We start from the raw sequence: 57671 nt of genomic DNA, 5'->3' as shown, positions 1-57671 counted from the left end.
AACATAAGGGAATTTGAATAGTTCTTTTGCTAAAGGAGAAGAAGCTGTTTGATCAATATTTTTGTATTCAACAGCATTTTTAGTTAGCATTCTGCTAACCACAAATTTTAAAGCTGAAGGATTTGGAGTTGTTTCTCCGTAAACAGTAATCGGTTGTTTTTTAGTTTTGTTTTCATCAATATTGATAATTACACCACCTTTGTTTACGTATTCTTCAATTTGCTCAGCAACAGCATCTTTTACGTCATTCCAGTCTACAATACTGAATCTTTCAATTGCAATAAAATTACCTGAAATGTAAACTGTTTTTACAAATGGTAAATAAAATAATTGTTGAGCTAGAGGTGAAGACTTCGCTTCGTCGATGTTTTTAAACTCAAAACTTTCGTTTCGGGTAATAAAATCCTCAAATTCAAACTTTAATATTGTTGGGTTTTGTGTTTCTTTTACGGTTATTTTTGTCATGATATTTGTAAATTTTTACAAATTTACTAAAGTTATTTTCTATGATTAACTATATTTGAATTATTAATGAATAAATTAACTTAACTTTAGTTTTTGAACTGGGTTTGTTTATCTCTTTTCTATTCTGATTAATTTTTTTTCAATGTACAGTAAAATTAAATACTTCATAATCTGTTGTTTTGTAGGGTTGTATGCATATTCACAGGAGGGACTTCCGGTGTATTCTGATTATCTTTCGGATAATTATTACTTATTGCATCCATCAATGGCAGGGGCTTCCAATTGTGCAAAATTGAGATTAACAGCTCGTAAACAATGGTTTGATCAGGAAGATGCGCCTTCACTTCAAACATTAAGTTTTAATGGGAGAATAAGTGAAAAAGCCGGAGGAGGAATTATTCTTTTTAACGATAAAAACGGATATCATTCTCAAAAAGGAGTTAAGTTTACTTATGCTTATCATTTAATGTTTTCAAGGGATGAAATTGATTTGAATCAGTTGTCTTTTGGTATTAGCGGAGGGTTAATCCAGAGTCAGTTAGATGAAAGTACTTTTACAGATTTTGATCCAATTGTCTTTGGGCAAATTCAAAAAGATTCTTATTTTAATGTCGATGTGGGGATGTCTTATAATTTTTTAGATTTTTATGTACACGCCACCGTTCAGGGACTTTTAGAAACCAGAAGAGATATTTATACACAGTTAGAAAGTGATAACTTAAGAAAGTTTATATTAAGTTCAGGTTATATTTTTGGAGATAAAGATAGAATATTGTGGGAGCCATCTGTTATGTTTCAGTATTATGATGCGACGAAACAAAAGGCAATCGATATTAATATGAAAGCCTATAAAAACATGGATTTTGGTAGTTTATGGGGAGGATTGTCTTATCGAAGCAGTTTTGATGGTGCTGAATATAATAATGGAAATGGTGTTTCCAGACAACGATTTCAATCTTTTTCACCAATTGTAGGAGTGAATTATAATAACTTCATGTTTGCTTATACTTATTCTCATTTAGGAGGTGATGTAAAATTTGGAACAGGAGGTTTTCATCAAATTACCTTAGGACTTAATTTATTTTGTAAACGCGAAAAATACGAATGTAACTGTCCTGCAATTAATTAATTTATATGTTGATAAAATCAGTAAATGGGAAATCACCGTTGATTCCTGAGGATTGTTATGTGGCTGAAAACGCCACTATTGTAGGAGACGTAAGTTTTGGTGCTTCCTGTAGTGTTTGGTTTAATGCGGTGGTGAGAGGCGATGTGAATTACATAAAAATTGGCAATAAAGTCAATATTCAGGATGGAGCTATTATCCATTGTACGTATCAAAAATATCCAACAATAATAGGTGATAATGTTTCTATAGGTCATAATGCAATTGTGCATGGTTGTGTGGTGCAGGATAATGTTTTAATAGGAATGGGAGCCATAATTATGGATAATTGTACCATTGAAAGTAATTCGATTATAGCTGCAGGAGCTGTAATTACTCAAAATACAGTAGTTGAATCTGGTTCTATCTGGGCTGGTGTTCCTGCTAAAAAGGTAAAGGAATTAAATCAATCAAGTTTTTCAGGAGAAATTGAACGTATTGCAAATAACTACCTGATGTATTCCAGTTGGTTTAAGGAAGAAGAATAGTTTACAACTATATTTTCAAGGAATATTTTACTTGAAATAATTATTTTGATAAGCCATTCAATTTACTTGTTGTCTTTCTCAAAAAGCCTAGTTTAGATTTTTGATTTAAAATGTGTATTTTTGCGTTTTACTCTCAATCTTTTCTAATTAATGTCTGTTTATAGCGAATATGCTGATAGTATTTTATTAAATCTCCTTATGGAGGACGATCAGTTGGCTTTTACAGAGATTTTTGAAAGATATTCCACACTTTTAGTCCATCATGCTTATAAGATACTTGGAGATCAGGATGAAGCAAATGATATTGTTCAGGATGTTTTTTTAACCATTTGGAACAGACGTAATGAATTAATTATTACAGGTTCACTTTCTTCTTATTTGTACAAAGCGACCAAAAATAAAGTGTTAAACTATATCGCTCATGAAAAAGTAGTTTCACGTTATTCAAATTCAATATCAGATTTTATCGAAAACGTTTATGTATTGGCTGATTCTAATTTAAGAGAAAAAGAGTTAGAAGCAATCATTGCTAAAGAAATTGCGTTACTTCCCGAAAAAATGCGTGAAGTTTTTCTTCTTAGAAAAGTGGAAGAACTTTCGTATGATGAAATTGCTGTCAAATTAAATATTACTGATAAAACAGCAAAACAACAGGTCTATAATTCTGTAAAAATACTTCGTCAAAAACTAAAATCTTTTTTAAACGTTTTTGTTTAAAGTCTTTTTAGTTGTTTATGTTAATTTTTGTCTGAATTTCATACTGTTTATTAACTATTAGTTGATGAAAAATAGGTGTTTTTCGGCTTTTGTTAACGATTTTTTAATTTTTTTTTATCATTGTCTATGACAAAAGCTGTTTATAACTGTCTTACTACTATAAAAGGCAAAAAACCTTGTTGTAATTATGAATGAATCTGAAATTTTAACGCTACTTCAAAAGTACCAGAACGGAACTTTATCTAATGAAGAAAAAGATAAATTAGACGCTTGGTATTTATATAAAGTTTCTAATAGTAAGTTGCAGTTAAGTGAGCAACAGCTTAATGATAGTTATGAATATTTAAAATCGCAACTGTCATTAGAAAAAGAAACTAAGGTAATTAGTTTGTGGCAGCGTGTTGCTGTTGCCGCATCAATAGCTGTTGTTTTAGGAACAGGAATATTTTATTTTACAAAAACGGAGAAGCAAGTTAATCCAGTTGTTCAAAAGGTACAGGATATTGCACCTGGAGGAAACAGAGGTATTCTTACTTTGTCCAATGGAAAGCAAATCATTTTGTCAGATGTGTCTAAAGAAGGAGCTATTGCTAAAGAGGGCGATGACGAAGAAGTTACTGTAAAGTTGAGTGCTAATGGTGTGGTTACTTACATTATAAATTCTGAAGCAAATAAAACAAAAGGAGATGTTGCATCTTTCAATACACTTTCAACACCTCTAGGAGGGCAGTATAATATTATTTTAGGAGATGGTACAAAAGTCTTTTTGAATGCAGTTTCTTCCATAAAATATCCAACCCAATTTAATGGAGATAAAAGAATCGTAGAACTAGAAGGGGAGGCATATTTTGAAGTTTCTAAAAATAAAAGCAAACCTTTTATCGTAAAGTGTGGTAATCAAATGGTAGAAGTACTGGGTACCCATTTTAATATCCATAATTATAATGATGAGAAATTTGTAAAGACTACATTATTAGAAGGAAGTGTCGCAGTGTCTCATGGCAATGAAAGAGTAGTTCTAAAACCAGGACAGCAATCAAATGTTTCTGGGACTTTAGGTAAAATCCAAGTCAAGGAGGTAGATACCGATTTAGCTGTGGCTTGGAAAAATGGTCGTTTTAAATTTGATAATGCCGATTTGAAAACAGTCATGAAACAATTAGAACGCTGGTATGGGATAAAAGTAGAGTATCGTGGGAATGTTTCTGATGTGAGATTTAATGGAGGTACTTTTATGAATAAAAATTTGTCTGAGGTACTAAAAGTGCTTGAACTTAGTAATATAAAATTTAAAGTCGAAGGGAAAACAATTATCGTTTATCCATAAGTATAAAAATAACCGGTTAATTATAACTATAAACTAAAAACCAGAAGCAGTTGCGATGCTTCTGGTTGTTAAAAAGTTAATAGTTAGTATAGATTGTTCACTAATGTTAAACTAAAAACAGATGTAAATGTATGAAATTTAATTTACAAGAAAAAAGGCCTGGTCAAAGACTTGGTAAAAAAAATCTTAGATTTAATTGTTTAAATAATTTATGGAAATTTTGTTTGTTGCTGGTATTATTCTGCAGTTATAGCGGATACGCACAGAAAATCTCTATAAATTTTAAAGAAGCTCCCTTTGAAAAAGTTCTAAAAGAAGTTGCAAAACAGGCCAATTACGAAGTTTTTTACACGCAAAAGATGTTTCAGGATGCAAAACCTGTTACTGTGAATGTTAAAAATTATGGTTTAAATGAAGTTCTAAATCTTATTTTTAGTAATCAAAATTTAAAGTTTGCTCTTACAAATCAAACGATCGTAGTAACTTCTTTTGTGAAATCACAAAATAAGGGAAATACTTTGATTGATATTCAAGGAAAAGTTTTGAATAGTAAAAATGAACCTTTTCCAGGCGTGAATGTTAAAGTTACAGGGACTAATAAAACTGCAATAACTGATATTGATGGAAGTTTTACTATTGAAAATGTACCATCAGATTGTAAAATTTTATGCTCTGGGTTGACAATTGAAGATAAGTTGTATCCAATAAACGGCAGTGGTCAAATGGTCATAGTTGTTGAGGAGAAAATTAACGACATGAAAGAAGTTGTTATTACCGGTTATCAAACTTTGTCCAGAGCACATTCAACCGGAGCGATTGCCAGTGTAGATCAAAAAGTATTAAATGAAAATATTAATGCTAGTTTGTCCAGTGCATTAGAAGGTCGTGTTTCAGGTTTAATGTTTCAAAAAAATCCTTCAGGCGCAGCAGCCGATAAACCCATTTTAAGAGGTATTGGTACTTTTTCTTCTTTGCAAGTAGGGTATAGTCCGCTTATAGTAATCGATGGTTTGCCAACTGAATTAACACTGGATGAAATCAATCCTTATGATATTCAAAGTGTAAATGTTTTGAAAGATGCCGCTGCCGCTTCTATCTATGGTTCCAGAGCAGCAAACGGTATTATCGTTTTAAATACCAAAAAAGGAAGTGGAAAATTAAAAGTAACGGCCAATACTGATTTCTTTATTTCTACAAAACCTAATTTGAGAGATATGAATTATGCCTCAACAACTGATATGATTGATTTTGAGCAGGCAGTTTATAACAGAGAAAGAGCTAGATATGCAAATAGTGCTACCATGTTCAATAGCTATGGTGATATTGGCGGTAGTATGAAATATTATAGTCCTTTGTATCAATTAAACAGAAATTTAGAGGAAGGGAAAATTAGTAGTACTGATTATGATGCCACTATTGCTCAATGGAGAAAGAATGATTACTATAAAGATTATCGTGATAATGTTTGGCAAAATGAATTCAGACAACGTTATAACGTTACTTTTTCAGGAAGTACTAATAAACAGAATTCGTATGTTTCCTTAAATTATGATAAATCTTTAAATAGAATTAAATACAACGAAAATCAGGCTTTTAATCTATACGCAAAAAACAGTTTTCAATTAAATAATTGGTTAAATGCTGTAGTTGGTTTGAATACAACCTATAGAACTGAAGATGTTACAGATTCAAGTTTTGGGAATTATGATATTCAAAAACGTTATGAACGTATAACGGATGATAATGGAGATAAGGTTATTTCTCCTTTTGTTGGAATTACAGATGGCTTTACCTCTAGCAGCGTTATTAATCCGGCTGTAGCAGAAAAAATAGCGGCTTTGAGCGGATTTAAACCAATAACTTTTAATGTTTTAGATGCACTTCAGGAGGGAATTACAAATAAGAAATCAGTAAGTATAAGAGCGTTTGCTAATTTACAGGCTAAGATCTGGGATGGTTTAAGCGCTAGTACACAATTTCAATATGAGGTTAGAAAAAATGATAATGACCAATATTATGATATTGACTCGTACAAAATGCGTTACGCTATTAATGCATTAACAGGATATAATACTACTACAAAAGCTTATACTTATGTTACCGGTTTTTCTACAGGTGGGCGTTATTATCAATTAAGTAGTCAGGCAAATAATTATACTTTCAGAAATCAATTAGATTATAATAAAGAATTTGGTGATGGTAAACATGTTGTAAATGCTGTTGCCGGGTTTGAAATGCGTGAGACTTTCGTACCAAGAACAATTGAGCAATTACGTTATGGTTATGACCCTGTTACCCTAACTTCTGCTGTCATCAATAGTTTAGATCTTAGCCAGACTGGAGTAGCAAGTTATATCTATGGAAGTAATAAAACTTTAGGAGCGCTTTCAAGAACACAAACGGAAGTTTTACATCGTTTTTTTTCAATGTTTAGTACGGTTGCTTATACATTTTTATCAAAGTATAATGTAACAGGGAGTTATCGTGTTGATCGTGCTGATTTGTTTGGTGTAGATGACAAATATAAAAATCGTCCATTATGGTCAACTGGTTTTGGATGGAACATCAGCAATGAGAATTTTATGCAAAATGTAAGTTGGGTGAATTCTTTAAAATTGAGAGCAACTTATGGAGTAAACGGAAATGTTGATCAATCTACAAGTCCATATGTGACCGCTACAAGAAGAAATGATAACTTATATCAATCTTTACAGTACATAAACATTACAGCACAGCCTAATCCAATGCTGAGATGGGAAAAAACCCAAACAACAAATTATGGTTTAGATTTTAGTATTTTTAATAATCTAGTAAGAGGTAGTGTAGATGTTTACCGCAAATATAGTAGTGATTTATTAGCAACAACAGATTTGGATCCAACTGTAGGGGCTACCTCAAGAAGAATTAATGCAGGTGCTTTGCTAAACAAAGGACTTGAATTTTCTATTGGGTCTGACTGGTATAAAAAGAACGACTTTCGTATAAGTTCTAATCTTATTTTAGGTTTTAATAAAACAACAGTAAAAAAAATAACCCGTGCACAATCAAATGCTTCTGTATATGTTAGTGCACCTGGTGATTATTTTTTTGAAAATGATATTTACAATAGTTTATATGCTTATAAATATGGAGGAACTACTAATGGTTATCCATATGTATTAGATGAAAACGGAAATCCTTCTATTACTTTTGACGCTAATGGAAACCCAATTTCGACCTCAATTAAAACCATTACAAATGCTGATGCCTTAGTAAATAAAGGAAGTTTGATGCCTACTTATACAGGATCTTTGTCTCAGCGTTTTTCGTACAAACAATTTGATTTAAACTTTCTGTTTGTTTTCTCAGGAGGAAATGTTATGCGTAAAGAGACAATAGATATGAGTTCAGATGCGGTAAATCTTTCAGGAATTTCAAACCGCTATACGGATGCTAACCCAAATGGGAATACTCGTTTATACGTTGATTTAGCTGAAAACGTAAGAAGTTATGCCGGAACAATTAGTAGTCAATGGAGAAATTCAGATGTAAATGTTGTTGATGGTGATTATATCAAATTGAGAAATATTTCTTTAGGGTATAGTTTTCCTAAACCTTTTGTGAATAAGTTGAAAATTGATGCTGCAAAATTCACTTTTCAGGTAAATAATCTTTGGTATTGGAGTGCTGCCGGAAATCATATTGATCCGGAAGTTTATTCTGCTAATTCCGGAATTCGCAATTTACCATTGCCTAAAACCTATTTATTTGGTGTTAATCTAACTCTTTAAACAAATGAAACATACATATATATTAATGTTTTCGCTTTTGATGTTAAGTTTTATCTCTTGCGAAAGTTATACTGATATTACTCCTAAAGGAGCTTTAATTATCGAAAATGCTGATGAATTTCTTGAGATGGTTTCATTGCCAAACAGAGGTTATCCTATTAATAATTTTCAGTATTTATCTGATGATCAGTGGATGAAGGAATCTAACGTAATCGGAGTAACTCCAAATATCAACACTATAAATTTTACTTTTGATGAAACCACTGATAGGGTTTCTTTGATGACAAGTTCCAGTTTTTATAATCAGGCGTATACTTATATCAACAGATGGAATACCATTATTTCTTTAGTTGACGATAGTAAGGGTGATGAGGCAACAAAGCAATTGGCAAAAGCGGAAGCTAAAATAAACCGTGCTTATGATCATTTTTTGTTGGTAAATCATTACGCTAAAGGATATGATCCACAAACTGCTGCAACTGATGGTGGTATTTGTATCATGGATAAATTTGATTTAGAAGCGCAACCTTCTAAGTCAACAGTAGCTCAGGTTTATGATTTTATTCAAAAAGATATTGAGGATGCATTGCCATATTTAAAGGAAACTCCTTTAGATGTGTATCATCCTTCACTTGCTTTTGCCTATGCTTTTAAGGCCAAAGTGCATTTGTTTAAACGTGAGATTGCTCAAGCGAAAGAAGCTGCTGAAAAGTCATTAAGCTATAAGAATCAAATTTTTGATTTGGTGGCATATAGTGCTCAGGGTGGTCCTAATGTAGTAAGTGTGCCGGCGGCAAATAATGTTGAAGTGCTTAGTTATCAGTATATGACAGGTTATAATGAAATGAATTTTGCATACCAATATGTCATTAGCCCTGAATTAAGAAATTTATTTGGTACTAATGATGCTCGTTTTAATTTGTTTTTCAATACAACAAATACATCATTTCTTGATCAGGGATCTAATACTGCTTATTGGTCTATGGCATACACCAAATTCTTTTATCCTACGGTTGGAATGAAAACCACTGAGGTATACTTGATGTTAGCTGAATGTTTAGCCAGAGAAGATAAATTGACCGAAGCAGTTACTATTTTAAATACATTAAGAGCTAAACGTATTTTGTCTGGAACAATAAATTTAGCTGTACCAACTACCAGAAAAGAAACAATGGAGCTGGTTATCAACGAAAGAAGAAAAGAATTAATGTTTGGTTTTAATCGCTTTTTTGACTTAAAACGATTAAATACTGAGGCAGAATATGCCAAAACAATTACCAGATTGTTTCCATTAGTAAATAAAACAGTGCCGCAACAAACGTATACCTTACAGCCTAACTCGAGATTGTATATTATCCCGTTTCCATTGTCAGCTTTGACAAAAAATCCAAAACTTACATTAAATACTGACGAACAAGTTCCGTTTTAATAGCAATGAAAAAAATATTTTTAGTAGTAACTATGCTGGTATTCACTTACCAGCATGGTTTTAGCCAAAATCAGGCAGAAAAGAAAGCTGATAGTACCAGCACAAGTCCAAAGGGCCTACAGCCCTATAATAAGATTATCAAAGATAGCACTAAAAGCATTTCGGGCTTGTTTACAGTAAATCAGATTGATAATAAATTTTACTTTCAAATTCCTGACAGTTTGTTTAACAGAGAGATTTTGGTGGTAACCAGATATCTTTCAACACCTGAAGGTTTTGGGAATTTTGGAGGAGAAAAAGCCAACGAACAAACCGTATATTTTGAAAAAGGAGCGAATAATACCGTTTATTTAAGATCCTTACAATACAGACAGGATGTAAGAAATACCAATTCAGCTTTGGCAAAAGCATTAGCTGGTAGCAATGAAAATCCAATTGTTGCTGCTTTTTCAATTAAAACAATTAATCCTAAGACTGGGAATGTTGTTATTGAGGTAACAGATGTTTTTAAGAAAGAAAATCCTGTTTTTACTATTGAAAACAAGGAGAAGACTGAAAAAAAACTATCTTCTTTAGCCGATGACAAAACTTTCATTGAAAAAATAGATGCTTTCCCAATTAATATTGAAGTAAAGACTACTAAAACATATACAAGTTCTACAGCTAGTAGCGGAAGTATAACCTTACGCTTAAATGTTTCGATGGTGTTACTTCCTAAGGTTCCTATGCGTAAGCGTTTCGCAGACGAAAGAGTAGGTTATTTTGCTAATAAATATGTTTTGTTTGATGATGAACAACAGCGTGCACAAACAAAATATATCATTCAACGTTACCGTCTCGAACCTAAGGATAAAGACATTAATAAATATCTAAGAGGTGAATTGGTTGAGCCTAAAAAGCAAATCGTTTATTACATTGATCCGGCAACTCCAAAAAAATGGAGACCTTATTTGATTGCGGGGATTAACGATTGGCAAAAAGCTTTTGAAGCAGCAGGATTTAAAAATGCTATTGTAGGTAAAGAGTGGCCAGAAGATGATAAAACTATGAGTTTAGAGGATGCAAGATATTCGGTTATACGTTATTATGCTTCTGAAACACCAAATGCATACGGGCCAAGAATTAGTGATCCAAGAAGTGGTGAAATCATAGAAAGTCATGTAGGATGGTACCATAATGTGATGAAATTAGTGCAAAGATGGTATATGATTCAAGCAGGTCCATTAGATGCAAGAGCAAGAAAAATGCATTTGGACGATGAGTTAATGGGAGAGTTAATCCGTTTTGTGTCTTCACACGAAATTGGTCACACGATTGGGTTACGACACAATATGGGGGCAAGTAGTGCTACTCCGGTAGAAAAACTTCGCGATAAAAAATGGGTTGAAGCTAATGGTCATACGGTTTCTATTATGGATTATGCCCGTTTCAATTATGTAGCGCAGCCGGAAGATAATATCAGCCCTAAAGGAATTTATCCACGAATAGGGATGTATGACAAATGGGCTATCAAGTGGGGATATAAATATCTTCCAAATACTAAAGATGAATTTGAAGAAGAAAAAATATTAGCCAAATTAACTACTGATAGTTTAACTGCTAATCCTAAATTATGGTTTGGAGGAGAAGGAAAAGATGAAGATCCACGAAGTCAATCTGAAGATCTTGGAGATGATGCCGTTCTAGCCAGTGATTACGGAATTAAAAATCTTAAAAGAGTAGTTCCAAATTTGATTACTTGGACGTATCAGCCAAATGATCCTTATAATAATTTGGAAGAAATGCATAAAGCAGTAGTTGGACAATATTCAAGGTATTTGTATCATGTGCTGAAATATATTGGAAATAACTACATTACTAAGAGAACTACCGATGAAAAAGCGGTTGTAAATCAGCCAGTACCAAAAGCAAAAGTAAAAGCCGCTATTGGATATGTTGGAAGACAATTGTTTGAAGCGCCATTGTGGATGTATCCACAGGAAATAGATCAGTTGATATCTCTGAAAACAGTAGAACAGATTTCAGAGCAACAAAATCAGGTTTTAAATATGTTATTGAGCTCTGGAATGCTTTATAATATTAGTTTAAAAGCCATGCAGTTTGAAGGGGCTTATACTGTTCCTGAGTTTTTAAATGATTTAGAGCAAACAGTTTGGGTGAATTTTAAAGGAAATGAAAAAATAGATTTTTACAGAAGGAGTCTTCAGCGTAGTTATATTGAAAAAATGGGAATGTTGTTGCTTCCTAAAGAAGTTGAACCTGGTAAAGCTTTAAACACAGCACAAAGAAGTGATGTTAGATTATATGGAAGGCAACATCTATTGAATTTGAAAACTGTTGTTGTTAAGTTAATGCATAACACAACCGGATTGAACAAAGACCATTTTGAAAGTATTCTATCAGATATTGAAAAAATTATTACCAAATTAGATAAACCTACAACATGAGAAAAATTTTAGTTATCGCTCTACTTTGCTTTGGCTTTGTTGCCCAAGCACAAATAACTTCTAAGGAAGAAGTAGCTCCTGAATTAGTTGAAAAAAGGGAAACTCAAAAAAAGGAAATTACAAAGAATTACCTAGCATTGAAAAACAGTTTTGTACTTTCAGATCATTCTGCAGTAACGACAAATGCTTTGGCTCTTAAAAATGCATTGGTGAACTTTAAATTTAAAAAGTTGACGCTGGTGCAAATGAATGCAGCCACAACTACAAGAAAAGAAATTATTGAATTAGCTACAGCTATTGCAGCAGAAAAAGATATTAATAAACAACGTAAGACTTTTGAAACACTTTCTGTGAAATATTGGGAACAGGCAGCTAAATATAAAGCTATTGATGAGACCTTATATTTGCAAGTTTGTCCAATGACTGGTGCTGTATGGACAAGTGATAGTAAAGACATAAAAAATCCATACTATCCAAAAAACATGCTTACTTGCGGAGAAGTAAAAGCAAGTTTGTAATTTAGATTTTAAGTTTAATTTAGATACGGTTTCCTTTCTAGGGAGCCGTATTTTTTTTGGTATAAATTATAAATTAATTTTTTCAAAGAAAGCATTTTTGTAGCTTTCACTTATTGGGATACGTTTGTCAGCTATCAATACCTTGTTCTTCTGAATCGATTTAACGTATTTAATATTGATAATATAAGAACGGTGAATTCGGGCAAAACCTTTAGAGGAAAGGGTGTTTTCCAGTTTGATTAAGCTGGTTAAGGTTAGGGTGTATTTATTATCTGAAGTGTATATTTTTACATAATCTTTCAAACCTTCGATAAATAAAATATCGGCAAAATTAATTTTTACGTTTTCATATTCTGAACGTACAAACATAAAATCAGGTTCGTTATCAGGAACAGTTGCTGTTGCGATGGACGTATTTGGTATAGTTTTATTAGAAAGAAACAGTTGTTGTGCTCTCATAACCGATTTTAAAAATCGGTTAAAAGGGATTGGTTTTACCAGATAATCTACTGCTCCTAAGTCAAAGCCTTCAACAGCATAATTAGAATATGCAGTGGTGAAAATTACTAGTGGTTTTTTGTCAATGGCCTTTAAAAAATCAATGCCTGAAAAATGAGGCATTTCGATATCCAGAAATATTAAATCTACATTCGAAGTGTTAATCATTGCGATGGCATCAATAGCATTATTGAAAGTATTGATAAGTTCAAGACTTTCTACTTTGCTTACAAATTCTTTAATTAGATCAACCGCTAATGGCTCGTCATCAATAATTACACACTTCATGATTTTTAATTTTCCAATGTTTCTAATTTTAAATTCAAATGTACTTTGTATTTATTATCCATTTGTTTAATCGTTAATTGATGTGCATTTGGATATAAAATATTCAGTCTGTTTTTAATATTAGTTAAACCTATTCCAGAGTTGTTTGGGTCTTTAATTTGGTTTTCAATTTTATTTTCAATCCAAAAATCCAAAATATTAGCTTCTATGCTAATTTTAATTTTTACAAAAGCGGCTCCTTTGTAATCGGTTCCATATTTAAAAGCATTTTCTATAAACGAAATCAGTAACAAAGGTTCTATCAGTTTGTTTCGGGTATCGCCGTGAATGTTTAAATAAATATTTTCAATGTTGTTTAATCGAAGCTTCTGTAGATCGATATAGTTTTTAATATAGTTGATTTCTTTTTCTAAAGATACAGCTTTGTTGTCAGTTTCGTACAACATGTAGCGCATCATTTCAGATAAAGTAACAATAGCATCCGGAACCAAATCCGATTTTTTATATGCTAAAGAATAAATGCTATTCAGGGCATTGAATAGAAAATGCGGATTAGTTTGCTTTCTTAAATAGTTTAATTCTGTTGAGGTTTTATTCGTTTCAGAAATTAATTTGTTTTGTTCATTAGTATAAAATTCTGAAAGTGTTTTGATTAGTGTACTTATCGAAACAATAAATAAATAAAATAAAGAAGGAAAAAATTTAAAGAAAAATGGAGGTTTTTTTTGAAACATTTTATCCCGAATAATTTCCTTTCCATTAATGTCAAATATTCTTTGATCCATTAATGGTCTATGAAATTCAGGGCTGAAATAGAATATTTTAATAGTGGTTAAGATCGTAACAATGCCTATGATAATTGCTAAATAAGCGGTGTACTTTTTTTGCAAAAGTAATTTAGGTACAAAATAAAAGTAGTTTGCATAAAAAAGTAAAATACCAGCAGACCATTGTACATAAAATTCTGAATTGATTTGGCTGAAATTTTGATAAAAAGGGAGTAAGGAGGTAATTATTAAAAAGCACCAAATGATACTGTGAATCAGTATTTTGTTAGAATTATTATTTGAAATTCCTTCTAAGTTCATCTAGGTTTTAATTGACAATAAAATTAAATCTTTTTTTGTAATTGTAGGCGATGTTTGAGATTTCAATTTTTCTAAAACCAAGTTGCCTACTTTGAGTGCTTCAGCTTCGGTTTCAAATGACTTTTCATTTTGAATGACCGGAATGATGGATTGTTTGATAATAATTTTATCGTTGTTTTTAATTACATATCCCCAGCCAGTAGTAGTTTTCATGGATTCCAGAGTTAATCCTTGTTTGTTATTGCAGGCTGCTAACAGCAAAGTAAAGCTTATTAGAACAATAAAAAATCTTTGTTTGAATATAAAATTCTTCCGGAATGACATCCGGAAGAATTGAAACTGTTTACTAGTTGTCATCATCATTTTGTTCCTCTAAAGGTTTAAATTCCCAAACATCATCATAATATGTTGAACCTGATCGGCCTAATAATACAAAACCTCTTTCGTTGATTCCAAAACCTATAGCGTCAGTTCTTCCTGAACCTTCTAGCGAAGTTTTTTCATTCCATACATCTGTTGTAGGATTGTATTCCCAAATGGTTTTTGAACTTGCTCCCGCTACAATATAACCTAAGCCATTCATTGAAAAAGCTGAAGCATTACTACGCACAATGTTGTAATCGTCATTGTAAGAATCATCATCATCATCGTCCTGGTCGATATCACGTTTTCTGGTCCATGTTTCTGTACTTGGATCAAACATCCAAAAATCAGTTTGATATACATCATTGTTTACTCCTGTTCCTAAATAAGCTTTGTCATCAATTACAAAAACAGCCGCATTGCGTCGTTTGTTTCCGCTAAAACCGTTTAATTGTGTCCAGGTGTCAGAATTAGCATCATATTGATAGAAATCTTTTAGATAATTTCCATCGTAACCAGTTCCAAAATAGCCTTTTCCACCTACTTGAAAACCTACCGCCGAATAGCGTGCTGTTCCAGCAAAGTCAGTTTTTTGTGTCCAGGTATTGTTGTCAGGATTGTATTGATAGAAATCTTTTAACTTATTAGTTCCATCGTATCCTAAACCAATATATCCATTCCCATCGATTGAAAATCCGGAAGCAGAACTTCGGGCTACTCCTGTGAAATTGGCTTTTTGTTCCCAATAATCGCCATCGGAATTATAGGCCCAAAGATCTTTTAAATATTCATCTCCGGTATATCCCGTGGCAACATAAGCATAAGAACCTATCACGAAACTTGCTGCGCTTGATCTGGCCGGTCCATCAAATGAAGATTTTTTAATCCAGTTACCTAATAATTCTTCGTCGTCATCATTATTCGTACAACTTACAAATACCAGACCTAATAATAGCATGGTAATTAATGTTCTTCCTTTTAAAATAGTCATAATTTAGTTTGTTTATTACGGTTTGTATTTTATGCCAATATTGAAAAGGTATCCGTTACTGGCATCGAAATTAAATTTTGTTGTCCCCTTGTCATCGGTCAAGGTGTATTGTTTGTTAAATTGGTATCCTCCCTGAAAATTCAAAAACCAATTTCTATCTACATTTCTTTCATATTCTAAGGTGGTGGTCATTTGAGAAAAACTTATTTTAGAAGCTCTCAAATTGTTACTTATCGTCTTGCTTTGATCGAGCTTGTAGAATTCGCCATCAAATGAATTTGTCAGGCTAAAGTGGTTACGTTCGTTGTTAGAATATTGTATGCTTGAATTTGGAAAACCTACTTCAAAAGATGTTTTAGCGTTCAGTTTACTATAAAATGCGATTGTTGGAAGTATTGTAGCTTTTCCAAAGACACTCATTCTTTCTACACCTAATTCAATATTATTTTTTTGATTGAAAGCATATTCAAATGTTGCTCCTCCAAATACATTGATAGCTGAAAAATCCAGATTATTTTCAAAAGCAGCTACAGTTTTCAATTCTAAATTCAAGGCTGTTTTTTTGTTAAATTGATGTTTGAATTCCAGATCGTTTTCTATTCGATTGAAATTTATTTTATTTTCAGCCGAATAGTAATTGTCTAAATTATAATTCAAGACAGTGTTTTTATAGCCAGTACTGTTAGTGATTTTGTTTTTCTCATCAACATTTTTATAAAATGAGAATCTGGCTTCTGTTTCATTTTTTTTTAATGTTTCTGTTGGAACAGTTTTTAGATTCAATTCTAATGAGTAGCCATTTTGACCAGCTGCTTTCAGAATTGAAATCATAAAAATCAGTATTGTATAATATTTTAATTTCATTTATTTTTTTATTGCTTCAAAAGTATATTCATTAGCTTTTTTAAAAAAAGAAGATATATAGATGCCTCTTTTTCATAGACAAAATGGTTTATTTTAAAGCTGAATGCTTTTTGAAAAACCTATTCGATTTTGTAGATTAAAAACAGCTTTTTATAGATGTAAAATCCTCGATAGTATATGTTGTTAGGCTTGGTTGATAGTGCTCTGCTATATTTGTCCAAAAAATTTTTATGTACAGATTGTTTACAGTGCTGTTTTTGGGAATACTATTTATTTCATGTGATTCTGATGTGGATGCAGGTGAATTTGTGGTTGGTTCTGATAACTTATCGGTGACTAATAAGGTGATATTAATTGATACCGCTACAGTTGAGGTTTCGACAATTAATTTTGATTCATTGAAAACCTCTGGTCAAAGCCGAATACTTTTAGGAAATTATGATGATCCTATTTTCGGGAAAGTAAAATCGGATAGTTATTTTCAACTGACTTCTACTTCTTATAATTTACAAACTACAAGTTCAGATACTGAAGGAGCTAACTATGTTTTTGATTCGATCAGAATGGTTTTAGTTCCGGATAAATACTATTACAATGATACTACTAAAGTACAGTCGATAAGTATACATCGTTTGTTGCAAAAGGTAAAACCTAATACTGAGGATGATAGTTTTTATAATAATTCAAGTTTGAATTATGATGCAGTAAGTCTAGGTACAGCTTCCTTTAAACCATTACCTAACCGACAGGATACTGTTTTTGTAAAAATGGATGCTGTTTTTGGAGATGCACTTTTTCAAAGGTTAAAGAAGCGAGAAATTACCACCGAAGATGAGTTTGTAGAATATTTTAAAGGATTAGCAATTCGCACGATTTCTGAAAATTCTTCTTGTGTGATGGGCTTTAAAGTAACAAGTAAATTACAATTGTTTTATTCGAAAAAAGTAACGGAGTCAGAAACATCATTATTAAAAGAATTTACTATTGATGATATCACGAAGCAATTTAATCGTATTTCTTTGGATAGAACAGGAACAATTTTAAAAGATTTGCCCGGAACAACAGAACGATTATCGAGTAATCTAACCGAAAACAAATCTTTTATTCAATCGGGAACGGGATTAGCGTGTCGAATTGATTTCCCTAGTATTAAAGAGTTAAGATACATTACCGAAAAGGGAACGATTGTAGATGCAAAGCTAATTATACGCCCGGTGAATAACACTTATTCTAAAACTTATCCACTCGCTGATTCCTTAAGTGTCTATGTTGCTGATAAGCTGAATCGAATAAAAGGAACCTTGAATTCGGCTTCCGGTTATCCTATTTATGCTATCCTGAATAAAACCGAAGATGAATTTGATGAAAATATAGGTTACAGCATTCCGTTGGGAACTTTTCTTTACAACGAAATGATTAAACAATCAGATGCAAAATCGGCTTTGATTTTAACGATTCCAAATATTTCTAATGGAGTGAATCGTTTGGTTTTGGGTAACCAAAATAACACTGGAAATAAAATTCAATTGAAAATATATTATATCTCTTATTAGATGAAAAATGCAATCAAAATAATAAGCCTTTTGATTTTAGTCTCATTTAGCACATACGGACAAAGTTTGTCAAGTTCTCCGTATTCCATTTTTGGATTAGGAAGCCTTTATGATTCTGATTTTGGTTCTATTCCCAGTATTGGATCATCAGGAGTAGCTTTAGCTTCTGGTAGATTTATCAATAATTTGAATCCGGCATCGTTAGGGTTTATGTATCAAAATCACTTTCTGTTTGATGTAGGAGGTAATGCTATTCAATCTTCGTATCAAAACCTTTCTAAAAAAGAAAATCGCAATAATATCCAGTTTTCTCATATTGCTTTTGCTTTTCCTTTAAGTCCTAAATCGGCAGTGAGTTTAGCGTTAAAGCCTTATTCCAGTGCTGGTTTTAAAATTTCAGACTATAAATTACCTATTCAGGACAGTAATGAGGAGTATACTTTGAGTGCTATAGGAACTGGTGGTTTGAATAATTTTGACATATCGTATGCACATCGAATTGGAAACAAATTATCTTTAGGTTTATCAACTTCTATTCTTTTTGGGACTACTAAAGATTCCAGAGAATATGTGATTGCTAATTCTGTAACCACAATAGATAAAGAGTCGACATACAATGGAGCCCGATTAAATTTAGGTGGACAATTTAAAATAGATTCGACTTTTACTATTGGAGCTAATTTTAAATCGCCTTCCAGAGTTAATGCTTCTAAAGTGCAGTCGGTAGTGACTTATAATGCCGAATTAGAAGCATCTAATACCGTAGAATCAAATGAAAAATCGGATACTGACGATTATTATTTGCCTTTTGAATTTACAACTGGATTTAGTAAATACTTTCGAAATAATTTAAATTTAACGATGGATTATGAAAAGGCTTTTTGGGTGGATACTAAACAGGCAGATATTTATGGTAATTATTTGAATCAGGAAAAATTTAAAATGGGGCTTTCCTATCGAAAAGAAAAAAACATCCGAACTTATTTTGATAAAATTCAGTTTTCAGCCGGATTAAATTACGATACAGGTTTTTTGGAAGTTGATCATAAAAGGATTGAAAGTAAATCCGTTTCTTTTGGACTGACTTTGCCTATAGAAAATACTTTTTCAGCACTTAATATATCCTATTCGTATGGTCAAAAAGGGAGAATAAGTAATGGTTTAATAAAGGAGAATTACCATAAAATATCGGTAAATCTTTCTTTGGATGGAATTTGGTTTGTGAAAAGAAAAATCAATTAGATTAAAAATCTTTTTCTTGTACAACATAGGTGCCGCCTAAAATTGTTTTTAAAACATTAGGATTGGTATTGGTGTAAAAAATGGGCTCGTTGTCGTTTCCTGGATTAAAACCGATTTCTTTTAATACGTTTTGTGTTTGTCTTGCCACGGCCAAACCAGAATCAATTATCTGAATATGATCGGGGATGATTTTTCTTATTTGAGGGATGAGATAAGGATAATGACTGCAGCCCAGTACAAGAAAATCAATATTAGCTTCTATCATTGGTTCTAGATAGGAGCGAAGGAGTTGATCCATCTCTGGCGAATCGATTTTGCCATTTTCAATGAGTTCAACTAAGCCAAAGCCTATTTGTTCAATGATTTTTGTTTCAAAGAACATCTCGGTGGTTTTGTTGAATAATTCGCTGTTTAAGGTGCCTTTGGTAGCCAGAATACCTATTACTTGTGTTTTAGAGTTAATAGCGGCAGGTTTAATAGCGGGTTCAATCCCTATGAAAGGAACGTTGTATTTTGCTCTTAATTCTCTTATGGCATTTGTTGTTGCTGTATTGCAGGCTACAACTATAAGTTTGCAATTCATGTCAAGCAGAAAATCAGTATTTTTCATGCTTAATCGAATGATTTCTTCTTTGGATTTTTCTCCATAAGGGGCATTTTTGCTATCTGCTAAATAGATGGTTTTTTCGTTAGGTAAAAGATTATGTATCTCTTTCCAAATTGAAGTGCCTCCAATACCAGAGTCAAAAACGCCTATAGGTTGCTTGTTATCCATTAAAACAAATTTAATAGCTGGAAATTAATTTTCCTAAAAATTAAGTATAAAAAAACCGCTCATGTTTCTATAAAGAGTGAGCGGTTTTTTTAATGTTATAAGTTTCTAAATTTTAGAATCCTAAGTCTTTTTTAACGTCTGCAGTAATGTTTGGACCATCAGCTAATAAAAGAGAAGAACCATCTAAAATGTATTGGAATCCTTTAGCTTTACCTACTTTTTGGATTGAAGCTCTCACTTTTTCCATTAAAGGTTTTACAATGTCAGATTCTTTTTGTTGTAATTCTTTTTGAGCATTGTCTCTAAAATCAACAATTCTTTTTTGCATGTCTTGTACTTCTTTAGAACGTTCAGTGTTCACAGCCTCAGTTACAGTAGCAGATTCAGATTCGTATTTTTTCAATTTAGCTTGGTATTCTTCTACCATTTTTTTGTAGTCTGCATCGTATGTAGTGCTTAATTTTTCCAATTGGCTTTGAGCATCAAGCATAGCAGGCATTTTTGACATAATCTCACTCACATCTACATGGGCAGTCTTTGCTTGTGCATTGATGGTTTGGTTTGCTCCTAAAACGAAAAGAGCAGCAATTAATAAAGTTTTAATTTGTTTCATTGGTTTTAAAATATTAAGTAATTAATTTATTGTTTTAATTTTTCTTCTCTAGCAGCTTTGATAGAGTCTCTTTCTCGGATAATTTTTAATCTTCTTTCTTCTAATGCTTTTTTACGATCTTCAATAATTTTTTTTCTTTCTTCGATAGTTTTAGCTTTTGCTTCTTCTGCTTTTTGTTTGGCTACTTCGGCTTCTTTTTTTGTATCTGTAGTCGTAGTTTTAGAAACTTCGGTTTTTACAGTACTGTTGTTATCTGCTTTTTTAGCTGTTTCAGAAACAGTTTCACTTTTTTTAGCGGCCCTTTCGTTAAGTATTTGTTGTCTTCTTTCTTCTAATGCTTTTTTACGATCTTCAATCGTTTTGTTTCTATCTTCAATAGCTTTCGCTTTCGCATCGGCTGCTTTTTGTTTGGCTACTTCTGCTTCGGTTTGAGTGTCAGGTGTTGCAACTTTTTGAACCTCATTTTTAGCAGTTTCAGAAATCGTGCCAGTTTTTTTAGCAGCTCTTTCGTCTAGTATTTTTTGTCTTCGTTCTTCGTATTCTTTTTTCTTTTGTTCTACAGCCGCTTTTCTGTCAGCTATGATTTTGTCTCTAGCTACTTTTCTTTCGTCTAATATTTTTTGCCTTTCCGCTTGTCCCGGATTATCATTAAGGGCATCTTCTTTATTTTCTTTAGCCTGTTCTTCGGCTAATTCTTTTTTGCTTAGTTGTTCTCTTTTTTCTGTGCGGGTAATGATTCTTAAAACCTGATCACTAACATCGTATCTTTTATCAGCAAAAAGCAAACTCAAATCAGAGGACTTGTCAAATATGAAATCATATTTTTTTGCTTCAGCAATATCCTGAACAGCTGTGAAAACCTGATCTTGAATTGGTTTTACTAATAAAGCTTTTTGACTCATTAATAATCCGTTTGGGCCAAATCTTTTTTGTTGCAATTCTAATAAATCATTTTCCAAAAAACTAATTTCTGTTTCACGTTCTTCGATTAATGACTTTGTTAAAAGTGGTTTTTCGGCAGTAAGTGCCTCTTTTATTTTCTTAATTTCTAGTTTTTTAGTTTCAATTTCCTGTTTCCATTTCTCTGCTTTTTCTTCTAGTAGAGCGTTAGATTCTTTATAGCTATTTACATTTTCTAAAATGTATTCCATATCAATAAAGCCTACCCGGTTGCCTCGGGTTGCTTGGGCACTAAGGCTGTTCACAGCAATGGTGGCTAAAAATAGAAATAAAAAATATTTTCTCATAACGCAAAGTTTTAGAAAATCAGAAACCAATTTTTTTAGAATTGTTGCCCAATTATGAAATGTGTTTCCCATCCATTTGGTGTTGAAGAACCTGGTAAGGCGTCAAATCCATGACCAAAATCGATTCCCAATAATCCAAATGCCGGCATGAATACTCTTAAACCAACTCCCGCCGAACGCTTGATGTCAAATGGATTGTAAGCTTTAAAGTTTTCAAATGAATTACCCGCTTCTAAAAAAGCCAATGCATAAATGGATGCTGCAGCTTTTAAAGTTATAGGATAACGCAATTCCATAGAAAATTTATTGTATACTGTTGCTCCGGCTTGTGTTCCGTTTACTACAGGTGTTAAGGAGTTGTTAGGGTAACCTCTTAATTGTACAGTTTCTCTACCGTCCATTGAGTAGTTCGCCATTCCGTCTCCTCCAACAAAAAATCTTTCAAAAGGAACCAAGCCTCTGGCTTGATTATATGCTCCAAGGAATCCAAATTCAGTTAATGTTCTTAAAACAAATTTACCATAAACTTTTGTATACCAATCAGCTTTGAATTTAATTTTATAATATTCTAACCAATTGAATTTCTTTTGGTCGACTTTTCCTTGGTCTACAGCTGCTTCTTCTGCTGTGTCAACTTTATTGTTGTTAGTGTCTAGGTAGGAATTCTTTGGAATAATAATATTACCATTGGCATCTTTTACATCAGCCTCCGCTCTTTTTTTGTATTCGTCTTGATTTTCTAAGTCACCATAATTAATACCGTTAAATAACGAGTAAGGTGGTGTGATTTTAGCCGAAATACTAAATTCAGATCCGTAGGTAGGGAAAATTGGGTTTACCCCTTTGTTACTTCTGGAAAGTCCTATGGTATAGGCAATATTTTTTGAAGCACCATCTCCAAAAGTAAATAGTCCAACATTATAATTATTCAAATCATAGCTTTGGTAACTGATAGATTGAGATAACACAAAAAAGTCATCCGGAACAGTTAACCTTTTAGCAAGTCCAAGTGATACAGTGAAAATGTTAAAACTTCTACTTTTATCTACGGTATAAGTAGTGTAGTTATTGGCAAATTGTTTACTGTATGAAATAGAAGAGCTAAATTGTACTGGTTTCTTTTGTCCAAACCATGGTTCAGAGAAAGACACACTGTAGGTTTGGAAATAAGTACTTCCCTGTAAACGTAATGATACTTTTTGTCCGTCTCCCATAGGTAATGGTTTATAGGCGGCTTTGTTTCCTATATTTCTAACCGAGAAGTTATTGAAAGAGAGTCCTAATGTTCCAATGAAACCACCTCCACCGTAACCTCCCTGAAGTTCGATTTGGCTGGAACCTTTTTCTACAAGGTTGTATTCAATATCTACAGTTCCGGCGGCCCCGTCAACATTCTTGAATTTAGGGTCTATCGCTTCAGGATCAAAATAGCCTAATTGACCAATTTCACGAACAGTTCTTACCAGTTCATCTTTACTGTATTTTTGTCCTGGTTTTGTTCTTAATTCTCTGTAGATAACACGGTCATTAGTTTTATCATTTCCTACAACCGTAATGTGATTAAAATAAGCTATTGGACCTTCAGTAATTCTGATTTCAAAATCAATGGTGTCATTGGCTGTTTTTACTTCTACAGCGTTGATATTTGAAAATAAATAACCATTATTTTGGTATAAATTGGTAATATCTTCTCCGTCAGGTTTCGACTTATCGGCAATTCTTTTTTCAAGAATCACACCGTTGTATGTTTCTCCTTTTTTGATTCCCAGATAGCGTTGTAAATCTTGATCGGAATATACAGTGTTGCCTAGGAATTTAATATTACCAAAGTAGTATTTGTTTCCTTCTTCAACATTGATTTTAATTCCCAGAGAATTTTTTTCTTTGTTATAGGCAACAGTATCCGAAACGATACGGGCGTCACGATAACCTTTTTCTTTGTAGGCTTCGATTACTTTGTCTAAATCTTCTTTGTATTTGTCTTTAATAAATTTAGAAGCTTTTAATAGACGAATAGGATTTCTTTGTTTGGTGTTTTTCATGGCTTTACGCAAGCTTTTGTCAGAAAGTTTGCTGTTGCCTTCAAAGTCAATATTACTAATTTTTATTTTATCCCCTTTGTCTACAGTTACAACCATGTTTACCTGGTTTGTAGCTGAGGTGTCTTTTACAACGTTGATATTTGCTTTTGTAGTAAAGTATCCGTCTTTTTTGTATTTATTTTCAATATAATTTTTAGTAGTAGTAATAAGGTTTTCATTAACTACTTTACCTTTCGTAAGACCGTTATCTTTAATAAAAGTTTCTACTTTACCTTTTTTTACTCCTACAAATTTTACATCGTTTAATTTAGGAAGTTCTTTGATATCTAAATCAAGATAAATACTATCATTGTCTATGTGGTTAATGTAAAAAGCAATTTCATCAAAAAGGCCTAGTTTACCTAGTTTTTTGATAGCAGCACTTATTTCTTCTCCTGGTACTGTAATTTCTTGTCCTTTTTGTAAGCCAGCAAATGTGACTACAGTCTGGTCGTTAAAACTTAGTTTTTTTGTAAGTTCAACCTTGGCTAAAATATATTTTTTACCCTGATCAAATGGTACTCTGTCTTGTGCCTTAATTTGTGAAAAACTACCCAAAAAAAGTAGGGTAAGTAATGCTTTTATACTCTTATTCAACACTAAAAAATTATTTAATTTGTTCACTTGTTTTTCCAAATCTACGTTCTCTTTTTTGATAACTAATAAGCGCCTCATAAAGGTGCTCCTCTCTGAAATCAGGCCACATAACTTCAGAAAAAAACAATTCAGCATAAGCAATCTGCCAGAGGAGGAAATTGCTGATCCTGTGTTCTCCACTTGTTCTGATTAATAAATCTACATCAGGTAAATTTTGCGTGTAAAGATGCTGATTTATAATTGAATCGTCAATAGCGTCAATTGAAATTATATTATTTTTAACTTTATCAGAAATCTTCTTTACAGCATTTACTATCTCTTCTCGCGAACCATAACTGAGGGCTAGCGTTAAGGTCATTCGAGTGTTGTTTTTTGTTTTTTCTATAACATCCAAAAGTTCTTTTCTTGCCTTTTCAGGCATCATATCGAGATTTCCAATGGCGTTAAGTTTAATGTTGTTTTTTTGTAAAGTCACTAACTCTTTTTGTAAAGATTTGATTAATAACTTCATTAAAGTTTCAACTTCAAGTTTTGGTCTGTTCCAGTTTTCAGTCGAAAAAGCATATAAAGTCAGGTTTTGAATCCCTAACTTGGCGCAGTTTTCAATAGCTATTTTTACAGATTTGGTGCCGTTTTCATGACCAATTGTTCTTAAGAATCCCTGTTGTTTTGCCCAGCGACCATTTCCATCCATGATAATGGCTAGGTGTCTGGGAAGTTTTTCTTTATTTATTGAATCTAATATACTCATTTTTATTCTGCACAATAGCAAGGTTTTTCGCCAAAGGTATAAGTTAATGTTATACCAGAGAAGACATACCAGTCATTATTATTTAAATTTCCAAACCGCAGTGCTTTATAGTTATCTTCTTTTGGATTGCTTCCATCTAAATTATCTGTAAATGCAAAACGGGCGCCAACTTCAGCTCCTAGCACTAAACTTCTGGAAATATTCGATTTTATTCCTAAAATAATAGGAATAGCAATAGTGTTTTTTCCTTTGTTTTTCTTTGTTTCACCTAATTCGATATACAAATCATCATACGCGACAAAATTAATTCCCGAGGCCACATAAGGTGTGAATTTGTGGTCTAATGTATGAAGATTGAAATCAAAAAAGTTGAATTCAAGGCCTAAAGATAGTTCTTTTATGCTATTTTCAAAATGATAGCCTCTCAGACTTCTACTCGGTTCATTAGAATCGAGGTCGTTTGCACGAATAGTTGACTGAGTGTACGAAATTCTCCAAGCATGTCTGGGGCTTCTGTTCCACTTGTATAAAATGCCTAAAGCAGGTTCATTTGGAGCAATATAGGTGGTCTTTCCTATTTCACCAATATAGTTGCTTCCGCCAAGAAAGACACCTATTTCATGTATCTGTGCTTGAGAATTTATTCCAAGAAATAAACAAAATAATATGCTTAAAAAATTTTTCATTTTCATAGAAAATTGCCTGCAAATATAATAATTATCAATACGAATCAACACTCGTTAAAATAAATGTACTTTTTTTTGAAAAATAGTTGATTTATTACAATTGAATGCTGTTTAATTCAAACGCCAAACTTAGATTGTAATTGTATAAATATGAGGCAAAAAAGATTAATTTCTTTTGTCTTCTCCCCAAAGTAATTTGCTTCTTAATGTTTTTAGGAAGGTTTCATTTGGGATTTCTACCATATTAATTTGGAAAGGTGTTTTCTTAATTGTTAATACAGATTCATTTCCTACTGATGTTATTCTGGAATCTAAAGAAACCAAATAGTTTTCTTCGCGACCTGAAACTTTTAACATGATTTCGGTTTCATCCGGAATGACCAGTGGTCTTGCATTTAGATTGTGTGGAGCAATAGGAGTAATTACCAAGCTTTTTACGTCTGGAGTTAATATAGGGCCTCCGCAACTTAAGGAATAACCTGTAGAGCCGGTAGGAGTAGAAATAATTAAACCGTCTGCCCAATAAGAGTTCAGTATTTCTCCGTTTAAGTACGTTTCGATAGTTATCATCGATGTGGTGTCTTTACGGCTAACAGAAACTTCGTTCATTGCAAAGTTAATGTCGTTTAAGGCTTCATTTTCGGGAGTACAGCTTAAAGTAAGAAGTGTTCTTTTTGAAAGGCTATATTTTTTATCGATAACAATTTGTAAAAATTTATCAATATTTTCTTTTGGAACTGTGGCTAAAAAACCAAGTCGGCCTGCATTGATGCCTAAAATAGGGATTCCGGAATCTCTCACTAAGGCTGCTGCTCTTAAAATGGTTCCGTCGCCTCCAATGCTTAGTAGCATGTCAAAGCTTGAATCTAATTCAAGATGAGAACAAAAGGTTTTGTATTCCTTTTTAATGATTTTTTTCTCTTGTATAAGTTTCAAGAAATTGGATTCAATAACAATTTCAATGTTGTTTTTATTAAAGAATTGAAAGATATCTTTTATGATAGGTTCTGTACTATTTTGATAATATTGACCGTAAATGGCTATCTTCATTGGGTTACATGTTAAGGTATTTGTCTAAATAGTCTGAACGTTCTTTTAAATTAGCTATATAAGAATCTTCGTGGTGTTCGGATATGATTTCGTAATTGTATCTTCTAAAAGTTTGAATAATCTCGTTAATGGCTCCCGAAGTTAATTTTAGGGTTATTTCAACACTGTCTACATCGGTTTCAGATATAAATAATCCCAAAAGTTTACCATTGTTGCTTTCAACAATTTGGGCAATTTGACTCATAGAATAATCGATTATTCCTTTTTTTATTTTGATAATTACACCCTGTTCTTTTATGAAAGGAGTTTGGTGAAAAAAGTTAATAATGTCTTCCATTTCATAATATCCGACATATTTATTGTTTTCGTCTAAAACGGGAATTAAATTAGAATGATTTTTGGCAAAAACTTCAAGAACTTCCAGCCATAATGCATCCGTTCTGATAAAAAAGGTTTCGAGTGTATATTTATAATCAGCAACTGTTTTTTCTTCTTCAAATGTTTCAACATCTTCGGCAGAAATACTTCCAATATAAATTCCTTCTTCAATAATAGGGAAATGAGAAAACTCAAAATCAATCAAGAAATCCTTTACAGCAGCAATAGTTTCTTGACTGTCAATAGGTTTGAAATCATTGTTGATGTAATTTGTAATTTCCATATTAGCTGAGTTCTCAATTTTTATGCAAAATAATCAAAAAAAGGCAAAAACGCCTAGGTTTTACTTTGTATTTTTGTAACCAAAATATAGTTTTTCGTAATCAAAAAACGTTCCAATGACAAAGTTAAGTGTAAACATCAATAAAATAGCTACTTTACGAAATGCCCGTGGCGGAAATGTTCCCGATTTATTAAAAGTAGCCACAGATATTCAAAAATTTGGAGGACAGGGAATCACTATTCATCCTCGTCCTGATGAGCGTCACATTCGTTATCAGGATGCCCGCGATTTAAAATCAATTGTTTATACTGAATACAATATTGAGGGAAATCCACAACATAATTTCATTGATTTGGTTTTGGAATGTAAGCCTGATCAGGTTACTTTAGTGCCGGATGCCATTGGAGCAATTACTTCTTCGGCAGGTTGGGATACAATTAAGTATCAGGATTATTTAACTGAGATGATTCAGGAATTTCAAAGAAACGGCATTCGTACTTCCATTTTTGTAGATCCTGTACTGGAAATGATTGAAGGGGCTAAGAAAACCGGTACTGACCGTATCGAATTATATACCGAAGCTTTTGCACATCAATACAGTTTAGGTAACGAAAAAGGTATTGATCCTTATGTCTCAGCTGCCAAATTAGCCAATGAATTAGGTTTAGGAATCAACGCTGGTCATGATTTGAGTTTGGATAATATTCAGTTTTTTAAACAAAATATTCCAGGATTATTAGAAGTTTCTATCGGTCATGCCTTGATTTCAGAAGCTTTGTATTTAGGCTTGGAAAACGTTGTAAATATGTATTTGCGAAAACTGAAATAATTTATAAAAGTCATTTTAATGTTGTATTCAAAAATAGAAGGAGAAGGGAAGCCTTTTTTAATCATTCATGGTTTTCTGGGAATGTCTGACAATTGGAAAACCCTAGGGCAACAATTTGCTGGAGAAGGTTTTCAGGTACATATGATTGATATGCGTAATCATGGACGTAGTTTTCAGTCGGATGAATTTAATTATGAGTTGATGGTTCAGGATGTTTTTGCTTATTGTCAGGAACATGCTTTAGAATCAGTTAATATTTTAGGTCATTCTATGGGCGGGAAAATAGCGATGCTTTTTGCAACCCGATATCCTGAAATGGTCGAAAAATTAATTGTTGCCGATATTGGCCCTAAATATTATGCACCACATCATCAAACCATTTTAGCTGGATTGAATGCTGTTGATTTTTCAGTAAAACCAAGTCGTGCTGATGTTGAGGCTACTTTAGGGCAATACATAACCGATTTCGGAACTAGACAGTTTTTGTTAAAAAACTTGTATTGGAAAGAGCCAGGACAATTAGCATTCCGATTTAATCTTGCTGTTTTTAATGAAAAAGTAGGGGAAATAGGGGTAGCATTACCATCGGAATTAGTTTTTGAGAAACCAACACTTTTTATTAGAGGAGGTAGTTCAAATTATATTTTAGATGAAGATGTTGAGAGTATAGCTGTTCATTTTCCATCAATGAAATTAGAAACAATTCCTAATGCAGGACATTGGCTTCATGCCGAAAATCCTGCTTTGTTTTACCAAATGGTAATTTCTTTTTTGAAATAACTTTTTTGATTTATAAAATATAAAACAGTCACTTTTTTTGGGTTGCTGTTTTTTTTTATGTTTTTTTGATAAATGTAAAAAAAACACTTAAGTTTGTTGTTCTGCAAAAAATTAACCTTTAAACCATAAAACAATTTAAAATGAAAATAGGAACTTTTTTTTTAAAGATTAATAAAATAACAAAATACTGTACCTTGTTTTGGGTAAGTGTTTTTCTTTTTTCAGCCTGTAGTTCTGTTAAAAATAAAGCTTCAAAAGATAAAATGAGTGCTTATTTGATGACTTACTTTAAAGATGATACCCACGGATTGTATTTTGCCTTGAGCAAAGATGGTTATAAATTTACTGATGTGAATAGTGGGAAACCTGTAATTGCCGGTGATACGATTGCAGAGCAAAAAGGAATTCGGGATCCTTATATTATGCGTGGTAACGACGGCTATTTTTATATTGCCATGACCGATTTACATATTTATGGCAAACAAAAAGGTTACCGAGATACCGAATGGGAGCGTCCCGGTGATAAATACGACTGGGGGAATAACAGAGACTTGGTTTTGATGAAATCAAAAGATTTGATTCATTGGTCGCATTCGATTTTAGATATTGATAAAGCCTATCCGGAATGGAATGTAGGCTGTGTTTGGGCTCCCGAGTTGATTTATGATGAAGCCAAAGACAGAATCATGATTTATTTTACGATGCGTAAAGGTAAAGGAAAAACCAAATTGTATTATGCCTATATGAATAAGGATTTTACGGCTTTGGAGACCACACCTGAAATTCTTTTTGAATATCCGGATAGTACGAAGCAGATTTTAGATGCGGACATTACCAAGTTGCCTGACGGGAGATTTTGTATGATGTATGTGGCTCAGGAAAATCCGGGTGGAATTAAAATGGCTTTTTCTGATAAGATAAACAGTGGTTATGTCTATCAGCCGGAACAAATTGATTTTGAAAAAAAATCTTGTGAAGCCCCAAATGTATTCCAACGAATTGGAGAAAATAAATGGGTGTTGATGTATGATATTTTTAGTGTAAATCCACATAATTTTGGTTTTGCTGAAACAACGGATTTTAAAACTTTCAAAAATCTGGGACATTTTGATGAGGGTGTGATGAAGCGTACCAATTTTTCAGTTCAAAAACATGGAGCTGTGATCCATTTAACGAAAAAAGAAGCCGAACGATTTGCTAAACATTGGAATTTGAATTTTTCATTTTAAGAACAAAAGAACATATGAAAGCAGTATATAAAATTGCATTTTTCACTTTTTTGAGTGTGTACAATTTAGTCGCTCAAAACAAAGATTTTAAGGGCTATCTTTTTGCTTATTTTGAAGGAAAAGGTGCTGCAAGTCAGCAGGAACAATTGCGTTTTGCGGTGAGTGATGATGCAATAAACTGGAAAGCATTAAATAATAATGAACCTATTATTCCTTCTAAAGATATTTCAAATACAGAAGGAATTCGTGACCCGCATATTTTAAGAGGAGCTGATGGAAACAGTTTTTATATGGTGGCTACGGATATGAATACTAAGAAAAACGGCTGGGATTATAATCCGGGAATTGTTTTGATGCATTCTAAAAATCTTTTGGATTGGAAATCATCTGTTATTGATATTGAAAAATTATATCCAAAGAAATTCAAAGACATCAAATGGGTTTGGGCGCCGCAAACTTTCTATGATACAAAAGCCAAAAAGTATTTGGTCTATTTTACTGTTCGTTTTAAATACAATGAAAAATTAGATTTTTATGCGGCTTACGCCAATAAAGATTTTACCGCTCTGGAATCAGAACCAAAATTATTATACAGTGCCAAAGATGGCGCTATTGATGGAGATATTATTTTCAAAGATGGCATTTATCATTTGTTTTACAAAGGGAATACCAAAGATGCCAATGGTAAAGAAATCCAAAACGGAATCAAACAGGCTACCAGTAAAAAATTATTAGGACCTTATAAAGAGCGTTTTAATTATTTAGATGCTTACGCCAATGATAAAACAGGAGTAGAGGGTTCTTCAGTTTTCAAATTGAATAACAGTGACGAATACATTTTGATGTATGATTTGTATTCAAGTGGTCGATATGAATTTCAACGTTCTAAAGATTTGTATCATTTTACCGAAAAGACAGAATCATTTACGAAAGATTTCTTTCCACGACATGGAAGTGTAATTAGTATAACCAAAGAGGAAGCGCAACGATTAAACGAAAAATGGGGAGGAGTGCCACAAAGTTTGTTGTTGTCTAAGGATGGAAATTATCGTTTTCAATCGGCAGGAAATCCTATTATTAAGCATAAATATACTGCCGATCCGGCTGCTTTTGTAGAAAAGGATACTTTATGGCTATTTACAGGTCATGATTATGAAGGCGGACAAAAAGGCTATAAATTGAAAGATTGGTTGGTTTTTTCAACCACCGATTTGAAAAATTGGACCGAATATCCTGTTCCTTTAAAAATCGAAGATTTTAAATGGGATAAAACCAATGATGCTTATGCCGGACACGCTATTAAAAGAAACGGGAAATACTATTGGTATATCAGTACCAATGGTTCCGGAATAGGAGTAGCGGTGGCCGATAGACCGCAAGGTCCTTATAAAGATGCTTTAGGAAAACCACTTTTAACGAATGCTGATTGTTTTGCTTCCACTCACGGTTGGACTTGTATCGATCCCGCTGTTTTTATTGATGATGACGGACAGGCTTGGCTGTTTTGGGGGAATGGCGTATGTTATTATGCTAAGTTGAAAGAGAATATGATTGAGTTAGATGGTCCGGTAAAGAAAATCGATTTTGAAGGTTTACAGTTTACCGAAGCTCCATGGGTACACAAAAAAAATGGAAAATATTACCTGAGCTATGCTAGTGGTTTTCCTGAAAAAATAGCCTATGCCATGGCAGATTCCATCGAAGGTCCATATGTGTATAAAGGAATTTTGAATGAAATTGCAGGAAATTCTAATACGAATCATCAGGCAATACTGGAGTTTAAAGGAAAGCCTTATTTTATTTATCATAATGGAGCAATGCAAACAATTGGTAGTAGCTACAGTCGTTCTGTATGTATAGATAAATTAGAATATAATTCGGATGGAACTTTAAAAAGAGTTATTATGACATCTGAAGGTGTCTCAAAATAAAACAGCATTGGCTGTGGCAATTTCTTATTTAAAGAAATTGCCACAATTTAAAATAGTAGTATTTTTGAGCTATTAAAAAATAAAGTCAATGAAATTAATTATTAGAATTTTAACTACGTCCATCTTAGTATTACTTATTTCTCATTTTATGAAAGGTGTGCATGTAGCCAGTTTTTCAACATCAATTATAGTTGCAATTGTTTTAGGATTGCTAAATGTTTTTATTAAACCTATTTTGGTTTTGTTTACAATGCCAATTACATTTTTTACATTAGGATTATTTTTATTAGTTATCAATGGGTTGATTATTATACTTTGTGATAACATTGTAGGCGGTTTTGATGTAGATAATTTTATTACTGCTTTATTGTTTAGTATTATACTGTCAGTTTCTCAATCTTTTGTAAATCTATTTTTGAAAGATTAGTAATCAATAGATATTGACGCTTTTTGCTGAAATTAAACCAGCCTTTTTAATGTGTCAAATTAATTGTAATTGAATTTTAACGAAATAAAATAGAAAATAAAATGAAAAAAATAATTCTTTCTTCACTGGTGTTAGCTTTAGTAATGCTAAGCTGTAATCAAAAAAATAAAGACGAGAAAGCAGCTGAAGAAAAAGTAGTGGTTAAAACTGAAACTCAATTTAGCTGCCCGATGCATCCTGAAATTACCGGAAAAGAAGGGGATGTTTGTTCAGAATGTGGAATGGAATTAGAAGCTGTGAAAAAAGGAGCAGAATCGGAAGATACAAAAGTGGATATTGCCGAAGTAAGTCCGGAAGTAAAAGCTTCTGTTTCTACAGACGCGATTATTAATGCTTATTTGAAAATCAAAAATGCCTTAGCTAATGACAACGAAAAAGAAGCTACAGCAGCAGCAAAAGAATTTGAGAAGGCGGTTACTGAAACAAAAACAGCTAATATAGATTCTAAATTATTGACAAAATATTTAAACAGTACCGATAGTGCCAAAAAGCAAGCAGCTTTAATTGTTAAAAATGATGGAAAAATGGATCAACAAAGAATGTACTTTGCTGTTTTAAGTAAAGATATTTCGACTTTGATTTCCACTTTTGGAAGTAGTCAACACTTATATCAGGATTATTGCCCAATGTATAATGAAGGAAAAAGTGGTTATTGGATTAGTGAATTCAAAGGCATAAAAAATCCTTATTATGGTTCAGAAATGCTGGAATGTGGCGGTATGATTAAAGAAATTAAATAAATTTTATTCGCCTGTGAAATAAGATACAACTAAATCCCGACTTGAATTTTTAAGTTGGGATTTTTTTATTCTAAAACTTTTTAAAATGAAAATCTATATTAAAAATATGGTTTGTGGTCGTTGCGAAATGGTAGTCAAATCATTATTTGAATCGATGAATATTTCTGTCCTATCGGTTAAGTTAGGCGAAGTGGAAATTGATGCATCTTTGAATGAATCAGAGAAGCAACAGTTATCAGAACAATTAAAAGCGCTGGGTTTTGAATTACTAGATGATAAAATAAGTAAAACTATTGAGCGAATAAAAAATCTAATTGTAACATTGGTACATCATCAAAATGAACAATTGAAAATGAATTTGTCCAGTTATATTGCCGATGATTTAAAACAGGATTATAGCGTTTTAAGTAATATGTTTTCTGAAAATGAAGGAATCACGATTGAGCATTATTTCATCAGCCAAAAAATAGAAAAAGTAAAAGAGCTGATGAATTATAATGAGTTAAGCCTGAGTGAAATTGCTTTTCAGTTAAATTATACCGATGTAGCGCATTTGAGCAATCAATTTAAAAAAATAACAGGAATGTCACCTACAGCTTATAAACAATCACAAGAAAATTCCCGAAGAGAAATCGATAAATTATAAATTATACAAATCATAATCAAAATTGTACAAGGAGCATAAAGCATTCTTTTCTGAACTTTGAATAAAAAATTAACCCAATATAAATTTATAAAGTCATGAAAAAAATACTCCTTTTACTAAGTCTGTTCTTAGCGGTTAGTGTAACAGTTGTTGCTCAAACCACTGAGAGATCTTCTACAAAAGAAGCTTCAAAAAACATTTACACTTGTCCGATGCATCCGGAAATAAAAAGTGATCAACCCGGAAAATGTCCTAAATGCGGGATGGATTTGGTTGCTAAAAAAATGAAAGAAGGAAAGCATAAAAAAATGAAAGCTGACAAAAATGCAAAGAAATTTTGCTGTCCAATGCATTCTAGCGAAATGAGTGATAAACCATCTAAATGTTCCAAATGCGGAATGGATATGAAAGCGATGAAAAGCATGAAGGACGATATGGGGAAAATGAAAGAAGAAATGCATAAAGACATGGATTCGAAAGAATAAAATAGTTTAGAATTTATTTTTTAATTGAATGAGTCCTGTTTTTACAGGACTTATTTGTATAGCTTACTCTCATGAAACATACTTATATAGTTACAGGAATGAGTTGTGACGGATGTCGTACCAAAGTAGAAAAAACATTGAATACTATTGAAGGTATTGAGGCAAATGTTACGCTTAATCCACCGGAAGCAATTATCCAAATGGAAAAACATCTGCCTACTTCACAATTACAAGAAGTTTTGGCAAAAGCAGGAAATTATACGATTGAAATGGCGCATTCTGAAGCCAAAAAAACGGAAGAACCACAAGCTAAATCTTGCTGTAATACTTCAAATCATTCGCACTATCAAAACCATCAAAATTTAAAACCAGAACTGAGGTCAAAACTGGTCGGGAAATATTATTGCCCGATGTTTTGCGAAGGGGATAAGGTGTATGATAAAGCAGGCGATTGCCCGGTGTGCGGAATGGATTTGGTAACCATAGAAGCTAACCCAAATGACGAAAATAAAAGCTATACCGATTTGCTTAAAAAAATGAAAATAGCCTTGTTATTTACGGTGCCAATTTTCATTATTGCCATGTCTGATATGATTCCGCACAATCCTTTGATGCATTTGTTGGATATGGAAAGTTGGAACTGGGTGCAGTTCATGTTGTCATTGCCGGTTGTTTTTTATGCCGCTTGGATGTTTTTTGAACGTGCCTGGAAATCAATAATAAGTTGGAATTTGAATATGTTCACGCTTATCGGGATTGGTGCTGGTGTAGCCTTCTTGTTCAGTGTTTTTGGATTGCTGTTTCCTCATTTTTTTCCTGCCGAATTTAAAACCGAAATGGGAACAGTGCACTTGTATTTTGAAGCGACTACAGTGATTTTAACTCTAGTCTTGCTAGGGCAGTTGTTAGAAGCCCGAGCGCACAGTCGAACTAGTGGTGCCATAAAAGAATTATTGAAATTAGCGCCAACAGAAGCTATTTTGGTTGAAAATGGAATAGAAAAAGTCATTGCTATTGATGCTATAAAAAAAGGTGATATTTTAAGAGTGAAACCTGGAGATAAAATTCCGGTTGACGGAAAAATAACTGAGGGAGAAAGTAGTATTGATGAATCCATGATTACCGGAGAACCGATTCCTTTGGATAAAAAGAAAAGAGATGCTGTGGTAGCTGGAACCATCAACGGAAACAAATCTTTCCTAATGCTTGCCGAAAAAGTAGGGGCTGAAACCTTGCTTTCGCAAATTGTAAAAATGGTCAACTATGCCAGTCGTTCCAGAGCGCCTATTCAAAAATTAGCCGATCGAATTTCAAAATATTTTGTGCCGATTGTCGTTGCCGTGGCTGTTATTACTTTTTTAGTTTGGGCCAAATTTGGTCCCGAAGAAAATGCACTCATTTACGGATTTATCAATGCAGTTGCAGTATTAATTATTGCTTGTCCTTGTGCTTTGGGATTGGCTACCCCTATGTCGGTAATGGTAGGAGTGGGCAAAGGAGCGCAACTGGGCGTTTTAATAAAAAGTGCGGAGGCCCTGGAAAACATGAATAGGGTGAATGTTTTAATAACTGATAAAACAGGAACTTTGACAGAAGGCAAACCTTCGGTGGAAAAAATTCAGGTTTTTAACGGGCAGGAGGATGAGGTGATTCAGGCGGTTGCTGCTGTGAATCAGTACAGTGAACATCCTTTGGCGCAGGCCATAGTCCATTTTGCTAAAGCAAAAAATATCGCTTTAGTTGCTGCTGAAAATTTTGAAGCCATTACCGGAAAAGGTGTGATGGGGATTGTAGATGGAAAAGAAGTATTTTTAGGTAATAAAAAGCTTTTGGAAGATAGCAAAGTAGCAATTTCTTCAACGATTGAAGAGCAGGTTATTACGGAACAAAAAAAGGGGAAAACCGTTTCGTATATTGTAATTGATAAGACAGTTATTGGATTTGTTGTGATTACAGATGCTTTAAAAGCTACTAGTATTAACGCAGTTCAGGAGTTGATGCAGGCTGGAGTAGAGGTAGCTATGCTTACCGGTGATAATCAAAATACGGCTCAGGCTGTGGCCGAAACTTTGCATTTGAGTTCTTTTCAAGCGGGATGTTTGCCTGAGGATAAACTAAAAGTTATCCAAAAATTACAAGCTGAGGGAAAAATTGTTGCGATGGCTGGAGATGGAATTAATGACGCACCAGCTTTGGCACAATCTGATGTAGGTATTGCGATGGGAACCGGAACGGATGTGGCAATCGAAAGTGCCAAAATTACTTTGGTAAAAGGAGATTTGCAGGGAATTGTCAAAGCCAAAAAATTGAGCGAAGCGGTAATGCGAAATATCCATCAGAATTTGTTTTTTGCATTTTTGTATAATGTCATCGGAATTCCTGTTGCGGCTGGAGTTTTATATCCTGTTTTAGGAATTTTATTATCCCCAATGATTGCGGCTTTAGCGATGAGCTTTAGTTCTGTTTCAGTAATTACAAATGCTTTGCGATTGCGAAATTTGGAACTATAATCATCAAGTTTTTTTATTTTTGAAGAAAAAAGATGTTGCAACTTTCGGAAATTTGGATTTATCCCGTAAAATCTCTAGCAGGAATTCCATTAGAAGAATCTAAGGTTACTAAAAGAGGATTAGAATATGACAGAAGATGGATGCTGGTAGATGAAAAGGGTGTGTTCGTAACCCAGAGAAAATATCCTGAGTTGGTTTTGTTTGAACCTAAAATAGAAGGAACTTTTTTATCTATTTATCATAAAGATATTTCAAAAGGCAGTGTGCGATTTCCGCTTTCGCAAAAAGAAGAACGTCTTTTGACCGAAGTAATGGTTTGGGAAGATGCGGTGCAGGCTGTTGAGGTCGATGAGGAAGTTTCAGCTTGGTTTTCTGGAATTTTAGGTTTTAAAGTCAGATTGGTTTATATGCCGGAAGAAAGTGAGCGCAAAGTAGATCCTGATTATTCAATTAGTCCTGATGATATTACTTCTTTTTCGGATGGATTTCCATTTTTACTCATTGGGAAGTCTTCTTTAGATGATTTGAATTCCCGTTTGGAAGAAGCGGTTAGTATCCGTCGATTTAGACCTAATTTTGTTTTTACAGGAGGTGAAGCTTACGAAGAAGAAAAGTGGCGTGAATTTACTATTGGCACTCTTCCTTTTTATGGAGTGAAACCCTGTGGAAGATGTGTGATGACAACTGTAGATCCTGAAAAAGGTGTTTTTTCAGGTAAAGACCCTTTGTATACACTTTCAACTTATAAAAAAGTAGGTAATAAAGTGATATTTGGGCAAAATGTAATTGCAGCTCAGGAAGGTTTATTGCAAATAGGAGATATAGTCAATATACAAAAAAAGAACCCAGTTGTTTAGGGTTCTTTTTGTTTTAGCAATCAATTTCGGCAAGTATTGTTTTTATTTCTTTTAGTGAAATTGGTTTGATAAGATAATTGTCATTCAAATTATATTTTTCTGCTTGTTGTTTATCTTCTTCACTATTTGAACTGGTGAGGATGTATATGATTATCTTTGATTTTATAGGGATTTTAGTGAATTCATCAAGGAATTGCCATCCGTCCCATATAGGCATATTTAAATCCAGTAATATAATTTCTGGTAATGTTTGGCTAGATGTAAAAATAGCTTTGAGTTTGTCGTATGCTTCTTTGCCGTTTTTGTAAACCATTATGTTTTTGACCATTCCTGACATTTCTATCATTTTTTTTGTAATAAACAGATGGGTTGGATCATCTTCAATAATACACAATAAATCAAATTTTTTCATGTTCTAAATATATTTTAAATGTAGTACCAATATTTACTTCACTTTCTACTTCAATTTTACCATTCATAGATTCTATTTGGTTTTTGGTTATAAATAAACCAATTCCTCTGGAATCATCATGCTGATGAAAGGTTTTGTACATGCCAAATAGTTTATGGCCGTGTTTTTTTAAATCAATACCTAAACCGTTGTCTGTGAATTTTAGTATGGTATGCTTTTCTGTTTTGTCAGACTGAATTTTTAGATAACTGTCTCTTTCTGAAGAGCGATATTTAATAGCATTGGTAATAAAGTTCATTATAGCACTATCTAAATAGGCAGGAATAACATGGACTCCTATGTTATCTTCAACTTCATTTTTTATTGTAATATTTGCTTTGTTAGCTAATGATATTAAACTTATGATGTTATTGTCAATGATTGGTTTTAACTGAATATTTTTGCTTTTTTCCTTAGTAGATAAATTAATTTGAACCACTTCAGTTAGATGAGATATGGTTGCAGTAAGATTTTCCGAAGATTTTTTTAGATAATCAAAAAAGTCTGTTTGACTAAAATCCGGATGTTCTAACTCAATTAGTTCAATTAAGGTGCTGATACCGCCAGAATGAGAACGCAAATTGTGAGAAACAATGTAAGCAAAGTTTTTTAAGCGCTCGTTTTGTGATTCGGCAATTTCCAATAATGCAAGAGTCTCTTCTTCTGCCTTTTTTAAATTGCTGATATCAGTAGCTACACCCAAAAAACCGGTTAATTCTCCGTTTTGAATAAGCGGGTTTACTGATAATAAAATAGGGAATGTACTACCGTCTTTTCTAACGTAAGTCCACTCTCTGGTTTCGGATATTCCTTTTCTGGCTTTATGTACAAAAACTTCAAAGCCTTCTACTTTGTTGCCTGTGTTTTCAAATATTTCCTGACCAACATTTATTACTTCCTCAGCAACGTGAATGATTTGCGGAGTTACTTTGCCAATAACTTCTTCGGCTTTATAACCTATTAAAAACTCGGCACCGTCATTAAAAGCGGTAATTGTACCATTAAGATCTGTACCAATGATGGCTACTTCAGAACTTGCGTTTAACAAAGCTTCGTTATAAGCATTGGTTTTGGCTAATTGTTTTTCAATGGTTTTTTGTGCTGTAATGTCTAAAATCTGAGAAATAAAGTAGAGAATGGCTCCATTTTCATCTTTTACCATAGAGACACCTAAAGTGGCATATATTATTTGTCCGTTTTTATGGAAATATCTTTTTTCCATGATATAGCCATCTCTTTTTCCTTCTACTAATTCCTGAAGTAAAGTCAAGTCGGCTTCTAAATCATCTGGGTGTGTAATATCTTGAAAAGTGAGTTTTATTAATTCTTCTTCTGAATAACCTATGATTTGACACAGTTTTTTGTTGACTTTTAGCCATTGTCCTCTTCCATTTAGTAAAGCCATTCCAATGGCAGCCTGTTCAAAGTTGCCTCTAAAAGCTTCTTCGTTAATACGTAATTTTTCTTCTTTGAATTTTCTGCTGGTGATGTCTTTATGAGTTCCATACATCATCAAAGGTTTACCGTCATCAGTCCAACTGAAAACTTTCCCTCTGTCATGAACCCAAATCCATGAACCGTTTTTATGCTTCATACGGGCTTCTAATTCGTAAAATTCAGCTTTCCCTTCAAAACATAAATTTAATCTTCGTCCAGATTCTTCCAAATCATCAGGATGGGCGAGTTTTATCCAGGTATTAATGTCTATTGGTGATAGCTCATCTAAAGTGTAACCAACTATTTCAGCCCAACGTTCATTGAAAACAGTCTCTCCAGTTTGAACATTCCATTCCCAAGTACCCACATTAGTTCCCTCTAAAACAGCTTTAAAGCGAAAACGATCATCAACAATTTCCTGTATAGGTCTTCCTTCCGGAACGATAAAAACAATATTGTTATTTTGGTCATAAACAGGGCGCATGCTAAAAAGAATCGTTACCGGATTTTGATTAGCAATCCAGATTAATACTTCATGTGAGATTTCTTCCCCGTTTAGTGCTTTGTTGAAATTTTCTTTTAAGGTTTTTTGGGTCTCTTTTGAAATTTGCCACCAATAACAATCCCAAAATGGTTTGCCAATAACATCTTCTGATTTGATGCCAGCTGTTTTGATTGCAGTTTCGTTGGCTTCAATTAAAATTCCTTTAGTATCCAATAAGCCAATAAATGAAAATGTAGAGTTGAAAATTCCCTGGTATTTTTGTTCTGATTCTTTGAATTTGGTGATGTCTTGAAAAGTTCCAAAAAGTTTGGTTATTTTTCCGTTTTCAATCCATGCTTTACCGGAGGAACGAACCCATTTAAAATTTTTCTTGGCTGTAATAAAACGACATTGTACATCAAAAGGTTCTCCTGTTTTTATGGTGTTTTCGATAGCATTTATAATAATATGTCTGTCGTCAGGATGGTAAAAATCAATTGCTTTTGATTTGTCAAATACTAAATCATTTGCTACTTCATGTATTTGATAGACTTCATCAGTCCAAAAAGCAATTCCTGTAGATAAGTCTAATTCCCACGCGCCAATTTTATTGATTCGCTGACTTTCATTGAATAAAAGAGACGTTTTTTCAAGTTCTTTATTTTGCTCTTTTAGTTCAAAAGTTTTTCTGCGAAGTTCTAATAGATTAATTACTTGTTTAGCTAGTAATTTTAACGAGTCTATTTGCTTTTCAGAAAGTTTTTTAGGTTTGTCGTCAATAACGCAAATTGTGCCTAAAGGGAAGCCGTTTTCATTAATTAATGGTATTCCTGCGTAAAATATCACTTTTGGGTAATCAGTAACTAATGGATTGTCAAAAAAACGTTCGTCCTTTGTAGAATCTTCGATGATGAATATTTCATTGGGTTGATTGATAGCGTGAGCACAAAAAGCTAAATCTTTTGCTGTTTCACGCTCTTTTAATTCATGATGAGATAAAAACCATTGTTTGTCTTCGGTAATAAGACTAATTAATGAGATTTTTGTTCCACAAATTTCGGCGGCCATTCGGGTCAAAAAATCGTAATCATCATCTTCTAAAGTTCCAATAATTTTGTAAGAATGAAGTTCTGCTAATCTTTGATCTTCGTTTTCTGGGATATGTGGTATTTCCATCTTAATGAATTAACGATTTATGGGCTTTGTTAAGTGATGAATCACCTAGGGTTTGGTATAAAAGTATAAATATAGATTGCTAAAAACAAAAAAAATAATTGTTAAAAAAAATAGTTTTTTTATGATAATGTAAGAAATGAGATTATTAAATATAACGTATTATGGAAATGTTTAGTGTGTTTTAGAAGTTTTGGCTTCCATAAATCATTTAGTATTTGTTGTTTTTTATTGAATTAAAAATAAAAAATGTAAGTCGATTTTTGATTAAATAACTGTCTTATATTCAAACCTAAAGCTTAGGGAAAAAAAGCTTGGATGACGATTAAAAAATTTATAATTTTGCCGTCCAATTTTATTACGTAAATTAAAGAAGAAGATGGATATTAAAAGAGTAGCGATAGATGCTGTAAATGAAACAATTGTAATGACAGTTGTTCACATGGATTACAAAGGTCAGGTAGCCAAAAGAATCAATGAAAAAATGCCTTTGGCACAAGTGAAAGGATTTAGAAAAGGAGCTGTGCCTAAAGATTTAGTTGAAAAACAATACGGTAAAGCAATTAAACAAGAAGAGGTTAAGAAAGTAGTTGACTTGGCTTTAGAACGTTACATTCAGTCTGAGAGATTGAATCTTTTAGGTACTCCACTTCCTAAAGTAAACGAAAATTTAGATTGGTCTGCTGAGGAATTAGTATTCGAATTTGAAATTGGTTTAGTGCCAAACTTCGAATTAGACTTAGATGCTAAAAACGATATCGTAAAATACATTGTTACTGCTGACGATAAATTAATCGACGGACAAGTAGAGCGTATCCAAAAACAATTTGGTAATGCAATTCCACAAGACGCTGTTGTTGAAGGTGCTGATTTAAAAGGAATTTTTACTAACGAAGCAGAAGGAATTGGAAATACTACAACTATTTCTTTGAATGTTTTCAAAGACAAAGCTACTGCTGATAAATTCATCGGTAAAAAAGTAGGTGATGTTGTGACAGTAAACACTCAAGGTTTGTTTGAAGACGATCACCAATTAATGGATTACTTAAAAGTAAGTCATGATGTGGTTCACACTTTGGCTGTTGATGTTGACTTCACAATCGAAGCAATTACTGTGTCTGAACCAGCTGAATTAAACCAAGAGTTATTTGATAAATTATTCGGAGAAGGTAAAGTAGCTTCATTAGATGAATTGAAAGCTAAAATCAAAGAAGATGCTGAGTCTCAATTTGCGCAACAAGCAGACCAAAAATTATTAGGTGATGTGACTGAGTTCTTAATCGAAAACACAAAATTCGATTTGCCTGCTGAATTCTTGAAAAAATGGTTGCAAACTGTAGGTGAGAAAAAATTAACTGCAGAAGAAGCTGAGGTTGAATACGCTCGTTCTGAAAAAGGATTGCGTTTCCAATTAATCGAAGGAAAAGCTTTAGCTCAAAATGATATCAAAATCACTTTTGAAGATTTAAAAGCGTTCACAGCTAAAAATATCAGAATTCAAATGGCTCAATTTGGTCAAACAAATCCAACTGACGAAGAAGTAGATGGAATTGTTGCCAGAGTTTTATCTAACCAAGATGAAGTGAAAAGACTTTCTGATCAGGTAGTTGCTGAAAAATTATTGGAATTATTCAAAGAAAAAGCAAATCCAACTACTAAAGAAGTAACATACGAAGAATTTATTGCTGCTTCTTACGGAGAATAAATAATTTCTGGAATAGCGGTTGGCATTAGCCAAAAGTTAAAAAAATAGTTATATTTGAGCGTCAGAAGTTTCTTTTGACGCTCTTTGTTTTTACATGCTTTTTGGACTTTATAAGACAGAATGGCATTGTTTTCAAAGAGGTACAACCTTTGATAAGTACAATAAAAACAACTATAACTCATAATTAATAAAAATATGAACTACGGTAAGGAATTTAAAAAATTTGCTACAAAGCACCAGGGAGTAAACGCCATGTATTACGATAAAATCGTAAATGCGATGACGCCTACTAATATGACTCCTTATATTATTGAAGAACGTCAGTTAAATATTTCGCAATTAGACGTTTTCTCTAGATTGATGATGGACAGAATTATCTTCTTGGGAACCGGTATTGACGATCAAATTGCAAATATTGTTCAGGCGCAATTATTATTCTTAGAAAGCGCTGATGCTTCTAAGGATATCCAAATTTATTTGAATTCACCGGGAGGAAGTGTATATGCAGGATTAGGGATTTATGATACCATGCAATACATCAAGCCAGATGTAGCTACAATTTGTACAGGAATGGCAGCTTCTATGGGTGCTGTGTTGTTATGTGCGGGTGCAGCAGGAAAACGTTCGGCTTTACCACATTCAAGAGTAATGATTCACCAACCATCAGGAGGTGCTCAAGGAGTTGCATCTGATATGGAAATCAACTTACGTGAAATGTTGAAACTGAAAGATGAGTTATACCGAATTATTTCTCATCATTCAGGACAAACATTTGATAAAGTTTATGCAGATAGCGAGCGTGATTACTGGATGATTGCTGAAGAAGCAAAACAGTACGGAATGATTGATGAAGTTTTAATAAGAGAAAAATAATTAGTTCCAAGTTTAAAGTTTAAAGTTTAAGGTTGCTGAGGGAACTTTAAACTTTAAACAGCTTAAACTTTAAACAAAAAAAAATGGCAAAAGAAGTATTAGAGTGTTCGTTTTGTGGAAGGAAAAAACCGGAAACCAATTTGTTGATTGCCGGAATTAATGCGCACATATGCGACAGATGTATCGAACAGGCTCACGGAATTGTTCTTGAAGAGTTGAAATCAAGCGGAAGTTCGAAATTAATTGGTGATTTGATTTTGCAAAAACCAAAAGAAATTAGAGCTTTTTTAGATGAATATGTAATCGGGCAAGACCAAACAAAAAAAGTAATGTCGGTAGCGGTTTACAATCATTACAAACGTTTGATGCAACAACAATTAGACGATGAGGTAGAGATTGAAAAAAGTAACATCATCATGGTGGGTCAAACTGGAACCGGAAAAACATTAGTGGCTAAAACCATTGCTAAAATGTTAGATGTTCCTTTGGCTATCGTAGATGCGACTGTTTTGACAGAAGCTGGTTATGTGGGAGAAGATGTAGAGACTATTTTAACGCGTTTATTGCAGGCTGCTGATTATGATGTGGCTAAGGCAGAACGCGGAATTGTATTTATTGACGAAATTGATAAAATTGCCCGTAAGAGTGATAATCCGTCTATAACCCGTGATGTTTCGGGTGAAGGAGTGCAACAGGCCCTGTTGAAATTATTAGAAGGAACTGTGGTGAATGTGCCACCTAAAGGAGGTCGTAAACACCCGGATCAAAAATTTGTTGAAGTTAACACGCAAAACATTCTGTTTATTGCAGGAGGGGCGTTTGACGGAATCGAAAGAATTATATCCAAGCGATTAAACCGTCAGGCAGTGGGTTATTCTACTTCTAAAAATGAAGATAATATCGATAAAGAAAATTTGTTGCAATATATTATCCCGAAAGACATCAAAGATTTTGGATTGATTCCGGAGATCATTGGTCGTTTACCGGTGTTGACACACATGGATCCTTTGGATAGAGAAACCTTGCGTGCTATTTTGACCCAACCTAAAAATGCGTTGATTAAGCAATATGAAAAATTGTTCTTGATGGATGAGGTTGAATTTAGTATTTCGAATGATGCTTTGGACTTTATTGTTGATAAAGCATTAGAATATAAATTAGGAGCTCGTGGACTTCGTTCGTTATGTGAGGCTATCTTAACCGATGCGATGTACGAATTGCCAAGTACAGATGAAACAACTTTGGAGATTGATTTGGATTATGCTAAGGAAGCGTTAAACAAAAATTTATTAAAAAGATTGGAGATTGCTTCTTAAATTTAAGACAATTAAAATAATTAAGCCCGACAGTTTTAAAAAAAGCTGTCGGGCTTTTTAATAGGTGTCATTTTATTAACGTAAAAATCAATAAATCTGTTTTTTTTTAAACAATATATTGTCGATTTTTGTCACTTCTAAAATCAATATAGATTAAAAATGGCAATTGAGGATAAAGAGATTATTTTATTAAAAGTTTCTGGTCAGGATAAACCAGGGGTAACAGCTGGTTTAACATCAGTTTTGGCGATGTATAATGCCGTTATTTTAGATATAGGTCAGGCAGATATTCATGATACACTTTCGTTAGGAATTTTGTTCGAAATTGAAGCTGGTTCTTCATCAGCTCCGGTTTTGAAAGATTTGTTGTTTAAAGCGTACGAATTAGGAATTAAAGTAAAATTTATTCCAATTACTATAGACGATTACGAAAAATGGGTAAAAGCGCAGTCTAAACAACGTTATATCATTAATATTTTAGGTGAAACTTTGGCCGCGGGACAATTGGCTGCGGTGACTAAAATAATGTCCGACCAAAATTTAAATATTGATTCCATAAAAAGATTAACAGGAAGAACTTCTATTGTAGAAACAGAAATTTATCCACGTTCCTGTGTACAATTGTCTGTTTCGGGAGATATTGTGGATAAAACGGCAATGACAGCCAGTTTTATGGAAATTTCCAGAACTTTAGACGTTGATATCTCTTTCCAGGAAGATAATATTTACAGAAGAAACCGTCGTTTAGTATGTTTTGATATGGATTCGACTTTGATTCAAACCGAAGTTATAGACGAATTGGCGGAATTAGCAGGAGTAGGTGAGCAGGTAAAAGCTATCACCGAATCGGCGATGAACGGTGAGATTGATTTTAGTGAAAGCTTCAAAAAACGTATGGCTTTGCTTGAAGGTTTAAGCGAAGATGTCTTGCATAATGTGGCTGTCAATTTGCCAATTACTAAAGGTGCACACCGCTTGATGAAAGCCTTGAAATATTATGGCTATAAAACGGCAATTCTTTCAGGAGGGTTTACTTATTTTGGAAACTATTTGCAAAAAGAATTAGGAATCGATTATGTGTATGCCAATCAATTGGAAATTAAAGATGGGAAATTGACCGGAAATTATGTAGGTGAAATTGTTGATGGAAAAAAGAAAGCCGAATATTTAAAAGCTATAGCTGAAAAAGAAGGTATTCATATCAATCAAACCATTGCTGTAGGTGATGGAGCCAATGATTTACCAATGATTAATCTGGCTGGATTAGGAATTGCTTTTCATGCTAAACCTACCGTAAAAGAAAGTGCGGCAACTTCTATTTCAAGTTTAGGATTAGATGGTGTTTTATATCTATTAGGTTATCATGATCGTCATATCGATATGATGGATAATATCTAGAATACGTAAATATAACATTTTCAAAACCTTAGTTCTAATTTTGAGCTAAGGTTTTTTTATTTCGTTACATTTAAAATTGTATTTTTATAATACAGACTTAAATAACGTACAATGATAACAGTTCAAACAAAAATTCAGGCTCCCATTGATAAAATTTGGGATTTATGGACATTGCCGGAGCATATTACCCAGTGGAATATGGCTTCTGAAGATTGGCATACACCTTTTGCAGAGAATGATTTGAAAGTAGGTGGAAGATTTAAATCGACTATGGCTTCAAAAGACGGAACCATGAGTTTTGATTTTGTGGGTACTTATTCGGCTGTTTTGGATAAAAAATTAATTGCTTATACTATAGAAGACGGCAGAGTGGTTATTATTGTTTTTGAAGAGTTGGAAGATGGTTTTGAAGTCAGGGAATATTTTGAACCAGAATCAGTGCATTCTGAAGAATTACAATATCAGGGCTGGCAGGCAATTTTGGACAATTTTAAGAAATATGTTGAAAATAATTTGAGCTAAATTCTATAGAATGGCAAAACAAATATGGCTTAATTTACCCGTAAAAGATATTAAGCAATCCAAGAAGTTTTTTTCTAAACTTGGTTTCTCTTTCAATGAGCAGCATGATACAGAATATTCAACCTGTTTGTTAGTTGGTGAAAATAATTTTGTAATCATGCTTTTTGAAGAAACCATGTTTCAGGAATTTATAAAAAATTCAATTGCGGATACTCAATTAAATTCGGAGGTTTTAATATCAATTGATGCCGAAAGTTGGGAAGAAGTAGATGCAATTGCGCAACGGGTTGAAGAAGCCGGTGGAACAGTCTTTTCAAAACCGGCATTGAGTCAGGGCTGGATGTATGGCTGCGGTTTTGCTGATTTAGACGGACATCGTTGGGGTGTTTTGTATATGGATTTTAGTAAATTGTCTTAATAAATATTGAAAATGGAAACATTAACTTTTAAGATTGAAATTCAGGCGTCAAGAGAAAAAGTTTGGTCAGTTTTGTGGGAAGATGCCAGTTATAGAAAATGGACGGGTGTTTTTTGCGAAGGCAGCTATGCTATAAGCGACTGGGAAGAAGGCAGTTTTGTTCAATTTCTCACACCCAATGGTGAAGGAATGCATAGTGTTATAGAAAAGAAAACAGAAAATGAATATATGGCTTTCCGACATTTGAATATGATGAAAAACCATGAAGTTTTGCCTGTTGATACTGCAACTCAGGAATGGATTGGTGCCATGGAAACCTATCGTTTAACTTCCAGTAACGGAATGACTGTTCTGGAGGCTACAGTAGATACCAATGAGAAATACATCGATTATTTCAATACCACATTTTCAAAGACATTAGCGCTGATAAAAGAATTATCAGAAGAATAATTAATGATTTAAAATAAGAATCATGACAACAATCAATCCGTATTTAATTTTTAATGGCAATTGCGAAGCAGCTTTTTTATTTTATAAATCTGTTTTTGGCGGAGAATTTCCATACATAGGGAGATTTAACGAGATGCCAGCAGGCGATAATACTCCTGAATTGTCTGAAGAGGAAGGAAACCGAATTATGCATGTTTGTTTACCAATTGGAGGAGTGATGTTAATGGGAAGTGATAGTAATTCGGCCAGTGGTGATGTTGTTTTTGGGAACAATTTTTCGGTTTCTGTCAATGTAGAAACTAAGGAGGAAGCCGATCGAATTTTTAATGGACTTTCGGCAGGAGGAAATGCCTATATGCCAATGGCGGACACTTTTTGGGGTGCTTATTTTGGGATGTTTACCGATAAATTTGGAATAAACTGGATGGTTAATTTTGATAAAAACGAAAAGCAATAAGGATGAGAATAGTCAAAAAAATAGTATTTGGACTTTTAGTTCTGATAGTATTGCTTCTGGTAGTAGCTTTATTTATACCTAAAGATTATACGGTTTCGGTTTCAACAACTATAAACCAACCCAAAGGAATAGTTTTTGATTATGTGAAATTGATTAAAAATCAGGAAGAATATAGTGTTTGGGTAATGCAGGATCCTAATGTTGTGATGAAATATACCGGAACTGACGGAACTGTAGGTTTTAAGGCGGAATGGAATAGTAAAGACGATAATGTAGGCGAAGGCTCACAGCAAATTTCAAAAATTACCGATGACAGGATTGATGTCGATTTGCATTTTGAACGACCAATGAAAGGAGATGCTAAAGCGGCTACTTTTGTAGAGGATGTTTCGGGAAATCAAACTAAAATCACCAATGAATTCTATGGGCATTCCGATTATCCAATGAATTTGATGTGTATTATAGGAAAGAAATTTATCACTGATGCACAAACTCAAAATTTAGCTAATTTGAAGAAGATTTTGGAAAAATAATAAATTTTTTAAGCCACGAATTCACGAATAAAACGCAAAAGAGACTATCTTTTTACAATGCCACTAAATTTTAAAATTACTTTTCTTAGTGGAATTTTGATATTATATAAATTAGTGAATTCGTGGCTAAAATAATTATACTATCACTTTCTCTTGCATACTTTTCAACTGCTCCAGATAATCTCGTTGATTGGACAATCTTGGGATTTTATGCTGACCACCTAATTTGTTATTGTCTTTTAGCCAATCGTAAAACAAGTGTTCTCTGGCAACATTAATTACCAAAGGATTTAGCGTCATGTTATTGTAACGTTTGGCTTCGTAGTCGGAATTCAGAGTTTGTAAAGTTTCGTCCAACGCTTTTTGAAAAACATTCATGTCAGCCGGTTTTTTCTTAAACTCAATCATCCATTCGTGTGCTCCTTTTTCTTTTCCGTCCATAAAAATTGGTGCAACGGTATAGTCGATTATTTCAGCATGGGTAATATGACAAGCTTTGGCAAGCGCCTGATCGGTGTTTTCGACCATTAATTCTTCTCCAAAAACGTTGATATGGTGTTTTGTTCTTCCGGTAACCCTAATTCTAAATGGATTTAGCGAAGTAAAACGCACGGTATCTCCCACTAAATAGCGGAACAATCCCGAATTAGTGGTGATAACAATAGCATAGTTTTTATTCAATTCTACATCGGCTAAACGGATTACTTTTTGATTTGGAGTGCCAAAAGTATCCATTGGAATGAATTCATAAAAAATTCCGTAGTCCAGCATTAACAGCAAATCACTTGAATGATTTAGATCCTGAATGGCAAAAAAGCCTTCCGAAGCATTGTATATTTCGTAATATTTGAATTCTTTTTTAGGTAGCAGGTTTTGGTATTGTTCACGATACGGATTAAAACTCACGCCACCGTGAAAATAAACTTCGAGGTTTGGCCAAATTTCAAGTAAATTCCCTTTGCCGGTTTCTTCAAGCATTTTGTTCATTAACACCAGCATCCACGAAGGAACTCCTGCAAAGCTGGTTACATTTTCTCTTTTGGTTTCGTTGATAATGGCTGCCATTTTGGATTCCCATTCGCTCATTAACGAAATTTTATTGCTTGGCGTACTGCTGAATTCAGCCCAAATAGGCATATTTTCAATCAATATTGCCGATAAATCCCCGAAAAAACTGTTGTTGTCTTCGTAAATTTGAGAACTTCCTCCTAATCGTAAACTTTTGCCTGTAAAAAGTTCTGAATTTTCATTGTTACTCAAATACAAACACAGTAAATCCTTGCTGCCTTTATAATGGCAATCTTCCAGCGCTTCATAGCTTACGGGGATAAATTTACTTTTAGCATTAGTCGTTCCACTTGATTTTGCAAACCATTTGATAGGAGATTCCCAAAAAATGTTTTGTTCTCCCTGACGGGTTCTTTCGATATAAGGTTGTAATTCTTCGTAAGTAGCAATCGGAATTCTTTCAGCAAATGTAGCATAGGATTTAATCGATGCATAATCGTATTTTTTGCCTAATTCTGTATTTTTTGCTGCAGCAATTAAATTCATAAGTAACTCTTCCTGAACCTCGTTTGGGTATTTTAGGAAAAGTTCAATTTGGTGGATTCGTTGTTTTAAAACCCAGGAAGCAAATGAATTGATGAGCTGTGTTGGCATTTTTAAAAAATAGGGTTATGAAATTTACCTAAGGAATAATAACTTTACCAAAAATAGCAAAATTTACGAAATAGCAAACCTTAAAAATTTAATCTTAATGCAATACGAAGGCGTACTTACTAAAATGGAAACCGAATATGGTCAACCTATTCAATACTACTTAGTTTTTGAAACTAGTTTTTTGAATGTTAATCAGCTTATTGGTAAAGATATTGCTATTGATTTTGTAGGTTTTCAATGCTTGAATTGCAATAAGAAAAAGAAAATTTTCCGTCAGGGATTTTGTTACGAATGTTTTTATTCCAGTGCTGCTGTGGGCGACTGGATTATGAAACCCGAGTTGAGTACGGCACATTTAGGAATTGCCGATAGAGATTTGGCTTATGAAGAAAAAGTGCAGTTACAATCTCATATAGTATATTTGGCTTTGTCTAGTGAAGTGAAAGTAGGAGTGACACGTAAAACTCAGGTCCCTACACGATGGATTGACCAGGGAGCTAATGAAGCGATTGCAATTGTGGAAGTTCCTAATCGTTATTTAGCCGGAATTACCGAGGTGGCTTTGAAAGATCATTATGCCGATAAAACCAATTGGCGTAAGATGTTGACCAATGATATTGAAGCTGTCGATTTGGTTGCCGAACGATTAAAATTGGAAAAATTAATTCCGACAGAAGTTCAGCAGTATTTTTATCCTGAAAAGAATGATTTGTACCAATTGGAATATCCCGTTTTGCAATATCCTTCGAAGGTGAAGAGTCTAAGCTTAGATAAAACCCCTAATTTTAAAGGGAAATTGACCGGGATAAAAGGACAGTATTTATTGTTTGAAGATGGAACTGTTTTTAATGTTCGTGGATCTGAGGGGTATGTGGTGAGTATTTCACTGTGAAAATGTTTCAATCTGGGTTATCTTTCAATAAAAAACAAAAAAGCCGTTTCAAATTGTAGTTTATACGGCTCGTTTGTTTAAAATGAAAATCATATTAACTCACGTTATGCAGAAATACTTCGGCAGGAATGCTAAAATAGGTTTTTAGTTTCTGCGCCATTTTTAAAGTAATTTCTCTTTTTCCCGAAAGGATTGCTGAAACATGACCTTTGCTTCCTATAATTGGCTCAAGATCTTTAGCTTTTATTCCCATTTCCTCCATTTTATATTTAATTACTTCTAAGGCATCGAGTTCAGGTAATTGATAATGTTTTTCATCATAATCTTTTATCAAAACAATCAATAAATCCAATTCATCACTTTCAGCTGTGTTGGGTTCAGCATTGAAGATTTCCATCATTCGTATTGAAGCCTTGTTGTAATCGTCTTCTGTTTTTAATACTTTCCAGTTCATAATTAAATCTTTTTGTCTGTTAGAATTGTGGTGTCAAATGCAATAGTTTCTACATTTATTTTGTCATATTCTTTGTGGGTTCCAAACCAAATTACATAACAGGCGCTTTGTAGAAAATTAACTGAAATGACCAATCGAAAATCATTTCCTTTGATGTTGAAAACTACACGGTTGTTGTTTACAATACTTGCATTTCCATAAACTCTTTTGAGTTCATTGAAGTTGTTAAATTCCAATTTTGAAAATTCATTGTACCAAATCAGCAACTGTGTTGCTGCCATTGGATACTTTTTGATGTAAAATAAAACCGTTTTCTTTACAAGGATTTTCATTTAACAAAAGTAATTAAAAGTTTTCAATTTGCAAACTTTGTTTTAATGTCGAAATTTTTAAAACCGTTAATGTTTTTAGTTAATAGTAATCATTTTGCCTTTTTCATCAGAGAAAACAAACAAGCCGTTTCAAAATACTATTTGAGACGACTTGTTTGTTTAAAAAAGAGTATCATTAATTCGTTTTTGTAGTATCTACTGCTTTTTTCTTTTTGTTGAACAGATTGTTCAATAGGTCGGTTGCTTTTGCTTTTACCTCTTCTTTAGCTTTCGTTTGTACTTCGGCTTTCGTTGTCGGAATTACCGTTTTTGTGGTATCTCCGGCTTTTTTGTTTTTATTGATAATGTCGGTCAGGGCTGCGTTTCCTTTGCTCACTAATTTTTGTTTTTGTTGTTGGATTAGTTGATTGGTCAAATTGGTTGCAGCAGCTTTTAAATCAGTGGTGATTTTAGGTTTTGAAAAAGTACCTCCTAAAATAGCATTAATCGGAATGTTTTCCAGTTTTTGAGCATCGGCAGCAGATAATTTCGAAATTAATGCATTAGCTTCTGTTCCAAGATATTTTGCCGGAACATTGAATTTGATGTTGTAATTCATACTTTGGTCAAAACCATGCGTACCGCCAATAGTGGCTTGAATATCCTGATACTTGATGTTAAAAGGTTTTACGTTTACTTTTCCGTCTTTAAAAGTAATGGCAGCTTTTAAGTCATTCAAATTGATTTTACTCATGTCTAAAAACTTGATGTTTGAAGTTAAGGCTGTCAACAGCGTCGAATTACTGGAATTGATGGTCGTAGAAAGAAATTGACCTAACAAATCTCCGGTTATGGTTTTTAAATCGGGAGTAAGTTCGTTAGCATCCAGATTTCCGTTTAGTTTAATGGTAGAATTGATTTTTCCATTGACAATTCCGGCGATAGGAGCCAGTTTTTTCAACATGTCTAGCTGAGTAAACGATTGTGCAATATCCACTTGGTTTAAACCTAAATCCATATCAAATGTTGGTGTTTTTCCTTTGGTAGAAACCGCTCCTGACAAACCTATGGAACCTCCAAAAATGTTGGTTTTAATCTTTTCCATCGTTAGTTTTTCGTCTTTTACAACTAATTTTCCGGAAACATTTTTCAGTGTTAAATTATCATACAAGACCGTATTAGCCTTTGCGGTAAGCGTACAGTCTAAGTAAGCAGGGATTTTCATGGCTTCTGTTTTCTTAGCTGAAGTAGTTGTCGTTTCAGTTTTAGCTGTTGTTGTTTTTGGACTTTCTTCTGTAGTGACAAAATCATTAACAGCTAATTGATTAGAAGTTAGATTGAAATTTCCCTGTAGGTTTTGATTTTTAAAGATAAAACCGTAAAAATTTTCTAAAACCCCAGTAATGCTCAAATCACTTTTCCCAGTAGAAGCTTTAAATTGTTTCAAGTTTACTCTTGAAGGATTAAAAGCAATTTCGGCTGTACTAATGTTCATTGATTTGCCGTTTTCGTCGGTGTATTTGAATCCGGATAAACTCATCATTCCGGCATTTTTAATGTTTTGGTACTCACTTTTTTCTACCGATTGCATGTCGAATTGAGTAGTTACATCAGCTTTTAGAATTCCGCTTAATGGTTTGTCTAGTTTTATAGGATAAGCTTTTGATAAATTACCTAAATTGATGGTTCCTTTCAATATAGCATCTACAAGAGCATTTTGGGTAACATTTTTAATATTGGCTTTGGCATTAAAAACGTCCTGATCAATGCGGAAAGAAAGCTTGTCTAAGTTGACATAAGTATCATTTAAAATTCCGGTTTGATTGATGATTTTAGTATCGATGACAATATTTTGTACCGATTTAGGTAGATTAGGATATTGAAAAGAAGCATTATTAGAAGCGATTTCGATATTGAATTTTGGAACCGTTTTGTCTGAGTACAATCCTTTCGCAAATCCGGCTACTGTAAAATCTCCAGTAGTTTTTACATTGTCTAGATTTGCCGCATAAGCAGCAGGAATTACACCTAAGAAGTTTTTGAAAGATGAAGTAGGGGTTTTGAATTTTAAATCGTATTCCTGACCGGCATCAACCAATTGAATATAACCGTCAAATTCTAATGGCAACTGATTGATTAAAGCCTTGTTTTCTTTGAAAGTATATTTGCTTTTTTCTAAATCAATTCCAAGTACAGCGTCTAAAGTCAATGCTACATTTTTCATGTAGTTTACCTTATCCATGTCTAAACTTATTTTTGCGGTTGATTTGGTATTTAAATCTAATTTGGATGCAGCGAAATCTCCGGTACCTTCGTGATTCAAACTATCAATAAGCATTTTTATTTTGGAACTTTCGTCGAAATAACCAAATTGAAAATTTTCAATTTTATATTCTTGAATATTTAAGGCTAATGGTTTGCTCTTTGAATCATCTGAAGTTGTTTTGTCATCCTTAATAGCAATATCATAATTGCCAATTCCCTCTTTGTTGAAAATGATATTGATTAAACCGTCTTTAGTATTAATTGCATCAATGTTTATGGGTTCATTATCGCCTTTAAAAAGTTCTTTGACTGACATTTTTAAATGCAATTCACCTAGAGCAACTAAGGTGTCTCCTTCAAAAGGTGCTTTGTTAATAATGGCTAATTTTTCTACCGAAACAGTTGCGTTGGGGAAGTTTTTGAACAAACTCAAATCGGCATCTGCAAAACTCACTTTTGCATCCACTTTTTGATTGATAGCCTCCAAGATTTTTGCTTTTATCTGATCTTTAAAAAAATAAGGAATTGCGAATAAGGAAACAGCAAAAAGAGCGATAATAGTTCCGAATATTTTTAGTGCTTTATTTAACATGGCGAAGGAATTTAAATTATACTTGAGATGTTCTATTACAAAAATAAAGTAATAGGCGTAGATAAGTTTATAATATTTTCATAATATGTCATATCTTCTTAAGGAGATTACAAAAAAAATCCGCTTAAAATTATAAACGGATTTTGATTGATACTATTTTAGAAAACTGAAAATTATTAATAAATGCTTATTTCAAAAGGTAACATTGCCTGAATTCCTTTTCGGGATTGCAATTTTTTGATTTGTTGTAAAAGTTGGTAGTTTTCTTTTCCAATTTCTTCTTTAATAATGTCGGCTTTTGAACTTCCAAAAGGTAATTTTGACAGCATATCGTCAAGATTTTCTTCATATTCAGGATAGTTTTTGGTGCTGTAATCCTGAGTTTTAGATAAACGGGCTGCTTCAACAATGGCTGCGTTTAGTCCGCCAATTTTATCTACCAGACCAATTTTTAATGCTTCTGAACCTGACCATACTCTTCCTTGTGCAATAGAATCTACAGATGCAAAACTCATTTTTCGACCTTGAGCTACATGGCTGACAAAGGTTTTATAAACATGTTCGATACCCTCCAGTGTCACATTTTTAAAGTTTTCTTCCATTGGGACAAACGGACTGTAATCGGAAGCATTTTGATGTGTTTTCACTTGTTCTATATTAATTCCGATTTTTTTTGTCAACTGACTGAAATTTGGAAGGATGCCAAAAACACCTATTGATCCTGTGATGGTATTGTCTTGAGCCAAAATGGTATTGGCATTACAGGCGATATAATAGCCTCCGGATGCGGCATAATTTCCCATAGAAACCACAACCGGTTTTACTTTTTTAGTTAACTCTATTTCTCTCCAAATTAAATCAGAAGTCAAGGCATTTCCTCCCGGGCTGTCAATACGCAAAACGATAGCTTTTATGTTTTTGTCTTTTCTGGCTTCTTGTAAAGAACGACGCATAGAACCTTCTCCTATAGTGTTTACATTGCCTTCTCCACTCATAATTTCGCCTTGAGCGTAGATAACAGCAATTTTGTCCTCACTTTCAGTTAAACTTGCCGTTGAAATCATTTTGTTAGTGTAATCACTAATTGAAATTTTGTTGTAATCTTTGTTTAGATTTACCTTTAATGCTTTTTTGATGTTGTCATGATAAACATCTTCATAAGCAATATAGTCGATTAGTTTTTCTTTTTGGGCCATTTCCGGAGTTCGGGCCAGTAGTCCGTTGGCAATTTGATTTAATTGCGTTACTGAAATTTTTCTGCTTATAGAAATGTCCTCGATTACTGAATTCCATATCGATTGTAGTAGAGAGGTAGTTTGTTCTCTATTGGCATCACTCATTTGGTTTTCAAGAAAAGGTTCCACAGCGCTTTTGTATTTACCGTGGCGAATGACTTCCATTTTTATACCTGTTTTTTCCTGTAAATCTTTGTAGAACATGATTTCTGATGAAAGTCCTTTGAAATCCAATTCGCCCATAGGGTTTAGATACATCTTTGTAGCTACCGAGTTCAGGTAATATTCTTTTTGAGAATAGCTATTGGCATAAGCCATGATAAATTTTCCTGATTTTTTGAAATTTTCTAAAGCATTGCGCAAATCTTTAGTTTGTGCCATACCTAGTTCAGAATTGTTATTTAAAATGGAAATTCCTTTAATGTTATCATCCATTGAAGCAATATCGATAGCATTGATTACATCTGAAAGTCCAATGTTTTTTTCGTCTGATATAAAACTAATCCATGGATCTTTGTATTGGCCGGCATAATCGTATTTTACATCTGAAAGATTGAGTTCGAGAACCGAATTGCTTTTTAGAGTCTCTGAATCATTGTCGCCTCCAAAAATTGCGGCTATAAAAATAATTCCAAAAAAAGATAGCATTAAAAAAACAAACAGACCTACAACTGTAGCGATAACATTGCTTAAAAACTTCATAATAGTATTCTTTGATTTGTAGCAAAAGTAGCTTTTTGAACGATATCTCTTAGATTGATTCGCAGATACTTTATGCAAAGATATTGCTAATTCTAAAATTCTTTAGTTATTTTGTGGTTAATATGAAAGCACAACATCAGGTTATTTTATCTATTGGCAGTAATCAAGGCGAC

At 33.2% G+C, this 57671-nt stretch carries 52 protein-coding genes (2 of these 52 cut by a window edge); 31 read left to right on the top strand and 21 right to left on the bottom strand.

Going from position 1 to position 57671, the window contains the following annotated elements; genetic code table 11:
- On the bottom strand, positions 1 to 465 hold the 5' portion of the coding sequence (locus AAEO59_RS00545; protein WP_341698813.1) for a NifU family protein. Its footprint begins 435 nt before the window's first position; only the first 465 of its 900 coding nucleotides appear in the window; its start codon is at positions 463 to 465; its stop codon lies off the left edge, out of view.
- A gap of 142 nt (positions 466 to 607) precedes the next feature.
- Between AAEO59_RS00545 and AAEO59_RS00540 the strand changes: the two genes are divergently transcribed.
- The 8 genes from AAEO59_RS00540 to AAEO59_RS00505 all read left to right on the top strand — a co-directional run bounded on the left by AAEO59_RS00540 (position 608) and on the right by AAEO59_RS00505 (position 12326).
- On the top strand, positions 608 to 1594 hold the full coding sequence (locus tag AAEO59_RS00540) for a PorP/SprF family type IX secretion system membrane protein (RefSeq protein WP_341698812.1): 987 nt from the start codon (positions 608 to 610) through the stop codon (positions 1592 to 1594).
- Positions 1595 to 1599: 5 nt separating this feature from the next.
- Positions 1600 to 2118, top strand: coding sequence for a gamma carbonic anhydrase family protein (locus AAEO59_RS00535; protein WP_341698811.1), 519 nt, complete (start codon positions 1600 to 1602; stop codon positions 2116 to 2118).
- A 150-nt stretch (positions 2119 to 2268) separates the two neighbouring features.
- Positions 2269 to 2835, top strand: a complete 567-nt coding sequence (locus AAEO59_RS00530) for an RNA polymerase sigma factor (RefSeq protein ID WP_341698810.1) — start codon at positions 2269 to 2271, stop codon at positions 2833 to 2835.
- A 187-nt stretch (positions 2836 to 3022) separates the two neighbouring features.
- Positions 3023 to 4162 (top strand): FecR family protein, encoded by a 1140-nt coding sequence (locus tag AAEO59_RS00525; protein ID WP_341698809.1) that lies wholly within the window; start codon positions 3023 to 3025, stop codon positions 4160 to 4162.
- 131 nt (positions 4163 to 4293) lie between these two features.
- Positions 4294 to 7932, top strand: coding sequence for a SusC/RagA family TonB-linked outer membrane protein (locus AAEO59_RS00520; protein WP_341698808.1), 3639 nt, complete (start codon positions 4294 to 4296; stop codon positions 7930 to 7932).
- A 4-nt stretch (positions 7933 to 7936) separates the two neighbouring features.
- Positions 7937 to 9361, top strand: a complete 1425-nt coding sequence (locus AAEO59_RS00515; protein ID WP_341698807.1) for a RagB/SusD family nutrient uptake outer membrane protein — start codon at positions 7937 to 7939, stop codon at positions 9359 to 9361.
- Positions 9362 to 9366: 5 nt separating this feature from the next.
- The gene (locus AAEO59_RS00510) at positions 9367 to 11808 is read left to right on the top strand and encodes a zinc-dependent metalloprotease (RefSeq protein ID WP_341698806.1); all 2442 of its coding nucleotides are present in this window, start codon (positions 9367 to 9369) and stop codon (positions 11806 to 11808) included.
- A complete protein-coding gene (locus AAEO59_RS00505) occupies positions 11805 to 12326 on the top strand; it encodes a DUF3347 domain-containing protein (protein ID WP_341698805.1) in 522 nt (173 codons plus the stop codon). The genes AAEO59_RS00510 and AAEO59_RS00505 overlap by 4 nt, the downstream gene beginning before the upstream one ends.
- 66 nt (positions 12327 to 12392) lie before the next feature.
- On the opposite strand, the gene AAEO59_RS00500 is transcribed toward AAEO59_RS00505, so the two are convergent.
- The 5 genes from AAEO59_RS00500 to AAEO59_RS00480 form a co-directional block, all read right to left on the bottom strand.
- Positions 12393 to 13112, bottom strand: coding sequence for a LytR/AlgR family response regulator transcription factor (locus AAEO59_RS00500; protein ID WP_341698804.1), 720 nt, complete (start codon positions 13110 to 13112; stop codon positions 12393 to 12395).
- A 5-nt stretch (positions 13113 to 13117) separates the two neighbouring features.
- Positions 13118 to 14200, bottom strand: coding sequence for a sensor histidine kinase (locus AAEO59_RS00495; RefSeq protein ID WP_341698803.1), 1083 nt, complete (start codon positions 14198 to 14200; stop codon positions 13118 to 13120).
- A complete protein-coding gene (locus tag AAEO59_RS00490) occupies positions 14201 to 14413 on the bottom strand; it encodes a DUF4907 domain-containing protein (protein WP_341698802.1) in 213 nt (70 codons plus the stop codon).
- A 133-nt stretch (positions 14414 to 14546) separates the two neighbouring features.
- Complete coding sequence (locus AAEO59_RS00485; protein WP_341698801.1) at positions 14547 to 15554, bottom strand: Kelch repeat-containing protein; 1008 nt, start codon at positions 15552 to 15554, stop codon at positions 14547 to 14549.
- A 15-nt stretch (positions 15555 to 15569) separates the two neighbouring features.
- The gene (locus AAEO59_RS00480; RefSeq protein WP_341698800.1) at positions 15570 to 16385 is read right to left on the bottom strand and encodes a DUF6268 family outer membrane beta-barrel protein; all 816 of its coding nucleotides are present in this window, start codon (positions 16383 to 16385) and stop codon (positions 15570 to 15572) included.
- Between the two features lie 263 nt (positions 16386 to 16648).
- Between AAEO59_RS00480 and AAEO59_RS00475 the strand changes: the two genes are divergently transcribed.
- Positions 16649 to 17971, top strand: a complete 1323-nt coding sequence (locus AAEO59_RS00475) for a DUF4270 family protein (protein WP_341698799.1) — start codon at positions 16649 to 16651, stop codon at positions 17969 to 17971.
- Entirely contained in the window at positions 17972 to 19213 is a 1242-nt protein-coding gene (locus AAEO59_RS00470) for an aromatic hydrocarbon degradation protein (protein ID WP_341698798.1), read from the top strand.
- A gap of 1 nt (position 19214) precedes the next feature.
- Here the strand turns inward: AAEO59_RS00470 and murI are convergent, their stop codons facing one another.
- The 8 genes from murI to AAEO59_RS00430 all read right to left on the bottom strand — a co-directional run bounded on the left by murI (position 19215) and on the right by AAEO59_RS00430 (position 27674).
- Positions 19215 to 19988: a glutamate racemase gene (gene murI, locus AAEO59_RS00465; RefSeq protein ID WP_341698797.1), complete on the bottom strand. Its 774-nt coding sequence runs from the start codon at positions 19986 to 19988 to the stop codon at positions 19215 to 19217.
- 112 nt (positions 19989 to 20100) lie between these two features.
- Positions 20101 to 20601: an OmpH family outer membrane protein gene (locus AAEO59_RS00460; protein ID WP_341698796.1), complete on the bottom strand. Its 501-nt coding sequence runs from the start codon at positions 20599 to 20601 to the stop codon at positions 20101 to 20103.
- A 26-nt stretch (positions 20602 to 20627) separates the two neighbouring features.
- Positions 20628 to 21848: an OmpH family outer membrane protein gene (locus AAEO59_RS00455; RefSeq protein ID WP_341698795.1), complete on the bottom strand. Its 1221-nt coding sequence runs from the start codon at positions 21846 to 21848 to the stop codon at positions 20628 to 20630.
- Between the two features lie 35 nt (positions 21849 to 21883).
- Entirely contained in the window at positions 21884 to 24604 is a 2721-nt protein-coding gene (gene bamA, locus AAEO59_RS00450) for an outer membrane protein assembly factor BamA (RefSeq protein ID WP_341698794.1), read from the bottom strand.
- Positions 24537 to 25277 carry an isoprenyl transferase gene (locus AAEO59_RS00445; RefSeq protein ID WP_341698793.1) on the bottom strand — a complete coding sequence of 247 codons (741 nt, stop codon included), beginning with the start codon at positions 25275 to 25277 and terminating at the stop codon, positions 24537 to 24539. The genes bamA and AAEO59_RS00445 overlap by 68 nt, the downstream gene beginning before the upstream one ends.
- Before the next feature lie 2 nt (positions 25278 to 25279).
- Positions 25280 to 25963, bottom strand: coding sequence for a type IX secretion system protein PorG (porG, locus tag AAEO59_RS00440; protein WP_341698792.1), 684 nt, complete (start codon positions 25961 to 25963; stop codon positions 25280 to 25282).
- A 165-nt stretch (positions 25964 to 26128) separates the two neighbouring features.
- Complete coding sequence (locus AAEO59_RS00435; protein WP_341698791.1) at positions 26129 to 27013, bottom strand: NAD kinase; 885 nt, start codon at positions 27011 to 27013, stop codon at positions 26129 to 26131.
- Positions 27014 to 27017: 4 nt separating this feature from the next.
- A complete protein-coding gene (locus AAEO59_RS00430) occupies positions 27018 to 27674 on the bottom strand; it encodes a CBS domain-containing protein (RefSeq protein WP_341698790.1) in 657 nt (218 codons plus the stop codon).
- Positions 27675 to 27789: 115 nt separating this feature from the next.
- On the opposite strand from AAEO59_RS00430, the gene AAEO59_RS00425 reads away from it, so the two are divergent.
- The 10 genes from AAEO59_RS00425 to AAEO59_RS00380 all read left to right on the top strand — a co-directional run bounded on the left by AAEO59_RS00425 (position 27790) and on the right by AAEO59_RS00380 (position 38168).
- The gene (locus tag AAEO59_RS00425; protein WP_341698789.1) at positions 27790 to 28503 is read left to right on the top strand and encodes a pyridoxine 5'-phosphate synthase; all 714 of its coding nucleotides are present in this window, start codon (positions 27790 to 27792) and stop codon (positions 28501 to 28503) included.
- An 18-nt stretch (positions 28504 to 28521) separates the two neighbouring features.
- Entirely contained in the window at positions 28522 to 29283 is a 762-nt protein-coding gene (locus AAEO59_RS00420) for an alpha/beta fold hydrolase (protein WP_341698788.1), read from the top strand.
- 140 nt (positions 29284 to 29423) lie between these two features.
- Positions 29424 to 30512, top strand: coding sequence for a glycoside hydrolase family 43 protein (locus AAEO59_RS00415; protein WP_341698787.1), 1089 nt, complete (start codon positions 29424 to 29426; stop codon positions 30510 to 30512).
- A gap of 14 nt (positions 30513 to 30526) precedes the next feature.
- Positions 30527 to 32443, top strand: a complete 1917-nt coding sequence (locus tag AAEO59_RS00410; RefSeq protein ID WP_341698786.1) for a family 43 glycosylhydrolase — start codon at positions 30527 to 30529, stop codon at positions 32441 to 32443.
- Between the two features lie 88 nt (positions 32444 to 32531).
- Positions 32532 to 32870, top strand: coding sequence for a phage holin family protein (locus tag AAEO59_RS00405; protein ID WP_341698785.1), 339 nt, complete (start codon positions 32532 to 32534; stop codon positions 32868 to 32870).
- A 101-nt stretch (positions 32871 to 32971) separates the two neighbouring features.
- On the top strand, positions 32972 to 33670 hold the full coding sequence (locus AAEO59_RS00400; protein WP_341698784.1) for a DUF3347 domain-containing protein: 699 nt from the start codon (positions 32972 to 32974) through the stop codon (positions 33668 to 33670).
- Between the two features lie 85 nt (positions 33671 to 33755).
- Entirely contained in the window at positions 33756 to 34316 is a 561-nt protein-coding gene (locus AAEO59_RS00395) for an AraC family transcriptional regulator (RefSeq protein WP_341698783.1), read from the top strand.
- A gap of 95 nt (positions 34317 to 34411) precedes the next feature.
- A complete protein-coding gene (locus AAEO59_RS00390) occupies positions 34412 to 34801 on the top strand; it encodes a heavy metal-binding domain-containing protein (RefSeq protein ID WP_341698782.1) in 390 nt (129 codons plus the stop codon).
- A gap of 71 nt (positions 34802 to 34872) precedes the next feature.
- A complete protein-coding gene (locus AAEO59_RS00385) occupies positions 34873 to 37311 on the top strand; it encodes a heavy metal translocating P-type ATPase (RefSeq protein ID WP_341698781.1) in 2439 nt (812 codons plus the stop codon).
- 32 nt (positions 37312 to 37343) lie between these two features.
- Positions 37344 to 38168 carry an MOSC domain-containing protein gene (locus tag AAEO59_RS00380; protein WP_341698780.1) on the top strand — a complete coding sequence of 275 codons (825 nt, stop codon included), beginning with the start codon at positions 37344 to 37346 and terminating at the stop codon, positions 38166 to 38168.
- 13 nt (positions 38169 to 38181) lie between these two features.
- Here AAEO59_RS00380 and AAEO59_RS00375 read toward each other — a convergent pair whose 3' ends face one another.
- Both AAEO59_RS00375 and AAEO59_RS00370 read right to left on the bottom strand, forming a co-directional pair.
- Positions 38182 to 38580, bottom strand: a complete 399-nt coding sequence (locus AAEO59_RS00375) for a response regulator (RefSeq protein ID WP_341698779.1) — start codon at positions 38578 to 38580, stop codon at positions 38182 to 38184.
- The gene (locus tag AAEO59_RS00370) at positions 38567 to 41716 is read right to left on the bottom strand and encodes a PAS domain S-box protein (protein ID WP_341698778.1); all 3150 of its coding nucleotides are present in this window, start codon (positions 41714 to 41716) and stop codon (positions 38567 to 38569) included. Before AAEO59_RS00370 ends, AAEO59_RS00375 begins: the two co-directional genes overlap by 14 nt.
- A gap of 376 nt (positions 41717 to 42092) precedes the next feature.
- On the opposite strand from AAEO59_RS00370, the gene AAEO59_RS00365 reads away from it, so the two are divergent.
- The 9 genes from AAEO59_RS00365 to AAEO59_RS00325 all read left to right on the top strand — a co-directional run bounded on the left by AAEO59_RS00365 (position 42093) and on the right by AAEO59_RS00325 (position 49385).
- The gene (locus tag AAEO59_RS00365) at positions 42093 to 43418 is read left to right on the top strand and encodes a trigger factor (protein ID WP_341698777.1); all 1326 of its coding nucleotides are present in this window, start codon (positions 42093 to 42095) and stop codon (positions 43416 to 43418) included.
- Between the two features lie 195 nt (positions 43419 to 43613).
- A complete protein-coding gene (clpP, locus tag AAEO59_RS00360; RefSeq protein ID WP_341698776.1) occupies positions 43614 to 44291 on the top strand; it encodes an ATP-dependent Clp endopeptidase proteolytic subunit ClpP in 678 nt (225 codons plus the stop codon).
- Between the two features lie 83 nt (positions 44292 to 44374).
- Entirely contained in the window at positions 44375 to 45607 is a 1233-nt protein-coding gene (clpX, locus tag AAEO59_RS00355) for an ATP-dependent Clp protease ATP-binding subunit ClpX (protein WP_341698775.1), read from the top strand.
- Between the two features lie 159 nt (positions 45608 to 45766).
- Positions 45767 to 47005, top strand: coding sequence for a phosphoserine phosphatase SerB (gene serB / locus AAEO59_RS00350; protein WP_341698774.1), 1239 nt, complete (start codon positions 45767 to 45769; stop codon positions 47003 to 47005).
- Between the two features lie 111 nt (positions 47006 to 47116).
- Positions 47117 to 47527 (top strand): SRPBCC domain-containing protein, encoded by a 411-nt coding sequence (locus AAEO59_RS00345; protein WP_341698773.1) that lies wholly within the window; start codon positions 47117 to 47119, stop codon positions 47525 to 47527.
- 10 nt (positions 47528 to 47537) lie between these two features.
- Positions 47538 to 47945: a VOC family protein gene (locus tag AAEO59_RS00340; RefSeq protein WP_341698772.1), complete on the top strand. Its 408-nt coding sequence runs from the start codon at positions 47538 to 47540 to the stop codon at positions 47943 to 47945.
- Between the two features lie 12 nt (positions 47946 to 47957).
- Positions 47958 to 48395, top strand: coding sequence for an SRPBCC family protein (locus AAEO59_RS00335; protein WP_341698771.1), 438 nt, complete (start codon positions 47958 to 47960; stop codon positions 48393 to 48395).
- 22 nt (positions 48396 to 48417) lie between these two features.
- Positions 48418 to 48852, top strand: coding sequence for a VOC family protein (locus AAEO59_RS00330; RefSeq protein ID WP_341698770.1), 435 nt, complete (start codon positions 48418 to 48420; stop codon positions 48850 to 48852).
- 2 nt (positions 48853 to 48854) lie between these two features.
- Positions 48855 to 49385, top strand: a complete 531-nt coding sequence (locus AAEO59_RS00325; protein ID WP_341698769.1) for an SRPBCC family protein — start codon at positions 48855 to 48857, stop codon at positions 49383 to 49385.
- Positions 49386 to 49520: 135 nt separating this feature from the next.
- On the opposite strand, the gene AAEO59_RS00320 is transcribed toward AAEO59_RS00325, so the two are convergent.
- Positions 49521 to 51047: a GH3 auxin-responsive promoter family protein gene (locus AAEO59_RS00320; protein ID WP_341698768.1), complete on the bottom strand. Its 1527-nt coding sequence runs from the start codon at positions 51045 to 51047 to the stop codon at positions 49521 to 49523.
- 97 nt (positions 51048 to 51144) lie between these two features.
- Here AAEO59_RS00320 and AAEO59_RS00315 point away from each other — a divergent pair, with 97 nt between their 5' ends.
- Positions 51145 to 51939 (top strand): DUF2797 domain-containing protein, encoded by a 795-nt coding sequence (locus tag AAEO59_RS00315; protein WP_341698767.1) that lies wholly within the window; start codon positions 51145 to 51147, stop codon positions 51937 to 51939.
- 94 nt (positions 51940 to 52033) lie between these two features.
- Here AAEO59_RS00315 and AAEO59_RS00310 read toward each other — a convergent pair whose 3' ends face one another.
- The 4 genes from AAEO59_RS00310 to sppA form a co-directional block, all read right to left on the bottom strand.
- Positions 52034 to 52393: a helix-turn-helix domain-containing protein gene (locus AAEO59_RS00310; protein WP_341698766.1), complete on the bottom strand. Its 360-nt coding sequence runs from the start codon at positions 52391 to 52393 to the stop codon at positions 52034 to 52036.
- A gap of 2 nt (positions 52394 to 52395) precedes the next feature.
- Positions 52396 to 52725, bottom strand: coding sequence for a type II toxin-antitoxin system HigB family toxin (locus AAEO59_RS00305; protein WP_341698765.1), 330 nt, complete (start codon positions 52723 to 52725; stop codon positions 52396 to 52398).
- 175 nt (positions 52726 to 52900) lie between these two features.
- Entirely contained in the window at positions 52901 to 55561 is a 2661-nt protein-coding gene (locus AAEO59_RS00300; RefSeq protein WP_341698764.1) for an AsmA-like C-terminal region-containing protein, read from the bottom strand.
- A gap of 176 nt (positions 55562 to 55737) precedes the next feature.
- A complete protein-coding gene (sppA, locus tag AAEO59_RS00295; RefSeq protein WP_341698763.1) occupies positions 55738 to 57498 on the bottom strand; it encodes a signal peptide peptidase SppA in 1761 nt (586 codons plus the stop codon).
- A 122-nt stretch (positions 57499 to 57620) separates the two neighbouring features.
- Here sppA and folK point away from each other — a divergent pair, with 122 nt between their 5' ends.
- Positions 57621 to 57671, top strand: the start of a protein-coding gene (gene folK / locus AAEO59_RS00290; RefSeq protein ID WP_341698762.1) for a 2-amino-4-hydroxy-6-hydroxymethyldihydropteridine diphosphokinase. Its footprint extends 1086 nt past the window's final position; only the first 51 of its 1137 coding nucleotides appear in the window; its start codon is at positions 57621 to 57623; the stop codon falls past the right edge of the window.

Origin of the sequence: Flavobacterium flavipallidum, from assembly GCF_038289905.1 — a bacterium.
Lineage (GTDB): Bacteria > Bacteroidota > Bacteroidia > Flavobacteriales > Flavobacteriaceae > Flavobacterium > Flavobacterium flavipallidum.
This window is presented reverse-complemented; position numbering and strand designations above follow the sequence as displayed.

Coding starts and splice junctions, on each gene's coding strand:
- AAEO59_RS00540 (WP_341698812.1), top strand. CDS start 608: ATGTACAGTAAAATTAAATACTTCATAATCTGTTGTTTTGTAGGGTTG.
- AAEO59_RS00535 (WP_341698811.1), top strand. CDS start 1,600: ATGTTGATAAAATCAGTAAATGGGAAATCACCGTTGATTCCTGAGGAT.
- AAEO59_RS00530 (WP_341698810.1), top strand. CDS start 2,269: ATGTCTGTTTATAGCGAATATGCTGATAGTATTTTATTAAATCTCCTT.
- AAEO59_RS00525 (WP_341698809.1), top strand. CDS start 3,023: ATGAATGAATCTGAAATTTTAACGCTACTTCAAAAGTACCAGAACGGA.
- AAEO59_RS00520 (WP_341698808.1), top strand. CDS start 4,294: ATGAAATTTAATTTACAAGAAAAAAGGCCTGGTCAAAGACTTGGTAAA.
- AAEO59_RS00515 (WP_341698807.1), top strand. CDS start 7,937: ATGAAACATACATATATATTAATGTTTTCGCTTTTGATGTTAAGTTTT.
- AAEO59_RS00510 (WP_341698806.1), top strand. CDS start 9,367: ATGAAAAAAATATTTTTAGTAGTAACTATGCTGGTATTCACTTACCAG.
- AAEO59_RS00505 (WP_341698805.1), top strand. CDS start 11,805: ATGAGAAAAATTTTAGTTATCGCTCTACTTTGCTTTGGCTTTGTTGCC.
- AAEO59_RS00500 (WP_341698804.1), bottom strand. CDS start 13,112: ATGAAGTGTGTAATTATTGATGACGAGCCATTAGCGGTTGATCTAATT.
- AAEO59_RS00495 (WP_341698803.1), bottom strand. CDS start 14,200: ATGAACTTAGAAGGAATTTCAAATAATAATTCTAACAAAATACTGATT.
- AAEO59_RS00490 (WP_341698802.1), bottom strand. CDS start 14,413: ATGAAAACTACTACTGGCTGGGGATATGTAATTAAAAACAACGATAAA.
- AAEO59_RS00485 (WP_341698801.1), bottom strand. CDS start 15,554: ATGACTATTTTAAAAGGAAGAACATTAATTACCATGCTATTATTAGGT.
- AAEO59_RS00480 (WP_341698800.1), bottom strand. CDS start 16,385: ATGATTTCAATTCTGAAAGCAGCTGGTCAAAATGGCTACTCATTAGAA.
- AAEO59_RS00475 (WP_341698799.1), top strand. CDS start 16,649: ATGTACAGATTGTTTACAGTGCTGTTTTTGGGAATACTATTTATTTCA.
- AAEO59_RS00470 (WP_341698798.1), top strand. CDS start 17,972: ATGAAAAATGCAATCAAAATAATAAGCCTTTTGATTTTAGTCTCATTT.
- murI (WP_341698797.1), bottom strand. CDS start 19,988: ATGGATAACAAGCAACCTATAGGCGTTTTTGACTCTGGTATTGGAGGC.
- AAEO59_RS00460 (WP_341698796.1), bottom strand. CDS start 20,601: ATGAAACAAATTAAAACTTTATTAATTGCTGCTCTTTTCGTTTTAGGA.
- AAEO59_RS00455 (WP_341698795.1), bottom strand. CDS start 21,848: ATGAGAAAATATTTTTTATTTCTATTTTTAGCCACCATTGCTGTGAAC.
- bamA (WP_341698794.1), bottom strand. CDS start 24,604: ATGAGGCGCTTATTAGTTATCAAAAAAGAGAACGTAGATTTGGAAAAA.
- AAEO59_RS00445 (WP_341698793.1), bottom strand. CDS start 25,277: ATGAGTATATTAGATTCAATAAATAAAGAAAAACTTCCCAGACACCTA.
- porG (WP_341698792.1), bottom strand. CDS start 25,963: ATGAAAAATTTTTTAAGCATATTATTTTGTTTATTTCTTGGAATAAAT.
- AAEO59_RS00435 (WP_341698791.1), bottom strand. CDS start 27,013: ATGAAGATAGCCATTTACGGTCAATATTATCAAAATAGTACAGAACCT.
- AAEO59_RS00430 (WP_341698790.1), bottom strand. CDS start 27,674: ATGGAAATTACAAATTACATCAACAATGATTTCAAACCTATTGACAGT.
- AAEO59_RS00425 (WP_341698789.1), top strand. CDS start 27,790: ATGACAAAGTTAAGTGTAAACATCAATAAAATAGCTACTTTACGAAAT.
- AAEO59_RS00420 (WP_341698788.1), top strand. CDS start 28,522: ATGTTGTATTCAAAAATAGAAGGAGAAGGGAAGCCTTTTTTAATCATT.
- AAEO59_RS00415 (WP_341698787.1), top strand. CDS start 29,424: ATGAAAATAGGAACTTTTTTTTTAAAGATTAATAAAATAACAAAATAC.
- AAEO59_RS00410 (WP_341698786.1), top strand. CDS start 30,527: ATGAAAGCAGTATATAAAATTGCATTTTTCACTTTTTTGAGTGTGTAC.
- AAEO59_RS00405 (WP_341698785.1), top strand. CDS start 32,532: ATGAAATTAATTATTAGAATTTTAACTACGTCCATCTTAGTATTACTT.
- AAEO59_RS00400 (WP_341698784.1), top strand. CDS start 32,972: ATGAAAAAAATAATTCTTTCTTCACTGGTGTTAGCTTTAGTAATGCTA.
- AAEO59_RS00395 (WP_341698783.1), top strand. CDS start 33,756: ATGAAAATCTATATTAAAAATATGGTTTGTGGTCGTTGCGAAATGGTA.
- AAEO59_RS00390 (WP_341698782.1), top strand. CDS start 34,412: ATGAAAAAAATACTCCTTTTACTAAGTCTGTTCTTAGCGGTTAGTGTA.
- AAEO59_RS00385 (WP_341698781.1), top strand. CDS start 34,873: ATGAAACATACTTATATAGTTACAGGAATGAGTTGTGACGGATGTCGT.
- AAEO59_RS00380 (WP_341698780.1), top strand. CDS start 37,344: ATGTTGCAACTTTCGGAAATTTGGATTTATCCCGTAAAATCTCTAGCA.
- AAEO59_RS00375 (WP_341698779.1), bottom strand. CDS start 38,580: ATGAAAAAATTTGATTTATTGTGTATTATTGAAGATGATCCAACCCAT.
- AAEO59_RS00370 (WP_341698778.1), bottom strand. CDS start 41,716: ATGGAAATACCACATATCCCAGAAAACGAAGATCAAAGATTAGCAGAA.
- AAEO59_RS00365 (WP_341698777.1), top strand. CDS start 42,093: ATGGATATTAAAAGAGTAGCGATAGATGCTGTAAATGAAACAATTGTA.
- clpP (WP_341698776.1), top strand. CDS start 43,614: ATGAACTACGGTAAGGAATTTAAAAAATTTGCTACAAAGCACCAGGGA.
- clpX (WP_341698775.1), top strand. CDS start 44,375: ATGGCAAAAGAAGTATTAGAGTGTTCGTTTTGTGGAAGGAAAAAACCG.
- serB (WP_341698774.1), top strand. CDS start 45,767: ATGGCAATTGAGGATAAAGAGATTATTTTATTAAAAGTTTCTGGTCAG.
- AAEO59_RS00345 (WP_341698773.1), top strand. CDS start 47,117: ATGATAACAGTTCAAACAAAAATTCAGGCTCCCATTGATAAAATTTGG.
- AAEO59_RS00340 (WP_341698772.1), top strand. CDS start 47,538: ATGGCAAAACAAATATGGCTTAATTTACCCGTAAAAGATATTAAGCAA.
- AAEO59_RS00335 (WP_341698771.1), top strand. CDS start 47,958: ATGGAAACATTAACTTTTAAGATTGAAATTCAGGCGTCAAGAGAAAAA.
- AAEO59_RS00330 (WP_341698770.1), top strand. CDS start 48,418: ATGACAACAATCAATCCGTATTTAATTTTTAATGGCAATTGCGAAGCA.
- AAEO59_RS00325 (WP_341698769.1), top strand. CDS start 48,855: ATGAGAATAGTCAAAAAAATAGTATTTGGACTTTTAGTTCTGATAGTA.
- AAEO59_RS00320 (WP_341698768.1), bottom strand. CDS start 51,047: ATGCCAACACAGCTCATCAATTCATTTGCTTCCTGGGTTTTAAAACAA.
- AAEO59_RS00315 (WP_341698767.1), top strand. CDS start 51,145: ATGCAATACGAAGGCGTACTTACTAAAATGGAAACCGAATATGGTCAA.
- AAEO59_RS00310 (WP_341698766.1), bottom strand. CDS start 52,393: ATGAACTGGAAAGTATTAAAAACAGAAGACGATTACAACAAGGCTTCA.
- AAEO59_RS00305 (WP_341698765.1), bottom strand. CDS start 52,725: ATGAAAATCCTTGTAAAGAAAACGGTTTTATTTTACATCAAAAAGTAT.
- AAEO59_RS00300 (WP_341698764.1), bottom strand. CDS start 55,561: ATGTTAAATAAAGCACTAAAAATATTCGGAACTATTATCGCTCTTTTT.
- sppA (WP_341698763.1), bottom strand. CDS start 57,498: ATGAAGTTTTTAAGCAATGTTATCGCTACAGTTGTAGGTCTGTTTGTT.